A 55,542-nucleotide genomic window follows, 5' to 3' on the forward strand; every position below is an offset into this window, starting at 1 on the left:
ACGGGATGCGCGCCGGTTTGCTCGTCGCGCGAACCAGCACGTCAGTGTCGCGGATGCCCTCGACCTCCAGGCTCAGCCCGGCAAAGGCGAAGGTGTCGCCCGGGCTGAGGGTGCTCGCGAAATATTCCTCGACCGTGCCAAGGCGGCGGCCGTTCTTGAAGCGCACATCGAGCGTCGGCGCATCGACGATGATCCCGGCGTTCAGCCGATGCTGCGCCGCGAGCCGCGGGTGCGCGATCCGCCAGCCGCGCGTGGGGCCGGGGGGGCCGTCAGGGGCGAGGCGGCGGAAGCGGTCATAGCTTTTGAGCGCATAACCGCCGTCGCGGACAAAACCGAGCAGGCGGGTGAACAGCGCGGCATCGACCCAGCGATAGGGGGCAGCGCCGCGGATTTCGGCGAGCAGGTTGGCTTCCTGAAACGGTGCCGCGCAGGCGAGCGCCATCACATGCTGCGCCAGCACGTCGAGCGCGCCGGGGCGAAACCGGTCGGCATCGCGTTCGCCCGCCTCCACGGCATCCAAGGCAGCCTGCGCCTCGAGATATTCGAAGCGGTTGCCGGGGACGATCAGCGCCTTGCTCGGCTCGTCGAGCCGGTGATTGGCGCGCCCGATGCGCTGGAGCAGCCGCGACGACCCCTTGGGCGCCCCCATCTGGATCACGCAGTCGACGTCGCCCCAGTCGAGCCCGAGATCGAGGCTGGAGGTCGCGACGAGCGCGCGCAGCCGCCCCTCGGCCATCGCCGCCTCGGCACGCTGGCGCGCCTCGCGGTCGAGGCTGCCGTGGTGGATCGCGATCGGCAAGCTGAGGTCGTTGACCTTCCACAACTCCTGAAAGATCAGCTCGGCGAGCCCGCGGGTGTTGCAAAAAATGATCGTGGTGCGGTTCTTTGCGACCTCGGCCATCACCTGATGCACCGCATAGCGCCCCGAATGCCCCGCCCACGGCACCGCGCCTTCGGGCAGCAGGATCTGGATGTCGGGATCGGCGCCCGGCTCGCCTTCGACCAGCGTCACGCTCTCGGCATCGCTGCCCGGCGCCAGCCACGCACGATAGGCCTGCGTGTCGGCGATCGTCGCCGACAACCCGACGCGGCGCAGCCCGGGCGCGATCGCCTGGAGCCGGGCGAGCGCGAGGCTGAGCAGATCGCCGCGCTTGCCCGGCGCAAAGGCGTGAATCTCGTCGATCACCACGGTCTTCAGATCGGCGAGCATCAGGAGGCTGTCGGGATAGGACAGCAGCAGCGACAGCGATTCAGGGGTGGTCAGCAGGATGTTCGGCGGCCGGCTGCGTTGGCGTGCCTTCTTGTCCGAACTCGTATCGCCGCTGCGGCTCTCGACGCTGATGGCGAGCTCCATGTCGAGGATCGGGCCAAGCAAATTGCGTTCGACGTCGGCGGCGAGCGCCTTGAGCGGTGAGACATAGAGCGTGTGCAACCGGTCGGTCGGGTTCAGGGTCAAATCGACGAGAGTCGGCAGAAATCCCGCCAGCGTCTTGCCCGCCCCGGTCGCCGCGACGAGCAGCGCATGCTCACCGCGCGCCGCCGCTGCGAGCATATCGCCCTGATGCCGCCGCAGCCGCCACCCGCGCGCATCGAACCAGTCGGTGAAAGGGGCGGGGAGGGCCATGACGCAGATGTGGCGCTGCCGGGGGACGGCGGCAAGCCCTTCCCGCCCCCGGCGCTCGCCGGTTTGCTGCCGGCGCGGCAAAGCGCTTCATTCGGCGGCGCTCCTGCGGTACGCATCGCGCATGACCGAAAACCTGCGCCACCATATTGACGAGGCGATGACGCTCGCTGCCGCGCAGCTCGGCCAGGGACGCGTTGCCGACTATATTCCGGCGCTGGCCAAGGTCGATCCGAACAAGCTCGGCTTTGCCTTGGCGCTGCCCGATGGCACCGTCCACACGTCGGGCGACGCCGACGAGGCGTTTTCGATCCAGTCGGTGTCAAAGGTCTTCACGCTGGCACTGGCGCTGCGCCGCGTCGGCAGCGACCTGTGGGACAGCGTCGGGCGCGAACCGTCGGGAAGCGCTTTCAATTCGATCGTCCAGCTTGAAAATGAAGCGGGAATCCCGCGCAATCCGTTGATCAATGCGGGCGCGATCGCGACCACCGACCGGCTGATCGACGGGCGCGACGGCGACGCTGTGGCAGAAGAAATTCTCGATTTCATGCGCGCGCGGGCGGGCGACGATAGTGTCGAAATCGACTTCGACGTCGCTTTTTCCGAATCCGAAACCGGCGCGCGCAATCGCAGCCTGGCGCATTTTATGGACGCCTTCGGCAATCTCAAGCACCCCGTCGAAACCGTCGTCGGCGTCTATTTCCGCCAATGCGCGGTCGCGATGAGCTGCCGTCAGCTCGCCCGCGCCGGGCTGTTTCTGGCGATGGAAGGCCGCGACCCGCTGACCGGCGAGCAGTTGATCGAGGCGCACCGCGCGCGGCGGATCAATGCGATCATGATGCTGTGCGGCCATTATGACAATAGCGGCGAATTCGCCTTCCGCGTCGGCCTGCCGGGCAAGAGCGGGGTCGGCGGCGGCATCCTCTGCATCGCGCCGGGGCAGGGATCGATCGCGGTCTGGTCGCCGGGGCTTAACGATGCCGGGACGTCGCTCGCTGGCGCGGTGGCGCTCGAACATTTCGCCTATGCGGCGGGGTGGTCGGTGTTCGACTGATTTTGGCCGATCGGGAAACGACACCGGCCCGCCAGAAAGGGGGGCGAGCGGGCCGGTGCCGCTGGCTCAATCGTCCAGCAGCGCCAGTTTTACCCGCGCGGTGCCGCTGCGGTGCATGCCGATTTCGCGCGCCGCGGCGTGGCTGACGTCGATTACACGGCCGTGCGTAAAGGGGCCGCGGTCGTTGATGCGGACAATCACGCTGTCGCCGTTCGCGGTGTTGGTCACGCGCACCCGGCTGCCAAAGGGCAGGGTTCGATGCGCCGCGGTAAGGTGGCTCGGGTTGAAGCGCTCGCCGCTCGCGGTGCGGTTGCCGGCGAGTTCGTTGCCGTAATAGCTTGCCATGCCGCCGCCGATTTCGGTTTCCTCGTCAAGTTCGACGATCGCCTCGTCCGCATTTTCTGCGTCCGCAATATCGGCGTCGATGATTTCGGTGTCGGTGATTTCGGCATTCTGCGCCGCGGCCGAAACCGAGAGCAGAAGCGGCATCAGCATCGCTGCAAAAGCCCGCATACATCATCCCCTTATCGTCGATGCGCGCAAAGCAGCGGTGGCGCGCCAAGGCAAGCCACCGCGCGTTAAGCGGAAGACTATTCGGGATTAAACGTCGAGATTCGCCACCGAAAGCGCGTTGGTCTGGATGAAATCGCGCCGCGGTTCGACCTCGTCGCCCATCAGGCGTTCGAAGATTTCGTGCGCAATGTCGGCCTGTTCGGCCTCGACGCGGAGCAGCGAGCGATTGGCGGGATCGAGCGTGGTTTCCCAAAGCTGCTCGGCATTCATCTCGCCCAGCCCCTTGTAGCGGCTGATCGCCAGCCCCTTGCGGCTGTGCGCAAAAATCGCCTCGAGCAGTTCGGACGGGCGCGTGATCGGCGTGACTTTGCCGGTGCTGGCGGCGGGCAGGTCGCTGTCGCCCGCTTCGGCATCGTCGTCCGCTGCCTCGGCGGCGGCTTCGACCGCGAGCGCCGCGGCGCTGCTGCCTTTCACCAGCCGCGCAGGGTGGGCATAGCTTTCGGCCTGTTCGGACGCGAGCTTGTGCAGGCGGCGCGCTTCCTGGCTCGCCAGGAACGCCGCGTCGATCGCATGATGATCGCTCACCCCACGCCAGCGTTTTTCGAGCGTGTAGCCGCCGTCGCCCGCGACCACGGTCCATTTCGCCTCGGCCCCGCCGGTCAGGGCGCGCTCGGCGGCGTTGAGCCATTCGGCGGCGCGCAGCGCGGCGGCGCTGCGCCCGGCGCTGTCGAGCGCCGGATCGAGCGCGCCGTTCAAGGCGAGCGCCTCGACCAGTTCGTAATTATGACCGCGCGGGACATAGCGCATCAGCGCGCGCAGACGGCGGCCATGCTCGATCAGGTCACGCAGGTCGGCGCCCGAGCGCGCGCCGCCGGTGGTTTCGAGCATCAGCGCGTCGATGCCGCCATCGACGAGGTAATTTTCGAGCGCGCTGTCGTCCTTCACATAGACTTCGCTGCGCCCCTTGGCGACTTTGTAGAGCGGCGGCTGCGCGATGTAGAGATGGCCGTTTTCGATGATCTCGGGCATCTGGCGATAGAAGAAGGTGAGCAGCAAGGTGCGGATATGCGCGCCGTCGACGTCGGCGTCGGTCATGATCACGATCTTGTGATAGCGCAATTTTTCGAGGTTGAACTCGTCGCGAATCCCGGTGCCGAGCGCCTGGATCAGCGTCCCGACCTCCTTCGACGAGATGATGCGGTCGAAACGCGCGCGCTCGACGTTCAAAATCTTGCCCTTCAGCGGCAGGATCGCCTGGACATGCCTGTCGCGGCCCTGCTTCGCCGATCCGCCTGCCGAGTCACCCTCGACCAGGAACAATTCGCATTTGGCCGGGTCGCGTTCCTGACAGTCGGCAAGCTTGCCGGGCAGGCTTGCGATGTCCATCGCACCCTTGCGCCGCGTAAGTTCGCGCGCTTTTTTCGCGGCCTCGCGCGCCGCGGCGGCGTCGATGACCTTCTGGATCACCGCCTTGGCATAAGCGGGATTTTCCTCGAGCCATTCGGTCATCCGGTCGGCCATCAGGCTTTCGAGCGGCTGGCGGACTTCGGACGACACGAGTTTGTCCTTGGTCTGCGACGAGAATTTCGGGTCGGGCAGCTTGACCGAGACGATCGCGGTCAGCCCTTCGCGCATGTCGTCGCCGGTCAGCGACACCTTCTCTTTTTTCAGGATGCCCGATTTGTCGCCATAGCCGTTGATCGTGCGCGTCAGCGCGGCGCGGAAGGCGGCGAGGTGCGTGCCGCCATCGCGCTGCGGGATGTTGTTCGTGAAACACAGCACATTTTCATAATAGCTGTCGTTCCATTCGAGCGCGACGTCGATGCCGATGCCGTCGCGCTCGCTGCTGATCGCGATCGGGTCGGGCAACAGCGCATTCTTGTTGCGGTCGAGATATTTGACGAACGCCGCGATGCCGCCTTCGTAGAACAAATCGTGCGACAGATGTTCGGCATGGCGCGCATCGACCAGCTTGATGCGCACCCCCGAATTGAGGAACGCCAGTTCGCGATAGCGGTGCTCGAGCTTTTCGAAATCGAACTCGAGGACGTTCTTGAACGTCTCGGTCGATGCCTGAAAGGTCACGCGCGTGCCCTTTTTGCCTGCGGGAGCGGGGCCGGTGACCTTGAGCGGGCCGACCGAATCGCCATGCTCGAAGCGCATCCAATGCTCTTCGCCGTCGCGCCAGATCGTGAGTTCGAGCCATTCGGACAGCGCATTGACGACGCTGACCCCCACACCATGCAGGCCGCCCGACACCTTATAGGCATTGTCGTCGCTGGTGTTCTCGAACTTCCCGCCGGCGTGGAGCTGCGTCATGATGACCTCGGCCGCCGAAATGCCTTCTTCGGCGTGGATGCCGGTCGGGATGCCACGGCCATTGTCCTCGACGCTGACCGATCCGTCGCTGTTGAGGGTGATCAGGACGAGGTCGCAGTGGCCCGCGAGCGCCTCGTCGATTGCATTGTCCGACACCTCGAACACCATGTGATGCAGCCCCGACCCGTCGTCGGTGTCGCCGATATACATGCCGGGGCGTTTGCGAACCGCGTCCAGGCCTTTGAGAACCTTGATCGAATCGGCGCCATAAGCATTGGCGTTGGGCAGGTTGGCATTGGCGCTCGGCGCCATATTTTCAGGGGTGTCCGTCATGCCGATTATATAGGGTCGAAGGCGGCAAAACCCAAGCGAAAATGCGGGTCTTGGCGGTTGCAGGACGAGCGTTGCGCGCGCGCGCCGCGACCGCTAGTTTCGCATCCATGAAACAGCGTCTTACCCTCCCCCTCGTCGCCCTCCTGACCCTCGCGCTCGGGGCGTGCAGCCAGCCCGCACCGCCCGCCGAAAACGCCCCCGCCGTCGCGGGCGAACCGCTCGCGGCGCGCGCGGTGATGATCGGCACCGAAGGACCAAGCCTGCCTGCCTGTTCGAGTATCAGCCGGGTCAAGGCGGGCGGCACCGATGTCTATTGGGCGCCCGGCGAAACGCGCGCGGTGAAGGCGAAGCTGGCGGGCGGCGCCAATGTGTCCTTGTGCGAAGCGGCCGAAAATGACGCGTGGTTCGGCGTCGTGTTCGCCGCGCCGGGGACCGATCCCGACATGTGCGGGGTCGGCAAGTCGGTCGCCAATGCCCGCGAATATCAGGGTCCGTGCCGCTGGGGCTGGATCAAGGGTGGGACCGTGCAGCTGGGGGGTTGAGCTTAGCTGTCGCCCCCGCGAAGGCGGGGGCCGCTGGAGAGTTCAAGCCCGCCTCGCTGCGTAGAACGACGGCGGCCCCCGCCTTTGCGGGGGCGACGATGACTATCGGCAATCCTCGATCACGCGGCCGATTTCGGACTGGACGGGCAGCGTCAATGCGCCACCGGGCGTCTCGAGTGCGAAGCGGCCGCGGCTGAACGCGATGCGGTCGAGCCGCGGGTCGCGGGTCGGCAGGCTGGCGCTGCCGCCGTCGAAGCGGATTTGGTCGGTTCCGGCGCTGGTACGCAGGCTGACCTCACCGAAAAACGCCGAGGTCATCCGGATGACGCCGCCGCTGCATGCCATTGTCAGCAGCGGCTTGCCGACGGTGGTTGGAGGAAAGAAGGTGGCTGTGCGGTTCGCTGCGTCATAACGCCATGCACCGGCATCGACTGTCCGCTCCTCCCATGATTTGGTCGATATCGGCAACGGGGTGGGAGACGGCGCGGGGCCGACAACTTTCGGTACAGCGGGCGTCGGGACATCGGGTCTCGGCACCGCGGCGCATCCGGCGACCGCGAGCATCACCGGCAGCGCCAGGCCAAATTCCGTCCACGTCCGCCGCGGTGTCATCGTCAAAATCCCTGCCAATCAATCACATCGTTCAGTGCAACGCGCGGTACCGGCCACTGGTTCACCGCTGCATCGGCATCGGCATAGCCGATCGCGAGGCCGGTGAACAAAATCTGGTCGTCGCCCAGCGCCAGCGCCTGCCGCACCGCCCTGCCATACAGCGCCCAACATTCCTGCGGGCAGCTGGCGAGCCCGGCCTCGACGAGCAGCAGCATCACCGATTGCAACCACATGCCCATGTCCGACCATTGCGGCGGCCCCATGATGCGCGAGCAGTGGAGGAAAAGCATCACCGGTGCGCCGAAACCCCGATAATTCTCCACGAACTGAGCCAGCCGCCCCGCCTTGTCGTCACGCGGGATGCCGAGCGCGGCGTAAAGCCCCTCGCCCACCCCGAAGCGCCGCGCCTCCCACGGATCGGTGAGGCCCTTGGGATAGATGTCATATTCGGGCTGATACCCCTCGCGCCCCATCGCCAGCCGCGCGGCGACCGCGTCCTTTACCGCCTGCCAGCGTGCGCCGGTGACCAGTGTAACCTGCCACGGCTGGAGGTTGCCGCCCGACGGCGCGCGCTGCGCGGCGGCAAAAATATCCTTGAGCAGCGCGGGATCGACGGGCTGATCCGTAAATTTGCGGATCGATCGCCGCTGATGCAGGGCGGCGGCCACGGAAAGCGGGTCAGTCACTGGCATATTTATCCTCGCGCCGTTTGCCGAACAGCAATTTGCGTTCGAGCCGGGATTTAAGCTGGCGGTAATAGCTCAGCAGGAAGACGTCATCCTCTTCGGCGACCGGGCGGCCAATCTTGCCGCGGATCGCGTCGGCGACCTCGCGCATCGCGCGCGCGTCGCGGCCGCGCAGCACGCGTTCGAGTTCCTGCAGCTCGAAAATGCCATAGACCGCGAGCTCGGCCTCGCTGAACGTCATCGCGTCGCCCGCTGCGTCGACCGCGATGTCGGCGTCGAGCTTGGCGCGGCGTGCCATCACGACCCAGGTGCCGGCGATCAGGTCGCCCATCCGCATCCGGTCGCGATTGAACAGCAGGAACAGGCTGAGGGTCAGCGACCATGCGACCCCGGCAACGATGGTCCAGGTCGATGCCATATCCTCGGCGGCGCTGACGCCCAGCATCATCAGCGGCAGGAACAATTCCAGCTCGCGGATCAAATTGCGCGCCACCACCGCGTCGGCGGTCAGGCGGCCGCCATCGCGCGCGACGACGCGGATACCCATCAGCCTTTTGCCCGGGGTCGCGGCGCGCGAGCCGAGCTCGAAGCCGATGAACCAGAAGGTGCGCAGCAGGAAAAAGCCGAGCATCCAGACGATCGTCGTGATGTCGCCCCCTGTCGCGGGCGCAAACCAGGCGACCAGCAGGGTGAACAGGATCAGCGCGATCAGGATGATGCCCAGATCGATCATCAACGCGCCGAACCGCAGCCCCGAGCTCGCGATCTTCAGCTCCAGATCGACCCCTTCGGGCGTGACGAACTGGCGGATTTTCTTGGCGCCCGCGGCTTGCAGCCGGGCGTTGGTGGCGGCGGCGGTCATGTGACATCCTCGCGTCGCGGGATGTAATAATAAGCGATCCAGGCGAGCAGCATCAGCGACCCGATCGCATAGCGCAGCATCGTGTCGGTGATCAGCTGACGCCCGAATCCTTCGAGCAGCCCGGCGGCGAACAGCATCAGGATGACCCCGACCATCACCTTGCCCGCGGTGCGCCCGGCGTCGGCGGCGGCCTGCAACCGGCCCCTGGCGCCGGGAAAGACGACCGCGGTGCCGATGCGCAGCCCTGCGGCGCCCGACAGCGCCGCGGCGAACAGCTCGGTGGTGCCATGGATGAACAGCCAGCCGCCGAAATCGAACCCCAGCCCCTTGCCCGCGAACACCGCGATCATCGCGCCCAGGGAAATGCCCTGATAATATTCGAGCATCATCGTCGGCACGCCAAAGGCAAAACCCAGCGCAAAGGACAGGATCGACACCCGGCTATTGTGGGTGAACAAATAGGTCGCGAAGACGTGGAGGCCGCTTTCGCTGTCGCCCGCTGCCGCCTTGCCATGCCCCAATGTCGATTTCAGAAATTCGGCGGTTGCGCGCGGATCGCGCCCGCCCGCCATGTCTTCGGACACGAAGTTGAAATACCATTCGGGGTTGCTCGCGACGAGCGAATAGCTGGTCAGCGCGCCGAGCAGGATGATCAGCGAAATGACGATCGTCTCTTTCCACACCGACCGCACCGCGGCGGGCCAGTCGTAAAGGAAGAAGCGGCGCAGCCGGTTGAGCCGACTCTCGCGCACGCCATAGACGAGGAAATAGCCGCGGATCGACAGCGCCTCGAGATGATCGAGCAGCGCCTTGTCGAGGCTGGTCGCGCGCGCGATCGACAGCGACGACAGGGTGGCGCGATAGAGCAACGGCAGTTGCAACAGCTCGTCGCTGGTCAGCGCCTTGGCGCCCTTTTTCTCCAGCGTCGTGAGCAACAGGTCGAACGCGATCCAGTCGGCTTCGCGTTCGGCGCGAAAGCGGCTGGTCGAAAAGCTCGGGGCGTCGAGCGCGCGGGCCGATCCCGCGGACGATGTTGCGGCCGAAGGGGTCATAAGGTTCCGGCCCGCTTGATGCCCAGATAGGCCTCGACCGCGCTCGCCCCCATCGCGTCGGCGGGCACCTCGACGACATCGGCGCCCAGCCGCTGGAGCCGCGCGATCACCAGCTGGCGGTCGCGCAGCATCGCCGCGGCGACGTTCGACCTTGTGACGTCGGCGCCGGTTTCGGGGCGGCGGCGTTCCTCGCTTTCGACCTCTTCATCCTTGATGACGACGAACAGCAGCCGGTGTTTCTTCACCAGCCGTCCCGCGGCGCGGATCATCAGGTCGGCGCTCGTCGCATCGGTAAATTCGGTGAACAGGATGATCAGCGAACGGCGGCTGAGCTGCGCCGACAATGTGGTGAGGGCGAGGGTGAAATTGCTTTCGACATGGGCATAATCGACCAGGCTGGCGGCGCGCTGCAACGCCGGGAAATCCTGCGTGTGCATATAGGCGGGGGTCAGCGCCTGCGGCTTGGCCGCGAACGAAAACAGGCTGATCCGGTCGTTCAGTTTCAGCCCGACATAAGCGAGCAGCAGCGCCGCCGACACTGCGCGATCGACGCGCGGCATGCCGCCGACCGGCTCGGCCATCGTCCGCCCGCTGTCGATCGCCAGCACGACGCGGTTGTCACGTTCGACGCGATATTCCTTGGCGAGCAATTTGACATGGCGCGCCGACGCGTTCCAGTCGATCGCGCGCCGGTCCATCCCGGGCTGATATTCGGCGAGCGCCTCGAACTCGGTGCCTTCGCCGCGCAACCGTTGTTGGCGCAGGCCGAACCAGCTGTCGCGCTGGAACAACCGGCTGCCTTCCTCGGTCACCGCGCGCAGGCTCGGCACGACGCTGATCGCGCCGCCGATGGCAAATTTGCGCTGTTTCCAGACGAGCCCGAGCGGCCCGGCCCAGCGGATCCACAGCGCCTCGACCTGCGCCTGACCGCGCCGCGAGGCGGTGAGCGAAAGCGTGCGGGCGAGCGTGCGTGGGGCGCCGTCGTCGACGGGTATCGCGCGGAGATCGCCCGCCAGCCGTCCACCCGCGGCGAGCCGCTCGTCGAGCGCCAGCGCGAGTTCGGCGCGCTGCGGCACGGCGCCGCCGCGCGCGGCCAGCGAGAGGTCAAAGGCGTCACCGACGCCGACCTGGTGCGGAAAACGCGCGTCGAGGCTGAGGTGGCGCGGATTCGCGCCGGCGATCGTGTCGAGGATCAGGCACGCGGCGATGACCGCGATCCAGCCGGGCGCGACGAGCCACAGCTCGGGCCGTATGAGCCCCAGCGCAAGCGCCATCGGGGCGCCGAGCAGCAGCAGGTAGATCGCGCGCCGCGTTGGGTAGATCACCGCGGCACTTCCTCGCGGTCGAGCAGCGCGGCGACGACCTGTTCGACGCTGCGGCCCTCGATTTCGGCGGCGGCCGACAGGATGACGCGGTGGCGCAGCACGCCGGCGGCGAGTCGCTGCACATCGTCGGGGATGACATAATCGCGCCCGTCGAGCGCCGCCGCGGCGCAGGCGGCGCGCGCCAGCAACGTCGCGGCGCGCGGGCTCGCGCCGCACTCGAGATCGGCGCTTTCGCGCGTCGCCCGGACCAGGCGGACGATATAATCGACGATCTCGTCGGCGAGGCGGACGGTCGCGATGGTATCGATCGCTGCGGCGATCGTCTTGGCGTTCGCGACTTCTGTTACCCCGAAATCGCCGACGGCGGGGCTTTTGAAGCGTCCGCCATGGTCGGCGACGATGCGGCGTTCCTCGTCGGCGGCGGGATAATCGACGACCAGCTTGAACAGGAAACGGTCGAGTTGTGCTTCGGGCAGCGGATAGACGCCTTGCTGCTCGATCGGGTTCTGTGTCGCCAGCACGGTGAAGCGCGGGCTCATCAGATGCGCCTCGCCGTTGATCGTGACGCGGCGCTCCTGCATCGCTTCGAGCAGTGCCGCCTGCGTTTTCGGCGGGGTGCGGTTGATTTCGTCGGCGAGGAGCAGTTCGGTAAAGATCGGCCCCTTGGTCAGGGTGAAGCTCGACGTCTGGAAATTGAACAGGTTCGACCCCAAAATGTCGCCAGGCATCAAATCGGGCGTGAACTGGATGCGCCCGAAATCGAGGCCGGTCGCGCGGGCGAAGGCCTGTGCGAGCAACGTCTTGGCGGTCCCCGGCGGTCCTTCGAGCAGGACATGGCCGCCCGCGAGCAGCGCGATCGTCACCATCCGGGTCAGCGGTCCCTGCCCGAACACGGCCTTGGCGACCTCGCCCTCGATCGCGGCGCCGAGCGCCTGGACGCTGTCGATGGGGTTAGCTGTCACGCAGTAGATCCTTCCTGATGTCGTGCAGCGCCTGTGCGTCTGCCAAAAACTCATGGGTGCTCCGCGCAAGCGGCAGTCGTCGCGCGAGCGAAGAGAACAGCTCGCCACCGGCACGCAGATGCCGGTCGATCCAGCAGTCGGTCGCCGCATCGTCGAGCCCGCCGGGCGCGTGCAGCCGCCGCGCGATCGCGCTCCGCTGGCTGCGGACATAGGCGTCGGCGCCGTCGAGCTCGCGCCGCGCCTGCTTGATCAGGTCGGCGCTGTTGGCGATCAGCGCCGCTTTCGACACCGCGATCGCGCGCGCCGGTTTCAGCGCCGGGCCGAAGCGCATCCACGCCTGCCACAGCGCCAGCAGCCCGGCGGCGATCAGGCACAGGGTGATGCCGATGAACGGCGGCACGAACGCAAAGCGCAGCAGCGACCGCTGGCCGCCGAAGCCGTTGAGCGTCACGTCAAAGGCGAGCCCGTCGGCATCGGCATATTCGGCCAGCGCGTCGATCAGCATCGCGCCGCCCCGCGCCCGATCGCGCGAGCCAAAGGCGAAGTTGTTGATCAGATCGGGGTCGGCCAGGATATAGACGTCGCGGCCGCGCAACTGCGCGAGGACCGACCCGCCGCCGGGCCCGGCGATCAGCGCGTCCAGCTCATCGCCTTCGACCGTCTGCACGTCGCTGGGCAGATAGGCCGAAAACGCGCGTCCCGCGATATTGGCCGAAATCCGCTGTTCCTTGGTGTCGTACGCCGCGATTTTGACCGTGCCGAACGGGTTTTGGGGGAGCAGGGCGGCGGGCGGGGTATCGGCGTAGCCCGCGCTGACCCAGCCCGGCTTGGCGGTTTGTCCGGGGATCGCCGCCGCCTGCCATTTGGGCAGAACGATCAGGGTGGCGGCGCGGCGCCGCGTGCCCAGCAATTCGGCGATTTCGTCGCCGCGGGTGCGATGCGTCGGGGTCAGCACCAGCAGCGGTTCATAATCGTCATAGGATGGCGCTTCGACCTGCCGCAGCAATGCCACCTCGGCGTCGCTGCGTTCGAGCAGGTCGACGATCCCCGCATAGCCCGGTGCGGCTTTCGACAGCGCATGGCCGCCGCCGTCGTTGCCGCTGCTCAGTTGCGGGCCAAGCGCGATCAGCGCCCACAGCGCGATGAACGCGATCACCCCGATCGCGACGACCCCCCCGATCAGCCGCGGGTTGAAGCCGCCGTCGGTCGCCGCCGCGCCGCTCATGCCCGCGCCCAATTCTGGGGTACCGTCAGTTCGGCATAGGCACCGCGGCACTGGGTCCATGCGCCTTCGTCGATCGATCGCCCGCCGAACAGGCTGATTTCGACCGCGCGTGCGATGCGGCTGAACGCGCCGCGCGCAACCGCCGGCAAATCGCGTGCTTCGGCGAGGTCGCGCGACGTCATCGCGGGTTTGACCAGCCCGGGGCGGCGGCCCTCGATGTCCTCGACGCTGCGATAGAGCAGCAGGTGCACCGCTTCGGAAAAGCGCCCCGCCGCCGCCAGCGCGTCGGCCTCGGCGAGCAGCGCGCGCGCCGCGCCGGCTTCGGCCAGCCCGACCATGTCGTCGCCATCGCCGTCGCCCGCACCGCGCCGGAACGGCAGATTGTCGACCCAGCGCGCAAAGGCAGGGACGAAATGATAGAGCAGGAATAGGGCGACCAGCGCGACAAACAGCCAGAGTATCGGCTTGGCGGCGGGGGCGCTCCACTGAAAAAAGCTGGCGATTCCGTCGAACAGCGATTTCAGCCATTCGGGCGTCGGGGTCGGGGGTTCCGGCGGCGGAAAGCCGGTCTGGATCTCGCCCCCGGCGATCGTCTGGCTAAAAGCGGGATCGACGAGTTCGGGATCGATCAACCACCCCTGGCTTGCACCGGCGCCCGCACCGGCGCTCGGCGCATCGACCGCCACCGACGCCTGCGCGATCCACAAGGCCATCATGCTCAAAAGACTGATCCGCCCCGCATCGTCATCGCACCGGTGGTAGCGCGAGGCGGCGCGCCAAGGCAAGAGATGCTTGCGTACCGGTCTGCCCCGTTATAGCGCGCGGACGCATGGGTCCGATGGTTGCGCGCGTAACCAGCTGCCAGACCAGGCACGGCCGAACGGGGAGGATGTCGGTGGACGCGGCGCAGGCAGTACATGAAAAATTCCTCGCCGCGCTGGCGAGCGGCGCGCTGCCGAACCGCGGTGACGCGCCCGATCCCGCCACGATCGGGCTGTCGCGCGCTGACGCCACCGATATTTTCCTGTCGCAACTGACCAGCCGCCAGATGGATCGGCTGTCGCGCCATCTGCAGGCGCGCGGCGAAGGTTTTTATACGATCGGATCGTCGGGGCATGAAGGGAATGCCGCGGTCGCCGCGGCGCTGCGCGTCACCGACATGGCGTTCCTTCATTATCGCTCGAACGCGTTCCAGCTCCACCGGTCGCGCCAGCTGCCGGGCGGCACACCGACGTGGGACATGCTGCTGAGCTTCGCCGCGTCATCCGAGGATCCGATCTCGGGCGGACGCCACAAGGTCATCGGGTCGAAGCCGCTCAATATCCCGCCGCAAACCTCGACGATCGCCTCGCACCTGCCAAAAGCGGTCGGCGCGGCCTTTTCGATCGGCATTGCGCGCCGCCTCGGCATGACCGGGCTGCCGCTCCCCGACGACGCCGTCGTGCTGACGAGCTTCGGCGACGCCTCGGCGAACCATTCGACCGCGCAGGGCGCGTTCAACACCGCGGGCTGGGCGGCGTTCCAGGGCTCGCCGATGCCGCTCATCTTCCTCTGCGAAGACAATGGTATCGGCATTTCGACGCGCACCCCGACGGGGTGGATTGAGGCGCAGTTTCGTCACCGCGCCGGGCTGCACTATATCCAGTGCGACGGGACTGACCTTGCCTCGGCTTATGCCGGCGCTGCCGAGGCCGCCGATTATGCGCGGCGGCTGCGCAAGCCGGTGTTTCTCCATATGGCGACGGTGCGCCTGTACGGCCACGCCGGGTCGGACGTGCAGGGCGCCTATCTGCCCAAGGCGCTGATCGAGTCCGACGAGGCGCGCGATCCGCTGCTCGCCGGGGCGGCGCTGATGGCCGCGCATGGCTGGATGTCGCCTGCCGAGATCGCCGACGCCTATGAAGACGTCGGCGCTACACTCGCGCGGCAGGCCGAAGCCGCAATCCTGCGCCCCAAGATCACCACCCCCGCGCATGTGATGGCGAGCATCGTTCCGCCCAGGCGCGGCAGCGCGCGCGCCAACACGCCGTCGGATGAGGATCGCAAGGCGATGTTCGGCAGCGACGCGGGCGCGATGGACAAGCCGCAGCATATGGCGCGGCTCTTGAGCTGGGCGCTCGCCGACCTGATGCTCGCGCATCAGGAGATCATCGTCGCGGGCGAGGATGTCGGGCCAAAGGGCGGGGTCTATAATGTCACCGCCAAGCTGCATCAGCGGTTCGGGTCGGCGCGCGTCGTCAACACCCTGCTCGACGAACAGGCGATCCTCGGGCTCGCGATCGGCATGGCGCACAACGGCTTCCTGCCGATGCCCGAAATCCAGTTCCTCGCTTATGTCCACAATGCCGAGGACCAGATCCGCGGCGAGGCGGCGACCTTGAGCTTCTTCTCCGACGGGCAATACACCAACCCGATGGTGCTGCGGATCGCGGGGCTTGGCTATCAGAAGGGCTTCGGCGGCCATTTCCACAACGACAACAGCCTGGCGGTGTTCCGCGACATCCCCGGCGTCATCCTCGCGGTGCCGTCGAACGGACGCGACGCGGTGGCGATGCTCCGCGAATGCGTGCGGCTGGCGCGCGAGGAGCGGCGCGTCGTCGTCTTCGTCGAACCGATCGCGCTCTACATGACCCGCGACCTTCACGACGAAGGCGATGGCCTGTGGACCAGCATTTACGAGGCGCCGGGCGATGGCAAGCCGATCCGCTTCGGCGACGTCGGCGTTCACGGCGACGGCACCGATCTCGCGATCGTTACCTATGGCAACGGCACTTATTATTCGCGCCAAGCCGAAAAGCTGCTCGCCGCCGAAGGGGTGAAGGCCCGCGTCATCGACCTCCGCTGGCTTGGCCCGGTCGACGCGGACAAGCTCGTCGCTGCTGTCTGCGATGCGACGCGCATCCTGATCGTCGACGAATGCCGCATCACCGGGTCGCAGAGTGAGGCGCTGATGGCGCTGTTCGTCGAGCGCACCCCGGACAAGAAGCTCAAACGCATCGCCGCCGACGACAGCTTCATTCCGCTCGGCAAAGCCGCAACGCTGACGCTGCCGAGCCGCGATTCGATCTATGCCGCCGCCAAGGAGCTGCTGGCATGAGCGCGCGCAAGACCGCGCTCATCGTCGCGCCCGGCCGCGGCACCTATGGCAAGGGCGAACTTGGCAGCATCGCGCGGCTGCACGGCGCACGCTTTGCCGACCTGATCGCCAATTTCGACGCCCAGCGCCGGACACGCGGTCAGCCGACGGTGAGCGAACTCGACGGCGCCGAACGCTTCAGCGTCGCGACGCATATGCGCGGCGATGTCGCGGCGCCGCTGATCTACACCGCGACGATCCTCGATTATCTCAGCATCGATCGCGAGAAATTCGACGTCGTTGCGGTCGCGGGCAATTCGATGGGCTGGTACAGCGCACTGGCGCTCGGCGGCGCGGTCTCGGTCGCCGACGGTTTCCGCATCGCGAATGCGATGGGGCTCAACAGTCAGACGCACGGCCCCGGCGGGCAGATATTGCTGCAAGTCGTCGATGAGAATTGGCGCCTCGTTCCCGGCCTGCGCGAGCAGCTGCTGGGCCTCGCCGCCGCCATCGCCGCGCGCCCCGATCACGCCCTCGCGCTGTCGATCGACCTCGCCGGCATGCTCGTTTTCGCAGGGAACGAGGAAGGGCTTGCCGCGCTGCTCGCCGAAGCGCCGCCGACCCCCGGCCGCGATCCGCTGCGCCTTGCGGGCCATGGTCCGTTCCACACCCCGCTGATGTTCGGCAGCTCCGACAAGGCAAAGGCCGAACTGCCGCCGACGCTGTTCGGCGCACCCGCGATCCCGATGGTCGACGGTCGCGGCCATATCTGGCGCCGCTTCTCGTCCGACCCCGCCGAAGTCTGGGATTACACCTTCGGCCACCAGATCCTCGCGCCCTATGATTTTGCGCGTTCGGTGCAGGTCGCGGTCAAGGAATATGCCCCCGACGTCCTCATTCTGCCGGGCCCCGGCGACACGCTGGGCGGCGCGATCGCGCAGGCGCTGATCGGCATCGAATGGCAGGGACTGACCAGCAAGGCCGATTTCGCGGCGCGGCAGGCGGCCGATCCGGTCCTGCTCGCGATGGGCCGCACCGACCAGCGCGCCGTCGTGACCGGGCATAAATAGGGCCGGCAGGGGAAGGAACATCCTCTGCCGGCCCTGTCGGTTGCGCGGGGTCAGGTGGGGTTGACCCCAGGCGGATGAACGGCAGCGCCCATGGGGACCAACACAAGGGCGCGGCGCCGTTCATCTGCTTTATAGGCGGCATGCGCTGCGGCTGGCCGCGCCGCGGGCCGATCATGCGCCATAATGGACCGAGTTTCCCGCCGCGCCGCGCGCCTGTTCGGCGATGAACTGCCACCGCAGCAGCTCGGCGACATTGCCCGCACCGGCGCGGCGCATGATGTTGGCGCGGTGGACCTCGACCGTCCGCGGGCTCAACGCCAGCTGCCGCGCGATCGCCTTGGTGCCCAGCCCCGCGGCGATCGCACCCAAAATGTCGCGCTCGCGCGGGGTCAGCGCCGCCAGCCGCGCTTCGGCGTCGCGGTGCCGGTCGAGCGCCGCCTGCCAAACCTGCCAGTCGCCCAGCGCCGCATCGATGGCGCGGCGAACGGCGCGCGGGTCGAGCGGCGCGGGCAGCAGGTCGTGCGCGCCGCCGCGCAGGATCGCGCGCGATTCGGCGATGTTCAGCCGCTCGGCGGCGACAAAGGCGGCGATGTCACGGCGCGCCGCGATCCGCTCGAGCAGCGCGGCGCCGTCGATGCGCCCCGGCTGGTGCCAGTGAAACAGCAGGATGGTACCGGGCCCGTCGCGATCCGCCCCGGCGTCGAACCAGTCGTCCGCGCACGCAAAACTGCGCACGACTCGGTCGCCACCCGCCGCCAGCGCACGAAAACAGGCCGCGCGCTCGGTCGGGTCGGGCAGGATCAGATGGATATGGCCGACAAAGTCCGTCACCCCGCCTTGCTGCCGCCGCGGCGCGAGCGCGACCAGCGCATCTGCCTCGGCGGCGGCACCATAAGGGACCGGTTTGAAATGCACTGGTGCGGCTGGCGGGCTTGCGGCGCCGGGGTGCGCGGGGGACGGTAGGGAATGATGACAGCCCGCGCCGCGCTTCGCTTCCTGATCGCCTCCGCCATATTGTCGGCCACCCCGGCGGTCGCCGAACGGCCACCACGCTATAGCGAGGAAGCGATCCTCAACGGCACCACCATCGCCATCGCGTCGCAGGATCTGTGCGGGTTTCGCGTCGATGAAAAGGCGATCCGGGCGCTCTTGGCGGCGAAGCTTCCCGATCTTACCCCCGCGTTGATCGCGCTTCAGCTGCGCGGCTATGCCCGCGTCCTGCCGACCCTCAACGACGAACAGCGTCAGCGCCATTGCGCCGAAACGCGCCAACTGGCCAGGGCGGCGGGATGGCTGCTTTGACTTAGCGGCTGTCGGCCTGCAAAACATCGTGGCGGCTGGTGACCCCTACGGGAATCGAACCCGTGTTTCAGCCGTGAGAGGGCCGCGTCCTGACCGCTAGACGAAGGGGCCGCAGGGTCGGAAATTTCGGAGAAAAAGCCCGCCGACCGCGCGCTTGACCGTGGTGACCCCTACGGGACTCGAACCCGTGTTTTCGCCGTGAAAGGGCGACGTCCTAGACCGCTAGACGAAGGGGCCGTCATTCGGTGAAGCGGCGCATTAGACGCGCATATCCATGTGGTCAAGCGCGCTGGCACGCCCCGCGCGCAAAAATGTTGCGCAGGCTGCGATCAATCGGCCCAGGCGGCGTCCTCGAGGTGGAGTTCGGCGGCGGGGCGGCTGCCCCAATCGTCGCGTTTGGCGCGGCCCGCGAGCCATAATTTGCGGCCGCCGCGGGCGTGGAGCAAGGTCTGGCCGAGTTCGGTTTCGGCGCTGCGGAACGCCACCGCCTTGAACCGCCCGCCGTCGTCGCCCGCCACGATCAGGCGGACATGGTCGGTGCCGACGATGCTCGCCTCGACGATTCGCACCGGTCCGGTCGCGACGCGCGGCGCGGGCCAGCCGGCGCCATAGGGACCGGCGCTTTCGATCGCATCGCACCACAAGGGCGAAATTCCGCGCGGCGCCAGCACGGCGTCGATCAACAGCGATTTGTCGCCGCTGGCGCGGGCGACGTCGGCGGCGAGCCGGTCATTGAGGAACGCGCCAAGCGCATCGACCTGATCGGCGGCGACGGTCAGTCCCGCTGCCATCGCGTGACCGCCGCCCGCCACCAGCAGCCCGCTTTCCTTTGCGGCAAGGATCGCGGCGCCGAGGTCAACGCCGCTGATCGAGCGCCCCGACCCTTTGCCGACCCCCGCGTCATCGATCGCAATGACGATCGCCGGGCGGTGCAACCGTTCTTTCAGGCGCCCGGCGACGATGCCGATCACCCCGGGGTGCCAGCCTTGCCCGGCGACGATCGCGACCGGCGCGTTGCCGCATGCCGTGCTCGCCGCCATCGCTTCGTCGAGCACGGCCGCTTCGATCGCGCGGCGCTCCTCGTTCAGCCGGTTGAGTTCCTGCGAAATGTCGGCGGCTTCCTGCGGATCCGACGTCGTCAGCAAGCGCACACCCAGGTCGGACTTGCCGACGCGCCCGCCGGCGTTGATCCGCGGCCCGAGCGCAAAGCCCATGTCGCTCGCGGTCGGCGGTTTGGTGAGCCGCGCCGCGTCCATCAGCGCCGCGAGTCCCGTATTACCGCGCCGCGCCATCACCTTCAGCCCCTGCGTCACCAGCGCGCGGTTGAACCCGGTCAGCCGCGCAACATCGGCGACGGTACCGAGCGCAACCAGATCGAGCAGCTCGATCAGCGCCGGCTCGTCGCGCGTGGCGAAAAAGCCGCGCGCGCGCAGGGTGCGGAGCAGCGCGGCGCCGAGCAGGAAGGCGACGCCGACCGCAGCCAGATTGCCGTGGATCGCGGCATCGGGCGCTTCATCGAGCCGATTGGGGTTCACCAGCGCCAGCGCTGCGGGCAGCATCGTCGCGCACTGGTGATGATCGACAACGATCACCTCGACCCCCGCGGCATTGGCTTCTGCTATGGCTTCAAACGCCTGCGCGCCGCAATCGACGGTGACCACCAGCTTCGACCCGGCTTCGCCGATCTTGACCAGCGCGGCGCCCGAGGGGCCATAGCCCTCCATCAAGCGGTCGGGGATATAGGCGCCCGCGGGCAGCCCGAGCCCGCGCAGCAGCCGCACCAGCAGCGCCGCCGAGGTCGCGCCGTCGACGTCATAATCGCCAAAGATCGTCACCGCCTCGCCCTTTTCGACCGCATCGGCGAGCCGCGCGGCGGCGGCGTCCATGTCGCGGAACAGCGACGGGTCGGGCATGAAGCTGCGTAGGGTTGGGGTCCGCTGGCGGTCGAGATCGTCGCGGGTTACACCGCGCGCCAGCAATAGCTGGGTGACCAGATCGTCAGGTGCCAGATTCTCGCTCGCCATGTCGGCGCTGGCGCGCCGCCAATGCCATGGCTGGCCCAGAATCGAGCGGGTGATGCCGAGCGCAGCGTCGCTCATGCCCGCGCTCGTGCGGCGAGGATGCGGTCGCGCAGGTCGCGCGCCGTTACCAGCGGAATCGCCGGGATTTCGTGCGCCGCGAGCGAGCTGCCGCCGGGGACGCCGAACACCAAGGTCGCGAGGCCGAGCGGGCGCAGGATGAAGTCGGTCTTGAGGTCGACGCTCTGCACCGATGCGTGCGGCAGCAGGGTCAGCTTGGGTTTCCAGAAACCGCGGCGGATCGCGACCTGTTCGCCCAGGTCGGTCCAGCGGTGGAAGCGCGCGCCGAACAGCGACGCGGCGGCGATCAGCAGACCGACGACCGGGCCGAACCAGCCGAGCGCCTGCCCGAACGATACCGCGACCAGCCCGCCGGTCGTCGCGCCCAGCGCGCCAACCAGTCCGCCCAGTGCAATGATGCGGTGGCTTTGCTGCCACGCCGCGGCGGCGTCGGGACGCGCGATCGCGACTTCGGCCAGCACCGGGTCGATCGCGCCCAGCCGGGCAAAGGGAACGACCTGATGGTCGCGCTCTTTCTCGCCGTCGCTCGCCAGGCTTTGCAGGCGCAGTTCATGCCAGCCAAAGCGCTGGCGGAACCAGCCGGTGACGAGGATCGCGGCCTGCACCCGCTTTACCGGCACCGCGACGTCGGTGCGCGTCGTCAGCCCGCGGGTACGGCGCAGCGCGCGCGGCTCGCGGGTCAGGCGGAAATCCCAATTGGCGAAAAACATCGTCGCGATGCCGCTGGCGAAACCGATCAGCAGCAGCGACAGCGCCGCGCCGACCCCGGCGATCCAGCGATGCGCGAGCAGCCATTGATCGAGCCCATAATCCTCGGCGACATCGACCCAGTCCATCGGGTTGAAGATGTTGAAATCGAACGGCAGCAGATTGTCGAAAAACTGCATACCCGCGCCGACGACGGCGAGCGCGGCGAGCGAGAAGTTGAACAATCCGGCGACCAGCAGCTGGCGCGGCGTCATCGCGAACAGCAGTCGGTCGGCGGCGGCTGGCGCCGCTTCCGGGGTGTCCGCCGCCGTTGCCACGGCCGCCGCCTCGCCGCTGCGATGCGCGCGGATCGTCGTGCGCAGCGCCTGCGCGGCGTCGAGGCCGATCGCGTCGAGGCTGGCGTCATTCTCCTTGCCGCCGGCGCCGGTTTCGAACCCGACCTTGGCGATGCCCAGCGCGCGTGAGACCAGCCCCTGTTCGATGCTGACGTCCTGGATGCGGTCGAACGGGATGGTGCGGTGCTGGCGCGACAGCACCCCGCTTTCGATCACGACCTCGTCGTCGCCGACCCGGAACCGGAAGCGCAGCCATTGGAACCACGCGGCAAGCAGCGAGATCAGCAGGAAGGCAAGGATCGCCGGGACGATATAGACCCAGTTGCCGGTGAACCCGAGTGCGGCGACAGCGGGCAGAAACTGGAGCGATCGCGGCCCCAGCTTGACGATCGCCAGCGCCAGTGTTGCCGGGTGCAGCCGCTGCCAGTCCGCGTCGTCGTCGATGGTGGGTGCGGCCGGCGCCGCGGCGGCGGCGTCGGTCATGCGAAATCGGTCTGGATGTGGCGGCGGATCGTCTCGCGCATCGCTGCAGCCAGATCGGCGGGCAGCCCGGGCAGCGTCACCGTGCTGTTATGCGTGCCCGACGTGTGGACGATCAGGTGCGACAGGCCGAACCAGCGCTCGATCGGCCCCTGCCCGACGTCGATATGCTGGACGCGCACGAACGGGACGATGGTGTCGGTGCGGAACAGCCAGCCGCGCGCAACGCGCAGCTGCCCCGCGCCGATCTTGTAGCCCCAGCGCGATACGCGCCGCGACGGAAAGGCGATGATGACGGTGATCGCGATCAACCATGCGAGTGCGGTGATCAGCCCATAGGGCCCCTCGATATGGTGAATCAGCAGCCAGTCGAACACGCTCGCGCCGATCGCGAGCGGGATCAGGTTCAGCGCCGTCGCGACGCGCAGCACCTGGGCAAAAGCGGGATCGACCGGATCGAGCCCTTCGGCGGCGCCCAGCGCTTCGGGGTCGAATGGATCGGTCGGGTGGACGGCGGTGGTGTCGGTCATCCACCACCGTTACCGTGTTAGAGGCCTATGGCACAACCACATTGAACCGCGGATCGGCGGGCGGGTGCAGCGCGAACCAGCTGAGGAACGCCATGCGGTCGCCATCGATCCTGATCGCGCCCGATTGCATCAAGGCCGGAAACTGCGCCTGCCCCAGCATCACATCTTCGAGCGTCGTGCGGTCGAGGGTGATTGTTGCGGTAGGCGCCGCATCGGTGATGCCGTAGCGCGGCACCTCGACCCCGCCGCCGACGACGATCGCCACCGTCTCCTTGCTGTCGGGCAACACGAACTGGAACGTCCCCTTGATTGCCGAACCTTTCGCGGCGTCGAAGCGCGTCGCGAGCGCGTCGAAAAACACCGCGGTCGGGATGGCGCTGACAAAACTGCGGCTCTGTCCGTTGCCTGACAGGCTCTCGACCGCCTTGCCGCGCAGCGTCGCCGCGGCGGCGAGATAATAGTTCCGCCACGCCCCCGATTCGGCCTGATAACCCATCTGGTCGTAAGCTGACGCGAGTGCGGCGCGTGCTGCCTGATTGTCCGGCTCGGCAAACACCAGCTTGTTGAGCAATTCGGCCGCCCAGCGATACTCGCCCGCCTTGATCGCTGCCTGGCCCGCTGCCAGCAGCTTGTCGGCGCCACCCGCCAGCGCGACATATTTGGGCGCCGATGCTTCGGGGGCCAGCGGGTTGAAATTGGCGGGATTGCCGTCCCACCAGCCGAAATAGCGCTGATACACCGCCTTCATGTCGTGATTGACCGTGCCATAATAGCCGCGCGCGCTGAAATCGGCCGCCTGCCCCGGCGCTTCGGGGGTCGCGTCGGCGAGTTCGTGCAGCGTGGCGCCGCGGTTGGCCAGAAACAGGGTGCGGTCGTGGACATAGCGATAGATGTCGCGCTGGCTGGTCAGCAGCGCCGATACCTCGCCCGCGCCCCACGTCGGCCAATGGTGCGACGCCAGCGCGACCTCGGCCTGGCCGCCCCATTTCAGCAGCGCCGCGTCGATCACCTTTGACCAGTGCAGCGCATCGCGCACCTGCGCCCCGCGCAGAGTGAGCACATTGTGCAGCGTGTGGGTGACAACCTCGGTCGTGTGCAGTGCCTTGTAGGCGGGGATATAGAAAACGAACTCCGACGGCGCCTCGGTGCCGCCCGCGTCGAGAAAATCGAACGCCAGCCCGTCGATGGGCAGCGTGCCGCCCGTCGCCGCGACACTCTCGGTCGGCTCCATATAGCCGATCGTCCCCGACGACAGCTTTGGCCCCAGCCCGGTGTCGACCTGCCCCGCGGGTCCGGGCGGCAGGATCGACCCGAACATGTACAGCGCGCGGCGTCCCATCGCGGTGCCGGCAAGGACATTCTCCGACGTCGCTTCCTCCGAAAAACCGTGCGGCGCGATGATACGGATTTTCTCGCGTTTGACCTGCTCGGGGGTGATAATGCCGCCGACGCCGCCGAAATGGTCGCTGTGGCTGTGCGAAAAGATCACCGCCCTGATCGGCAGCCGATCCGATTTTGCCTCGACGGTGTCGGCGAACAATTTCCACCCCGCCGCCGCCGCCTCTTCGGACAGCAACGGATCGACGATAATCCAGCCGCTCTTGCCGCGGATGATCGTCATCACGGAAATATCGTAACCGCGCACCTGCCAGATCTTGCCCGGCACCACCTCGAACAACCCGTGCACCGCGTTCAGCCGCGCCTGCCGCCACAGCGACGGGTTCACCGTATCGGGCGCGTCCCTGGTGTCGAGAAAGGCATAGGGCCGCCTGTCCCACACCGTCTTGCCATCCTTGTCCAGAATCACCCCGCCCGGAATTTCGGCGAGCTTGCCGCGCATCACATTGGCCTCGTCGCGCGGATCAGCGAGCGGCAGGCGCTTGGCGATCTCGGCCTGCGCGGTGCGTGTGGCTTCGCTCGCGGCGTCCTGCGCGGCGGCGGCGAAGGGCAGGGTGCTGGCGAGCAGCAGGGTGGTCAATCGGCGCATATCTCTCTCCCCCATATGTTGTCGGCAGCTTGCGCCGCGTCCCGGTGCTTGGCAAGCATCGGTGGATGACCGACGTGCCCATCCTGCTGATCGTCTGGCACAGCCGCACCGGCGGCAGCGAGGCGCTGGCGCGCGCCGCCGCCGCGGGCGCGGGAGCGGCGGCGCGGCTTGTCACCGCCGCCGACGTCACGCCCGACGCGCTGATCGCGGCGGGGGGCTATCTCTTCGTCGGCCCCGAAAATCTCGCGGCGCTGTCGGGCGCGATGAAAGAGATGTTCGACCGCTGTTATTACCCGTGCCTCGGCCGGATCGAGGGACGTCCCTATGCGACGATCATCTGCGCCGGGTCCGACGGCGCAAACGCCCAGCGCCAGCTCGACCGTATCGCTACCGGCTGGCGGCTACGGCGCGTTGCCGACCCGGTGATCGTCAACACTGCGGCACAGACGCCTGAGGCGATCCTCGCGCCCAAGACGATCGCCGCCGATCGCCTCGCCGAAGCGCGCGATCTTGGCGCGGCACTCGCCGAGGGACTGGCGGCCGGGATCTTCTAACCGCGCGCGCTTAGCGCAATGACTAGTCCCGTTGCGCCGTGGCGCGCGGCATAGTCCGCCGGGCGCAAAGCGTCGGCTTTGCCACAGATCGGGAGATGGAGGGGCGAATGGTCTTTTCGGGGCCGCTGGAGGATCGCATGGCGCTGCGCGACCTGCTCGACAGCTATGCCGATGCGGTATGCCGCCATGACGCCGCCGGCTGGGCCGCGACATGGGCCGATGACTGCCAATGGGAGCTCCCCGGTTTTGGCGAATTTTCGGGCAAGACGGCGGTGGTCGAAACCTGGCGCGCGGCGATGCAGGGCTTTCCCGGGCTGGTTTTTCAGGCGTGGCCCGGCGCGATGACGATCGAGGGCGATCGGGCGACGATGCGATCCTACACCGCTGAAACCTATCGGCGCGATGGGCTGATTCATCGCGATCTGGGCGAATATGACGATCGCTGCGCCAGGATCGACGGGCGCTGGCTGTTCGTCAGCCGCCGCTTCCGCGCGCGGCATCGGCAGGAGGGCGCGGCATGAAGATCGTCATCGAAGCCAAGGTCGATCTTGACCCGGCCCGCCGCGCCGAGGCGCTGGAGGGTGCGCGTGGGTGGATCGCCGGGGCGCAGGCGCAGCCCGGCTGCCTCGGCTATTTCTGGACCGCCGATCCGCACCATCCGGCGCGGGTGCATGTTTTCGAGGAATGGGCCAGCGCCGAAGCCCTGGCCAGCCACCTCGCCGGGCCGCAATATCGCGGCATGCTGGCGCATATCTCGGGTTTCGGGCTGACGCACGCGGTCAGCCGCAAATTCGCGGTGGCGCAGGAAGCGCCGGTGTATGACGGTTCGGGCGTCGCCTCTGCGCAGTTCCCGGCGGCGGATTAGCCCGCGCGGCCAGCGATCTGCCGGGTCACCCGGCGCGATGCTCGCCGCGCACCCAGCGCACCGTCCCCGACGAGGCGCGCATCACCACCGTTTCGGTGGTCATCACGCCGTCGCGGCGGTGCTTGACGCCGCGCAGCAGCGACCCGTCGGTGACCCCGGTGGCGGCAAAGATGACGTCGCCCTTGGCGAGGTCTTCGAGGTCATAGACGCGGTCGAGATCCTCGACCCCCCATTTGGCGGCGCGCTTGCGCTCGTCGTCGTTGCGGAACAGCAACCGGCCCTTGAACTGGCCGCCGACGCAGCGCAGCGCCGCCGCGGCGAGCACGCCCTCGGGGGCGCCGCCGCTGCCCATATAGATGTCGATATTGGTGTCGGGGTTGGTCGTCGCGATCACCCCCGCGACATCGCCGTCGGGGATCAGCGCGACGCCGCAGCCCAGACCGCGCAGCTCGGCGATCATCGCTTCGTGGCGCGGGCGGTCGAGTACGCACACCATGACCTCTGCCGGGGTGCAGCCCTTTTCCTTCGCAACGGCTTCGACATTCTGGCGGATGCTGTTGTCGAAATTGACGATGTTGGGTGAGTAGCCGGGGCCGACCGCCAGCTTGTCCATATAGACGTCGGGGGCGTTGAGCAGGCAGCCTTCCTCGGCGATCGCCAGCACCGCGAGCGCGTTGGGGCCAGCCTTGGCGGTGATCGTGGTGCCTTCCAGCGGATCGACCGCAATGTCGATCTTGGGGCCCTTGCCCGGGGCATTGCCGACCTTTTCACCGATATACAGCATCGGCGCTTCGTCGCGCTCGCCTTCGCCGATAACGATGGTGCCGTCCATGTACAGCGTGTTGAACGCGGTGCGCATCGCTTCGACCGCGGCGGCATCGGCGGCCTTTTCGTCGCCGCGCCCGATCAGCCTGGCGGCAGCGATCGCCGCGGCTTCGGTGACGCGCACCATTTCGAGCACGAGCACCCGGTCGAGGTTGCTGCCGCTATTCGTCATGTCCGCTGCTCTCCGTCTTTACATCTTGCCTTGCCGCCCCGGTCGGGCATGGTGGGCGCCATATGGCCGGTCGCTCCGCTTGTCGAGGATGCTTCGCCCGATTCGGAGCCGCTGTCGCGCTGTCTTGCGTCATCGCGGTGACAGCGCCGGCGCAGATGCAGGGCCCGCCCGCACCGCCGCCGCCGCGCGATGCCGAAACCGCGGCGGCCAAGGCGAAGGAACTGGTCGACCCGATCCGCCGCTGCAAACCCGCCGACGACGGGTCGATCAATGTGTGCGGCACCGATACCGAGCTGCACCGGCTGACCCCCGAATTGCGCGCGATCGCGGGGGTCGGGCGCGAGGCGCCGCCCAAGCTGCCGCGCGCCGAGGCGCAGATGATGACGATGGACAAACTGCCCTATAACTGGGTGTCGATCGGCGGGCGGATGAAGCCCGGCCCCGAATATAATGCGCTCTATGAAATGGCGAAGCGCGCGACCGATCCCGAAACCGGAACGCCGCCGCCGCCCGAAGGCGAGCCCTAGGCGAACACCTCGCTGGCCGCGACCTCGGGTTCGCTGGCGCGATAGAGCCCGGCGGGGATGAGAATCTGGCCAAGGAAATAGAGCGCGAACAGCAGGATCCAGCCAAAGCTCATCAGCGTCTCGATCCAGCCGCCCGGCGCATTGTTCAGGATCACCGCGCCGTGGACGATGACCAGCGCGCCCGCCGCGATGCCGTACGGCAGGCCATAGAGCAGGTAGAAACCGAACAGCCGCCATTGCGCGGCGTGGGTGCGCCGCCACGATTCGATGAACGCCGCCACCGGCTCCAGCTTGCCGCGCCCGCCCATGATCGCACCCGCGAGGCAGAGCCGCGCGGCGATCCAGCTGCCGACGAGCGCAACGAGCAGGCGATAGATGCCGATCACGATGTCGAGCGCGCCCCCCGTGCCGAACAGCGCGTCGGGGCCGAGCGCAAACAGGGGCAGCGCCGCCAGCAAACCGAAGCCGATCGCCAGCACCAGATTGGCGAGCAGATAGGCGACGCCCGCGACCATCCCGTACATGATTTCGGACAGGAATCCTTCGCGCAGGTCGGCGAGGATGCCGTTCCACGCCGCCAGCATCGCACCCGCGACGACGACTGCAACGATCCCGAGCAGATAGAGCGGGCCGGTGATCGATCCGCCAACGCGGTAGGTCCATGGATCGGACAGGATCGCCATCACGGTGCGCAGGCTGAAGATCGGTTCGCTCGACAGCAGCAGAAAGGGGACGATCACCCCGATCGCGACATAGACCGCCAGCATGTTGCGATGCGCGCCCGCCAGCGCCCATGCCTCGGCCAGTCCGCGCCGGATTTCGATGTCCATATCTGCCCCCTGCTCCCCTTGTGCCGGGGTAACAAAGCGCGCGGCAATTTCAAGCGGGGTTAAAGCGCCAGGATCGGCATCAGCATCGGCGTGCCGACGACATGGTCCGACCCCGCCAGGATCGCCAGCGCCGCATGGATCGCGCGCGCCGGGCCCTCGTGGGTGACCAGCACGATGACGACGCCGTCCTCCTCGTCGGTGCCGCGCTGGATAAAGCTTTCGATCGACACCCCGGCATCGCGCATCGCGGTGGCGATTTCGGCGAGCACGCCGATGCGGTCCTCAACGATCAGGCGGACATAATGTTTGCCGACCCGCGCCCCCGCGTCGGCGACCGGCGCGGCGTCGAGCGAATCGACCGGCATTGCAAAGGCGGGGCCATATTCGTCGCGCGCGATGTCGATGATGTCGGCGACGATCGCCGACGCGGTCGGTCCTGCCCCGGCGCCCGCGCCCTCGAAGAACAGCCGCCCGACAAAATTGCCCTCGGCGACCACCGCGTTGAGCGCGCCGGGGACATAGGCGAGCGGATGGTCGGCGGGGACGAGGCACGGCTGGACATGCTGATAGAGTCCGCTTTCGCCGCGTTCGGCCATGCCGATCAGGCGGACGCGGTGGCCCAGCGCCTCGGCCTCGCGAATGTCGGCGGCGATCAGGCCGCGGATGCCGTCGGCGGCGACCGCCGCGATGTCCAGCTTTGTCCCAAAACACAGCGCTGCCAGGATCGCCAGCTTGTGCGCGGCGTCGATGCCGTCGACGTCGAAGGTCGGGTCGGCCTCGGCATAGCCTTCGGCCTGCGCCGCCGCGAGCGCGTCGGCGAAACTCGCGCCGTTCCGCTCCATCTGCGTCAGGATATAATTGCAGGTGCCGTTGAGGATGCCATAGACGCGCGCGATCTCGTTCGCCGACGCACCTTCGCGGATCGCCTTGATCACCGGGATACCGCCCGCGACCGCGGCTTCATATTTCAGCGGCGTGTCGCGTTCCTCGGCGAGTCGCGCCAGATCCAGCCCATGATGCGCGATCATCGCCTTGTTCGCGGTGACCAGCGCTTTGCCCGCGCCCAGCGTGTGGCGGGCGAGGGTGAGCGCCGATCCGTCGGCGCCGCCGATCATCTCGACGACGACATCGACATCGTCGGCGGCGACGAGGGCGTCCATATCGTCTTCCCAGCGATAGGGCGACAGGTCGATACCGCGGTCCTTGTGCCGGTCGCGGGCCGACACCGCGACGATCTCGATCGCCCGCCCGGCGCGGCGCGCGATCAGGTCGCGGTTCGCCTCGAGCAGCCGGACGACGCCGCCGCCGACGACGCCGATGCCGGCGAGCGCCACGCGCAGCGGCGGTCGGGGCGCGGTCGGGGCGGGGTGAGGCGACATGCGGGGCTCCATATAATGGGCACGCGCCATCGCCCGCCCTCATCTGCGGCCCCTATCGGCTTTTCCCGCGGAAACAAGCCCGGCGCGCCTAGGGCGGGCCGAAGCAAATCTTTATCAACCCACCGGCGGCTTGCGGGTGCGGGTGCATTCGCCGAGCGCGCCCAGCACCACGCCATAGTCCGACGCCGCCTTGCGGCGATCCTCGGGCGCGGTGCCCGCCAGCTTGTTCAGCGGCAGCTGGCGCGGCAGGCCGCAAGCGAGTCGGTACCAGGCAAGCGTCCCGCGCGCCGGTACCGCCGCCGATCCATCGACGATTTCGCCGAACGCCGCCGCCCAGCGCCGCGACCCGTCGGCCGCGGTCAATATGGTCAGCGACACCGGCTCGCCGGTTCGGGTGTCGAGGAACAGCTGCGTCTCGCCTTCGCCGGGCAGGGTGCCCGGAACATGGAAGCCATTGGCGATGCCGGTGATCGCGGGCGGCGCGCCGGGTTTGACAAGTTCGGTCAGGATCGCGCGCAACTGCGCCTCGCTCGCCGCATCCCACGGCAGCTGCGCGTCGGGGGCGACCAGCCGGACGCTGCCGGTGCTGCTGCTGCCCGCGGCGGCGCCCGCGACCGGACGGGCAAAGAGCAGGACCGGCTGCTTCTTTTTCAGCTTCGCCGGCTTGCCATTGGCACCCAGCGGCAGGTCGACCAGATAGGAAATGCGCGACGCCAGCGGGCCCGATCCGCGAATCAGGCTGACCACGTCGGCCTCGACATAGAATCGGCTTTGCCCCGCCGCGACGCCCGGCGCCTGCGCCGGTTTGAGCGCCACCGCACTGTGGATGCGCGCGTGCAGCGCCATCGGCGCCGCGGTCGCCAGGTCGGCGATGTCGGCATAGCTGTACGGGCTCGCCGCGGTCGCGGGTGCCGACGTCTGCATCGCGGAAACGCCAGCGAATCCGGGGCTCAGGGCCAAAATTCCGGCGATCGCGGCCGACAGGTACAGGCGCATGGTCGATTGACTTTCCATCGTTGTTGACACCGGTGGCGGTGCATCAGTCCCCATCATGGGACAAGCCACATTAACCGCTGATAAAGGGTTTGCGAACTTGCCGCCACCGCGATAGGACGGGCGTCGAAGCGTCCGGCCAGAACATAATAAGCCGAACGTAGCGCCGCCGGGTCTGTGGAACGCATCGGAAATCATCCGGGCATTTGGCAACCGAACCCGTCGGCAGGGAATTGGTGTCAGGATGATCTAGCAAGGAGCGTCGTCCCTGAATGGCTTATGGTGATAATGTCGACCCTAAAAACAGGGTAGTGGCGATTGTCTTGGTTGGTTTGCTTACGGCGGTTCTGGGCTATGGCCTGGTCAACGGCCTGAATATCAGCATCGTCAAGAAACTCGCCGAAAAATTGGATGTGGTGGACGTGGAAGAGCCGCCGCCGCCGGAAGAGCCGCCGCCGCCGCCGCCGCCGGACAACCAGCTGCCGCCGCCGCCGCCGGTCGTGACGCCGCCGTCGCCGATCCCGCCGCCGGTGACGACCAACACGATCCAGTCGGTGCCGAAGGCGCCGCCGACGCCGCCGCCGCCCGTCTATACGCCGCCGGCCCCGCCGGCGCCGCCGCCCTCGCCTGATTTGAGCGCCGCCGGTACGCCGCGTGGCAACCCGGGCCGCTGGGCGACGAACGACGACTATCCGGCCCGTGCCATGCGCGAAGAGCGCGAAGGAACGACCGGTTTTCGCGTTACCTATGGGGCCGATGGTCGCATCACGTCGTGCGATGTCACGTCGTCGAGCGGTCACGCCGACCTCGATGCCGAAACCTGCAAGCTCATCCAGCGCCGTGGCCGGTTCAACCCGGGCAAGGACCGTGCGGGCAACCCGACGGGTGGCAGCTACAGCAATCGTATCCGGTGGCAGATCCCGCGCTGATCCAGCGCGCGGCTGTCTGTTTTCGAATTTTACCGAATTTCTTGAGAGGGAATATCCAATATGTTTAATCTGATCGCAAATGCCGCTGCTGCGGCGCCGGCACACGATGCAGGGCTGAGCCTCATGCCCGCTGCGATGTGCGTCAAAGAAGAAGGCGCAAGCCCCTATGGCATGATCCCCGCGCTTTGCGAGGGCGGCATCGTGTCGCAGGTCACCTTCCTGGTGCTGCTGATCATGTTCGTCGGCACGCTGTACATCCTGTTCACCAAGCTGTTCGAACAGAATAAGGTGATGAGCCAGGGCAAGGCGGTCGACGCCAATTTCTGGCGCGCCCCGACGCTCGCCGACGGCGCATCGAAGCTGGAAAAGAACAGCGCCTATCGTCAGGTCGTCGAAGACGGCCTGCGCGCCAACGAAGAACATAACAAGCTGACCGACCCCGTCGAAGCGCATGACTGGATGCACGGCACGCTCGAACGCTCGCAGAACCACATCAACTCGAAGCTGAACAGCGGCCTCGCCTTCCTCGCGACCGTGGGTTCGACCGCACCGTTCGTCGGTCTGTTCGGGACCGTTATCGGTATTCTGCGCGCCCTCGTGAAGATTGGTGCATCGGGCCAGGCTTCGATCGACACCGTCGCCGGTCCGGTCGGTGAAGCGCTGATCATGACCGCTATCGGTCTGATCGTGGCGGTTCCCGCGGTGCTCGCGTTCAACTGGCTGCAGAGCCGCAACAAGGCGATCGCCCGCCGTCTGTCGACCTTCTCGAACGACGTGCTCGGCTCGATCATGTCGAACGGTCAGGTGAAGCCGGCCACGCAGGCGCCCAAGGCTGCTGCGCCCGCCGCGGCCCCGAAAAAGGCCTGATCGGCCTGAATGGATCCCTGCCTGTCGCCCGGTGGCGGCAGGCGGGGTCCGCTGGACAGGGCGATACGCCGGTGGCGCGCCGACCCGACGTCCGTGACAGAAATTTTGTGACAGGATAAAATCCTATGTCGATGAGTGTAGGCGACAAGGGGGGCGAAGAGGCCCCGATGTCCGAGATCAACACGACTCCGCTCGTGGATATCATGCTTGTGTTGCTCATCATCTTCCTCATCACGGTTCCCGTGGTGTTGGAGACGGTGAACCTCAAGCTGCCCGACGTGGCGTTCGAGGTGACGACGACCAAGCCTGAAAATGTGCTGCTGTCGATCCGCTCGGCGGACACCGACGGCGACGGCGAACCCAACCCCGAAAGCACCGCGTGCGAAGTCTATTGGGGCCAGGCTCCGGTCGATTCCAAGCAGCTGCTGGAACGTGGACAGGCCAAGCTCGAGCAGCTGCTCGAAGATATTGGCGGGCCGCAGAACATCACCGAAGAAAATTTCCCCGAAGTGCACATCCGCGGCGACGTCAATACGCCGTACCAGTGCATCGGCGGGGTGATCTACACGATGCAATATGCCGGCTTCCAGAAGATCGGGTTCATTTCGGAACCGGCTCCTGGCTCGGGCACCGTGGGCCGCCTGTAAGGGCGCGGCCCGTTTAGGAACGAAGGAATAATCGCATGTCCATGGCAGTTGGAGATCGGGACGAAAACGAACCGATGATGGACATGAACACGACGCCGTTGATCGACGTCATGCTCGTGCTCCTCATCATGTTCATCATCACCATCCCGGTCCAGACCCACGCGGTGAAGATCGATCTGCCGATCCCGACCGATGCGGCAAGCAATGTCGACCCCGAAAAGAACAAGGTGATGATCGACCCCGCAGGGACGATCACCTGGAACGGGACGCCGGTCGATCTGGCCCAGCTGGCGCAGTATCTGGAACAGACCAAGGCGCTGCCGGTCGAACCCGAACTGCAGGTCCAGCCCGACCCCTATTCGCGTTATATCGTCGTCGACAATGTCATGGCGGTGATTAAGCGCAGCGGCGTCGGCAAGCTGGGTTTCGTCGGCAACGAACAATATGCGCGCGTCTTCTGATCGCTGATCGAAAAACGCCGACACGGAACAGGGCCGCGAAGCAATTCGCGGCCCTTTTCTGTTTGCGATTCGCCGATGGCCGGAACCGCCCGATTGCGGACAATCGGTGTGGTGGTAATCCGGCACGATGGAACATGAACCGGTAGAGATTCGCGCGACCCCCCGAGTGTTGCGGAGCCTAGCGCAAGACATCACCTGCTTCCGCGTTGAAGAACTCCCGGGTGGGAGTGGTGACGTTACCGCAGTGTGGTTCCAAGCCGATCAGCTTTACCTCGTGAGCGTCGATATCTTAGGTTTGGCATTCAAGTTTGAAGTATTCACGCTGGTAGTGAATACGCCCGCAGAAATGCTGTCGATCATGCAGGCAAATGTGCCGCAGATGGAGCAAGCGTGGACAGAGATGAAAGTGGCCGACATTGCCATTCCTCCTATGGGTCCGCCCGTCGAGCCTGCACCCGCCGACGGCCTTACAAAATGGCCGTTTCGCTCATGGTGTCTCGATGTCCTCAGGCGGAAGCAGTTCACAGTAGGCTTGGAACATCTTCCGGAGACCGCCGACGCTTTGGAGAGCTACTTTTCAAGTCTACGCCCCGGTGAAGCCCCTGTCGGCAGTGAGCACACCTGTCTTACGGACGTTGGACTATTGTTCACCTCAGAAGAGGGCGAGCGGTTCCTTGTCGTTGCCGATGGAATGCCTGGGTGCATGAGAGTCACTGACGATGAAGAAGTGGTGCAGGCTTATTTGCGGCAGTGCATCGTCGTTCCGGTCAACGGCCTTGGTTCCGCGCTCTAACGTTAACGGCTGCTCGCCACCCCGAAGCCGACATAGAAGCTTGGAACTCTGATGAAATCGGGGCATCGTCAGCCGTGAAGGGATCGCGAACGCCGCTGCTGCGTTCTACGTCCGAACCGTCATCTGGGGAGCAGAATATGATCACGCCACCATATGCCAAGGCCCGGGCGATCCCGGCCACCGCTTTGCTCGCCGCCCTGACGCTCGCGGGCTGCGCCAATATGGGCAAAACGCCGACGACCAAGCTCCCGGTTCCCGACGCCCACGCGCCGCTGGTCGATGCGCGCGGCGCCGACCGCGGGCGGGTCGATATTTTCAGGGACACGACCGGGCTGCGGCTCGAACTCGTCGCGCGCGGCTTTGGCGCCGGCACCTATGGCATGCACGTCCACGCCGTCGGCCAGTGCAACGCCCCCGATTTTGCCAGCGCCGGGCCGCACTGGAACCCCACCGGGGCGCAGCATGGCCGCGAAAACCCGCTCGGCGCGCATCATGGCGACCTGCCCAATCTGGTCGTCGAACCCGACACGATCGGCCGCGCGACGTTGCAGCTTGTCGGCTCGCGGCTGACCGGCGACGGCGGGGTGATCGATGGCGATGGCGCCGCGTTCGTCATTCACGCCGCACCCGACGACATGAAGACCGACCCCAGCGGCAACAGCGGCGGCCGCGTCGCGTGCGGCGTGATCGTCGCCGGCGGCGGCTAGGCGGTCAGGCGCCCCCGGCGCGCTCGACGATCGTCGCTTCGGCCTGCGGGACGGCGCGGTAGGCGTAGAACAGCAGGACCAGCGCGATCGGCGCGACGCCGATCAGCGACAATATGCCGGTGCGCAGATCGCCGACCGGCTGGCCGTTCACGATCGTACCGGTCAGGTCCGAAATCTGTCCGACCATATACGGGCCGAACGACAGGCCGACGAGCGTGGTGCCCAGGAAGAAGGCGGCGGTTGCGGTACCGCGCATTCGCGGCAAGACCAGATCCTGGGTTGTCGCCGCGGCGGCGCCGAGGGCCGCAGCGCCCAGCATTCCGGCGAGGAAATTCATGGCATAAAATAGCGCGGCATTGTCGGTGGTATAGCCCACCCAGATGGGAATGATCGGCGCGACGACGCCAAAGATAATCATCAAGACGCGCCCCGCCGGGTTCCGCTTTCGCAGATGGTCCGCCATCCAGCCGCCCACGATCACGCCAATAAAGCCACTGACCGCGCCGTTGGCGCCCAGGATGGCGGCCAGTTCCTGCTTGGGCAGCCCCAGCACCGTTTCGGCATAGGGCGCCGACCAGAAGGCGAGCGCATAGGCGGCCAGGCTGACCATGCCATAGCCCAGCGTGGTGCAGATGAACGCCGGGGTGCCCCAGATCAGGCGAAAGGTCGCGGGGTCGCGGTCGCGCAGCGTGCAGGCCCATGAAAAGACCGCGTAATAGCCAAGCCCGACCGCCGACCATTGCGGGAAATTACCCGTCAGGCCGATCATCCACCAGGCAAAGGCCGCGATCGCGATCGCAAAGCCGATGTTGATCGCCAGCGCCGCGGGGCCGCGCTGCCACGCGCCGATCAGCGTAAAGGGCGGGACGATCGTCGACAGATCCTGCGCGAACTGGCGGAACGGCGTCGGCGAACTGGGGCTGGCGATCCCGTCCATCGCCCCGCGCACCGGTTCGCGCAGCGTCGCGACCCACAGCGCGACGATCAGCCCCGGGATGCCCACCGCCAGGAATGCCGCCTGCCAGCCGACCAGGTCGAGCGGGCCGCCGCCCGGATAGGCCTTGTTCCACGCCTCGACGATCAGCGCCCCGATGTACAGCGAGATGCCGCCGCCCAGATACAGCCCCGACGAATAGACCGCGAGCGCGGTCGCGCGCTGCCGTTTTGGGAAATAGTCGGAGATCAGCGAATAGGCGGTCGGGCTGGCGGTCGCCTCGCCGATGCCGACCCCCATGCGCGCGAACGACAGGGTCAGCTGGTTGCGCGCAAAGCCCGACAATGCGGTCATCGTCGACCATAAGGCCAGCCCGACCGACAGCAATTTGACCCGACTCCAATTGTCGGCGAGCCGCCCGAGCGGGATACCGAACAGCGCGTAAAAAACCGCAAAGGCAGCGCCGCCGAGAAAGCCCATATCGGCGTCGGTCAGCCCCAGGTCGGCCTTGATATCGACTGCCAGGATGCTCAGGATCTGCCGGTCGATGAAATTGAGGATATAGACGACGACCAGCACCGACAGCACGTACCAGCTATAGCCGGTGGCTTTCGGTTCCGGAACCGTCGACGCGGCGGCCGCGGTGGTTTCGCTGGCGGTTTCGGCCATCTGGCAACCCTCTCCCTGACCCATTATCTGTTATGGCTCATGGCTAGCAGAGCCGGCGAACGGCGCAAGTTGAAAGTCGGTTCAACTTTGGCTTGGCGAGGAGCAATATGCGCAACGATGACGACGATACCCCTGCGATCCTCTTCCTCTGCCTCGGCAATATCTGCCGTTCGCCGCTGGCCGAGGGCGCGGCGCGCGCGGCGTTCGCCGCCGCGGGCGTCGATGCGCGGCTCGATTCGGCGGGCACCGGCGACTGGCATGTCGGCCATCCGCCCGACGCCCGCGCGCAGGCCGAAGCGCGGCGGCGCGGCACCGACATTTCGGATCTGCGCGCCCGCCAGCTGGTGTGGGGCGATTTCTATCGCTTCGATCTGATCCTCGCGGCGGACGTGGCGAACCTGCGCGAAGCGCGCGCCCTCGCGCCCGCCGATGCGACGGCGCGGGTACGGCTGATGCTCGATCTGGTGCCGGGGCGGCAGGGCGACAGCGTGACCGATCCCTATTATGGCGACGACGGCGGCTTTGCCGCGACGTGGGACGACGTCAGCGCGGTTGCCGCGGCGCTCGTCGCCGAAAGTTCGAGTGGGTAGCGCGCCACGGGGTGATAGCGCGAACCGCCATGCCCCATCGCGCTTTCGTACAGGACGACATGGGTGAAATCGAACGGCAGGCTGTCGAGGCCGCTGTGCTGCGCCAGGAACGGCGCGACCGGCCCGGCGCTGCGGTTCAGCCGCGCCAGCGTGACGTGCGGCACGAAGGCGCGCGTTTCGGGATCGACACCAACCCGCGACAGCAACTGGTCAACCTTGAGGTGCAGCCCGGCAAGCGCCGCGAGCGGTTCGACCCCGGCCCAGAGCGTGTGCGGCCAGCCCTTGCGTTCGAACACGCCCACCCCGGCGATCCGCGCGGTGATCGTCGGCGCGTGCAGGCCGCCCAGCGCCGCGGCGATGTCTTCGGCGCGGTGATGGTCAACCTCGCCGATGAAGCGGAGCGTCAGGTGCAGCTGGTCGTCGTCCTGCCAGCGCGCCGCCGAAATGCCGTGCATCGCGGCGCGCAGCAGCGCGCGGATCGGGTGCGGCGGCCGCAGCGCGACGAACAGGCGGTGGCTCGACATGGTCCGGCCAACATAGCCGCTTGCCGCGGCGCAACCACCGAAACTTGCACGATTTCCGGTTTCGCTTGAAAGCCGGTGAGAAAATCACGATATTGGCACCTACGGCCGGTATGGGCTGGCCGGTGATGGAGTAATGACAATGGCGAATTGGAACGACCCCAATATGGCGGCTTCCGGTTTTGGGGCCGGCGCGAACGCAATGGACCAGGCCGTCGATGCCGGCCTGCGGTCGTACATGCTGTCGGTTTACAATTATATGGGTTCGGGCGTGCTGTTGACCGGTATCGTCGCGATGCTGGCGTTTCAGTCGGGCTTTACCGCTTCGATGGTCGGTACCCCGCTGATGTGGGTGGTGATGCTGGCGCCGCTGGCGTTCGTGCTGGTGCTCAGCTTTGGCATCAACAAGCTGTCGACGACCGCCGCGCAGATTCTTTTCTGGGTCTATGCCGCGGTGATGGGCCTGTCGATGTCGACGATCTTCCTGGCCTTTACCAGCACCTCGATCGCGCAGACCTTCTTCGCGACCGCGGCGGCGTTTCTGGGCCTCAGCCTCTATGGCTATACGACCAAGAAGGATCTGTCGGGCTTCGGCACCTTCCTGATCATGGGTGTCGTCGGCCTGCTCGTCGCGATGCTGCTCAACGCCTTTGTGTTCCAGTCGGGCGCGATGGCGATGGCGATCAGCGTCATCGGCGTGCTGATTTTTGCGGGCCTCACCGCCTATGACACGCAAAAGATCAAGAGCATGTATTTCTATGTCCGCGGGACCGACTTTGTCGGCAAGTCGGTGGTGATGGGCGCGCTGACGCTTTACCTCGACTTCGTCAATATGTTCACCTTCCTGCTCAATCTGCTGGGCAGCCGCGAATAAGCGGGTCGGACATCGAACGAAACAAGGGAGCCCGGCGAATCGATTCGCCGGGCTTTTTCTTTTTTTGGGGGGAGAGGGCGGCGATGAACTGGATGGGAGGCGTCATCGGGGCTGCGGCGATGCTGTTCGCCGACGCGGCAGTGGCGCGGGAAACTGATCCCGACGCGGGTTTGATCTGCCGCGTCGCCCCGCCCGCCGATGGCGATCTCAAGGCGTTCGCCGGCCGTTATTTCCCGACCGCGGACACTGCCGCAATCGATGCGCTGATCGCCTGTCTGGGCGACGAAGATCCCGCGGTTCGCGATGATTTCGCTTTTGCGGCGTGGACACAGGGGCTGCGCGGCAAGCATCTGAAGCCGGACAGCCTCCGTCATGCGGCGGCGCGGCTGACCGCGATTCTCGCGGCCCCAAAAGACCCCGCAGCCGAAGCAAAGGCGGGCTTTCTCCGCCCCTTCGCGGCGCTGGCGTTGTCCGAAGTGGCGCGCGCCGACCGCGTCGAGCCCTTTTTGACCGAAGCAGAGCTGCACGATCTCGCCGGAACCGGCGCGGCCTATCTGCGCGGCGTGACTGATTATCGGGGTTTGGTCGCGGGCGAGGGCTGGCGGCATGGCGTCGCGCATGGCGCCGATTTACTGATGCAGCTCGCGCTCAACCCGCGGCTCGCGCGCGCCGACGCCGACCTGTTGCTCGCGGCGATCGCGGCGCAGGTCGCCCCCGCCGCATCGCCCTCCTATATCCACGGCGAAGCGCGGCGACTGGCACGGCCGCTGCTGTTCCTCGCCAAGCGCCCCGACATCGACGATGCGGCATGGGCGGCGTGGTTCCAGGCGCTGCATCCGGGCGACGCCCCGCGCTGGAAAGCGCCCTATGCCAGTCTCGACGGACTGGCGGCGGTGCATAACAGCAGTGCCTTTGGCGACGCCGTCTATGTCGCGGCCAGCGAATCGCAGGATCCGCAGGTCCGGCGGCTCGCGCCGCTCGCCGCCGGGTTGCTCAAGGCGCTGCCTTAGGCAGCAGGCGAATTGCCAACCAGCCTCGTCATTGCGCGGAGCCGAAGGCGACGCGGCAATCCGGAGTCCGCGTAACCCGCCCTGGATTGCCTCGCTTCGCTCGCAATGACGAATCAGATAGACCGGCTCTAAGCCGGATTGGCCGCCTGCATCTCCGCGATCAGGCCGTTATCGATGTCCTTGGCGCGCTTGTACGCGGCGCGCTCGCGCAGCGGTGCGACATAGGCCTCGAACGCCGGGCGCGACGCGATCGTGCCGAATTGCAGCCCCCAGTCGATCTGGCTGCCGACATAGACGTCGGCGGCGCTGAACCGGTCGCCCGCGACGAACGCCTTGCCCGCTACCGCGGTTTCGAGCGCGCCGAGCGCCATGTCGAGCGAGCCGAACCCGGCCATCCGCTGCTGCTCGCTCGTCGGTTCCAGCCCGAAATGTTTCGACGTGATCGCCTGTTCGACCGGCCCCGCGGTGAAAAATAGCCAGCGATAATAATCTGCGCGGTCGGCGGGGGCGGGCGCCAGCCCGGCGGCGGGGAAGGCGTCGGCCAGATAGGCGCAGATTGCGGCACATTCGGTCACGACCTTGCCGTCATGGACGATCGCCGGAACCTTGCCCATCGGATTGACCGCCAGATAGGCGGCGTCCTTCATCGTCGTGCCATAATCCAGGATGCGTGGCTCGTAAGGCGCGCCGACCTCTTCGAGCATCCAGCGGATGATCTGCCCGCGCGACATCGGGTTGGTATAGAAAATCAGCGCATCGGCCATCGCGGCTCTCCCTTATGAATTGCGAGTCGGGGTTGAACATAACAAGAACAATGATGCCGGTCCACCGGACTTGTTTTGTCATGGCGTCCGGTTAAGGCAAGGTGATGAACGACGAACGCATCTGGACAGCCGCCGTGCTGGTGATCGGCGACGAGATTCTCTCGGGCCGCACCCAGGATAAGAACATCGCCCAGATCGCGACCTGGCTCGACGCGCAGGGGATTCGGTTGCGCGAAGTGCGCGTCGTGCCCGATGTCGAGCAGGAGATCGTCGACGCGCTGAACGCGGTGCGCGCGCGCTATGACTATGTCTTTACGACCGGCGGCATCGGCCCGACCCACGATGACATCACCGTCGATGCGGTGGCCAAGGCGCTGGGGGTCGGGGTGATCGTTCATCCCGACGCGCGCGCGATCCTTGAGCGTTACTACAGCGGCCGCGGTATCGAACTGACCGAGGCGCGGCTGCGCATGGCGCGCACCCCCGACGGCGCCGAACTGATCCCCAACCGCATGTCGGGCGCGCCGGGTATCCGCATCGGCAATTTGTTCGTGATGGCGGGGGTGCCGCATATCACTGCGGGAATGCTCGACGCGCTGACCGGCGAGCTGGAGGGCGGCGCGCCGCTGATCGCGCACACGATCGGCGCCTGGTCGCCCGAAAGCGAAGTCGCCGACCTGCTGCGCCAGGGCGAGAAGGATCATCCGGGGGTCGTGATCGGCAGCTATCCCTTTTTTCGCGACGGCAAGGTCGGGGCCAATTTTGTGGTCCGGTCGACGTCGGCCGCCGACGTCGCCGCCTGCGTCGCGATGCTGACGGCAGAACTCGAAGCCGCAGGCTATGCGGCGACCGACGGCGGTATCTGATCGGGCGCGTCGTCGCTGGTCCGGGTGACGCGCGGCAGGCGGCGCAGCATCAGGATTGCGAGCAGGCCGAACAGCGCCGACACGACAAAGGCGGCACCCGGAAAATGGAGCGGTGCCCGGTCGGCCGTGAAATAGGCCATGGTGCCGGTCAGCAGGATCGGCGCGACGAGCTGGCCCAGCCCCATCGCCATCGCCGAAATCCCCTGGACCTCGCCCTGCGTTTCGGGGGTGGCGCGCCGCGACATCAGCGCGTTCAGCGACGGCTGCACCGGCGCCTGCAAGGCGACGGGAAGCAGCAGCAGGAATGCGCCCCAGGTCGAGCTGACAAAGGCAAAGCCGAGGTAGTTGGCGACGGCGATCAAGATGCCGATCGTCGCCGCGTCGCGCTCGCCGAAGCGCGCGACCATTGGCCCGACCACGAACGCCTGCCCCAACGCGATCATCACCCCGACCGCGGCCAGGCTGGCGCCGATCATCCCCGGGGTCCAGCCGAGCTGCGCGATGCAATAGAAGCTCCACGTCATCGGATAGACCAGGCTGGCGATCTGCCACAGCGTCAGCACGCTCGCGACCCCGCCCATGCCGGGCAGGCCGCGCATCGTCTTGAGCGCGCCGAGCGGATTGGCGCGGCGCCAGTCAAAGGCGCGGCGGCGCTCGGGCGGCAGCGTTTCGGGGAAGATGAACAGGCCATAGAGCATGTTGGCGGCGGCGAGGACCGCGGCGGCGACGAACGGCGCACGCGGGCCGATCTCGCCCAGAAAGCCGCCGATCGCGGGGCCAGCGACAAAGCCGACCCCGAACGCCGCGCCGACGAAGCCGAAATTGCGCGCGCGTTCTTCGGGTTTCGTAATGTCGGCGATCGCCGCCTGCGCCGCGGCATAGCTGCCGCCGAACACGCCCGACAAAGCGCGCGCGACAAACAGCCACGGGAGCGTCTCGACGATCGTCAGCAGCGCATAGTCGATCGCCAGTCCGCCCAGCGACAGCAGCAGCACGCGCCGCCGCCCGAACCGGTCGGACAGATTGCCGAGCACCGGCGAGGCAAGGAAGGTCGCCACTGCCATCACCAGGCCGATCCACGCGCCGACCTCGATCGCGTGCGGCAGATCGATTCGCCCGACCTCCATCACCAGTTGCGGCAGCACCGGCATGATGATGCCAAAGCCGACCGCGTCGATAAAGATCGTCGCGACGATGAAGGGAATGGTGCGCGATGCGGTCACAAAATATCCCAAGGATGAAGGCGTTGGCGGCTCATACCGCGCTGCCACCGAATCGCGCCAATGCTTTTCGGTTGTGCCGCGGTTTTTATCGCCCTAGCGGCACCGATCCCGCTTTGGAGCGTTAGCAGCCGATGAAACTCGAAATCACCGCCGCGCTCGACTATCGCCTCGGCGATCCGGTCGACCTGATGCTGCATATCGAAGCGGCGGCGATCCCCGAACAGCTGATTCTGGACGCGGTGCTCGACGTCGGACCATGCGAATATTTTGCCCGCGTTCCGGCGCAGGATATGATCGGCGACCGCATCTGGCTGCGCCGCGGCGGCGAGCTTAATGTGCGCTATCGCACGACGGTCGAAATCCAGCGCGAGGTCATCGACTACCGGACGCTCGGCAAGGTGCCGATGCACCGATTGCCCGGCGAGACGGTCCAGTATCTCAACGAATCGCGCTATTGCCCCGCCAACAAGTTCATCCACTTCGTCCAGGACGAGTTCGGCGATGTCGAGGGCGGCGCCAAGATCGGCCGGATGCGCGACTGGATCGAAACGCATTTCACCTATGTGTCGGGGTCGAGCGATGCCGAAACCGGGGCGCTCGACAGCTTTGTCGAACGGCAGGGGGTGTGCCGCGACTATGCGCATGTGATGGTCAGCCTGGCCCGCGCCGCGGCGATCCCGGCGCGGATCGTCAGCGTCTATGCGCTCGGGGTTCAGCCGCAGGATTTTCATGCGGTGGCCGAGGTGTTCCTGGGCGATGCCTGGCATCTGGTCGATGCGACCGGCATGGCCAAAGCGGGCGAGATGGCCAAGATCGCCGTCGGCCGCGACGCCGCCGACATCAGCTTCCTCACCGCTTATGGCGAGATCGCGATGCTGAACCAGCGGGTGACGGTGCAGGCGGTTTAGGGTGCTGCGGCATGGCCAAGCCATGCCGTCGATCCACGCTGCGAAAGTCTGGAGCGGGTGAGGGGAATCGAACCCCCGTATTCAGCTTGGGAAGCTGCTGCTCTACCATTGAGCTACACCCGCTTGGGGCTGCGCGATTGGCACAGGCGCGCGCGGCGGTCAATATGGGTGTCAGCGCGCCGTTTCGCTGATCGTTTCCATCGCGACAAAGGTCGAGGTGCTGGCGACGTGCGGCAGGCTCGAGATTTTTTCGCCCAGCACGATGCGATAGCGGCGGATGTCAACGGTGCGGACCTTGAGCAGATAGTCGAAGCTGCTCGCGATCATGTGGCATTCCTCGACCTCAGGAATCGCGCGTACCGCGGTGTTGAATTCTTTGAGCGCCGCTTCGCGCGTATCGGACAGCTTTACCTCGGCAAAGGCGACATGATCGAGGCCGACTTTGGCGGGATCGACGATCGCCGCAAAGCCGGTGATCACGCCCTTGTCGACCAGTCGCCGGACGCGTTGTTGGCAGGGGGTCTTCGACAAGCCGACATGCTGCGCCAGATCGGTGAAGGTGATGCGACCGTCCTGGCGCAGAATCGCCAGGATTTTCCGATCGAAATCGTCCAGATCGACTGCAAGGGACGCATTGTTCATCTAAATCGACTAAAACTGATCGAATAATAGGTCAAAAGATAATTTCAGTGGCCCAACTTTGGTCGGATCGCCGATCAATCCTGCGATATGGTGCGGCCATGACCCAGCCCACCGACCGCGCACCCCTCCGCACCTTGGCCCGCCGCAGCGAAACCGACATCGTCGCCGACCTGCGCGCCGCCCTTGCCACCTCGTCCGCCAGCATTGAGGCGGTGACCCAGCGCGGGTTCGATCTGATCCGCAAGGCGAAGGCCGAAGGCGACCGCGAGACGCTCGTCGCACAGTTGATGAACCGCTATCGGTTGTCGACCGAGGAAGGCGTCGTGCTGATGTGCCTCGCCGAAGCGCTGCTGCGCGTCCCCGACAGCGCGACCGCCAACGCGCTGATCCGCGACAAGATCGCCGGGCGTCATTGGAAAGAGGGCGAGGATGAGGACAGTCCGCTGATCGTCGCACTATCGGCGCGCGGGCTGTCGCTGGGATCGGCGACGCTGATGTTGGATGCGATGGGCAGCAAGGCGAACCCGCTGACCTTGCTGAAATCGATGGTCCGCCGCTCGGGCGAGCCCGTGATCCGTCAGGCGGCGCTGGCGGCGATGAAGCTGCTCGGCCAGCAATTCGTGATGGGCGAGACGATCGACGCCGCGGTCAAGCGCGCCGATAAGGAAAAGTCGGAGCTTGCGAGTTTCGACATGCTCGGCGAAGCGGCGCGCACGGCCGAGGATGCGGCGCGCTATTATGACAGCTATGCCGACGCGATTACGCGCATCGGCCGCGACGCGAAGCCCGGCGATCCGCACGCCAACCACGGCATTTCGATCAAGCTGTCGGCGCTCCACCCCCGCTATGAATATCTGCAGCGTGCGCGGGTGATCGGCGAACTGGTGCCGCGGGTGATCGAACTCGCGAAAGCGGCGCGCGCGGTGAACATCCCGCTGATGATCGACGCCGAGGAAAGCGACCGGCTTGAACCGCATATGGATGTGTTCGCAGCCTTGATCGACGCGGGGATCGCCGACGGCTGGACCGGGCTGGGCATCGTCATTCAGGCGTATCAGAAGCGCGCGCCCGCTGTCATCGACTGGCTGGCGGATCGTGCCCGTGCGCGCGGGGTCAAGCTGTCGATGCGGCTGGTCAAGGGCGCCTATTGGGATACCGAGATCAAGCGCGCGCAGACTTTGGGCCTCAGCGATTTTCCGGTGTTCACCGCGAAACTGCACACCGACCTCAACTATATGCGCTGCGCGCAGCTGCTGCGCGATTGCCAGGATTGCATCTATCCGGCGTTCGCCAGCCACAATGCGATGACGCTGGCGTCCGTCGCCGAATTGTTCGCGGGCGCCGATTATGAGCTGCAGCGGCTCCACGGGATGGGCGAGGGCGCGCATGACGCGCTTGTCGCGCTGTTCCCGCCGCCGCGCCCGGTGCGCGTCTATGCGCCCGTCGGCACCCACCGCGACCTGCTCGCCTATCTCGTCCGCCGCCTGCTCGAAAATGGTGCGAACTCCAGCTTTGTCCATCAGTTTTCGGACCCCGACGTCAGCGCCGAACAGCTGGCGGTCGACCCGCGCAGCGTGGCCAGTGCCGCGACGTCGAAGATCGCGACCGGCATCGGCCTGTTCGATCCGGCGCGGCGCAATTCGCGCGGCTACGACCTTGGCGAACCCGGCGTCCCCGAAGCACTGGCCGCCGCGATCGGCGCGGCGCGGCGTAGCGACCGCGTGGCTGCGCCGATCGTTGGCGGCGTGGCGCGCGGCGGCGCGGGCGCGCCGGTGCACAACCCCGCAACCGGCGCTATCGTCGGTCAAGTGATCGAGGCCGATCGCGCTTCGGTCACCGATGCGGTCGCCGCGGCGCGCGCGGCGCACGGCAATTGGAGCCTCGCGGGCGGCGCCTTCCGCGCCGAACGCCTCGAACGCGCCGCCGATCTGCTCGAGGAACATGACGCGCTGTTCCTCGGTCTCGCGATCGACGAAGCCGGCAAGACGCTGGTCGATGCGATCGCCGAGGTGCGCGAGGCGGTCGATTTCCTCCGCTATTATGCGGGTCAGGCGCGCGCCGACTTCACCTACCCCGTCGCGCTGCCCGGTCCGACGGGTGAGCGCAACGAGCTGATGCTCGAAGGTAAGGGCGTGTTCGTCGCCATCAGCCCGTGGAACTTCCCGCTCGCAATTTTCCTGGGGCAGGTCGCGGCAGCGCTCGCCGCGGGGAACAGCGTGCTGGCGAAGCCCGCCGAACAGACACCCCTCATCGCCCACGCAGCGGTCGAACTGCTGCTCGAAGCTGGAATCCCCGGCGATGTCCTGCACTACCTCCCCGGCCGCGGCGAGACCGTCGGCGCGGCGTTGACCGGCCACGCCGACATCAGCGGCGTCGCCTTCACCGGATCGACCGAGGTCGCGCGCGCAATCAATCGCGGCCTCGCGCTGCGCGACGGCCCGATCGCGACGCTGATTGCCGAAACCGGCGGCGCCAATGCGATGATCGTCGATTCGACCGCGTTGCCCGAACAGGTCGCGCGCGACGCCGTCGCCTCGGCCTTCCAGTCGGCGGGGCAGCGCTGCTCGGCGCTGCGCCTGCTGTGCGTGCAAGAGGATGTCGCCGAGACGATGATCGCGATGGTCGCGGGCGCGATGGCCGAGCTCCAGATCGGCGACCCGTCGCTGCTGTCGACCGACGTCGGCCCGATCATCGACGACGAGGCGCAGGCGAACATCGCCGCCTATATCGCCGAAGCACGCGCCGCGGGGCGGGTGATCGCCGAAGCGCAGCGCACCGATCTGCCTGCGGGCGGCCATTTCGTGCCGCCGGTCGTGATCCGCATCGATCATGTCACCGACCTGAAGCGTGAGATCTTCGGCCCGGTGCTGCACGTCGCGACATGGAAGGGCGGCGAGCTTGACGCGCTGATCGATGCGATCAACGCCTCGGGCTACGGCCTGACGCTCGGCGTCCACACCCGCATCGACGGCGTCGCGGCGCATATCGCGGCGCGCGCCGCCGTCGGCAATGTCTATGTCAACCGCAACCAGATCGGCGCGATCGTCGGTTCACAGCCGTTCGGCGGGCGCGGCCTGTCGGGCACCGGCCCGAAAGCCGGCGGCCCGCACTATCTGCACCGTTTTGCCGAGGAAAAGACGATCAGCACCGACATCACCGCGGCGGGCGGCAATGCGGCGCTGATGGCGGGCTGAGGCCTTTAGTTTGCGCGTCCGTCGGCGGCGGTGAGCTTGTCGGCGAGGGCGCGAGCCCGGCGCAGCTGGACCGCGACGCTGTTCGGCTTGGCGGGGTCGTCATAGGAATAGACGAACAGCATCTTGCCGCCGACGATGGTGCCGCAGCCGCCGACGGCGATCGGATAGGTCGCAATGGCGCTCGCGACCGTCACTTCGCCGCCCAGATAGATGCAGACATTGTCGTTGCCGCGCGGTTTAATCGCGCCGCTCAGATCGACCTTGGTGCCCATCGCGTCGGACAGCCCCTTTTCGACCTCGCCAAACGTCGCATCGCCGTTCTGATAGGCGGGCAGCGCCAGTTCCTTGACCATCATCGCGATGAAATCGGCGCGGGCCATCGCCGGCATCGCCGCACGCGGCGATTTGATCAGATAATAGTCATATTTCATGTCCTTGGCGCTATCGCGCAGTTCGCAGCGGACAAACATCGCCGGCGTCAGATTTTCCAAATCGCCTTTGGCGAGCAGGTCGGTTGCGAGCTTGGCGCGGCCCGTCGGGGTGCAATAGCCCTCGGGGCTGCTACCGGTGATCGCCACATCGTCGATGGCAAAATTGACCGGGTTGGCGGCCAGCGCCGCCGCCGGCATCGCCGCGCCCGCCACAGCGAGCAGCCCCCATCGAATGGCCGTCATCATCCTCATTCCCTCCCCCTCTGATTCCTCGTCACGCGCCCGGCACACCCAGCAACTGCGCCTGCGCCCTCAGCCGCCCCGCGACCGCTGGATTGGCGGCGATGCCGTCCTTTAGCGCCTGCGCGGCTTTCGCGGTTTCGCCTAGTGTCATCCGGCTGCGCATCAGCATGATCCAGCGATCGACGTCGGTCGGATTGGCCTTCAGCTTGGCCTCCAAGCCGTCGACCATACCCTGGATCATCGCGTCCTGCTGACCCTTGGGCAGCTGCGACGCCGCTTCCATGTCCGATCGGCTCGGCCCCGGGATCGCGCGCGCCGCGACGGGCATTTCGTCGGCGGTCAGCGGGCGCGGCTGGGTGCGCGCCAGGCGCGAGGCGACCTCGATGCCGTTGATCTTGCCGACCTCCTCGATCGTCCGGCGCAGGTCGGGCTCCCACGGCGCGCCCTGCGGCGTATCCTCAAGCAGCGCGAACCAGTCCTCGATTGCCCCTTGGTGATCCTTCGCGATGTCTTTCTTCACCGCCAGGAAATAGCGCGCGCGCGGGTCTTTGGCATCGAGCGCGATCGCCTTGTCGAACGCGGCAAGGGCGGCGGCGGGCATCGGGTCGCTGTCGCTGCCCATCACCCGCGCTTCCCCCAGCGCCGACCACAATCCCGCCGAATCGGGCGACAGCGCGGTCGCCCGTTCATACGCCGCCGCCGCCGCGGCAAAATCGCCGAGATCAAATCGCGCCGCGCCGAGCGCGGTCCATGCTTCGGAGCTGTTCGGCTCGTTCTTGGTACGCGCCTCCAATGCCGCAAGCTGGTCCGACGGCGCGGCGGCATTCGGCGCTGCCAAATCAGCCCCTGCAGGCGTCGAATCGCGCCAGATTGCGTAGCCGACCGCCGCCGCGAGCAGCACGAAGGCGGCGATCAATATCGCGCGGTTGGTGCCGGTCATGCCGCGCTTCGCGGCTTCGGCCATGCTCTTGGTCTCGCTCATTTTTGCCCCTTGGTGCGGCCCATGAAAAAATGCCGCCTGTGCGCGCTGTCATATTGCCTTTGTTTGGCGATGGTGTAGCCTTTGACCCACAAGGTCGGTCAACGATTAAATCGTCAGGGTCGCACCGGCTTTCCCAGTCATCAGGGGAGGGGTGCATGGCAGTTTCGGATCACGTCGATTTTTCGACGTTCATGGAAGGCGTGAAAAAGCGGAACCCGGGGCAACCCGAGTTCGTGCAGGCCGTACAGGAAGTATCGGAAGATATTTTCGACTTTATCGCCGACAAGGAAGAATATCACGCGCAGCAGATTTTGCGGCGCATTGCCGAACCCGACCGGGTGGTGTCGTTTCGCGTCTGCTGGGAGGACGATAACGGCAATATCCGCGTCCAGCGCGGCTGGCGCGTCCAGAACAACAATGCCATCGGCCCGTATAAGGGCGGCATTCGTTTCCACCCGTCGGTCACCGAATCGGTGCTCAAATTCCTGGCGTTCGAACAAACGTTCAAGAATGCGCTCACCGGGCTACCGATGGGCGGCGGCAAGGGCGGGTCGAACTTCAACCCCAAGGGCAAGAGCGTGCGCGAGATCATGCGCTTTTGCCAAAGCTTCATGACCGAGCTCTATCGCCACATCGGCGCCGACATCGACGTGCCCGCGGGCGACATCGGGGTCGGCGGGCGCGAGATCGGCTTCATGTTCGGCCAGTACAAGCGGATCACCAACGAATTTACCGGGGTGCTCACCGGCAAGGGGCTCGAATGGGGCGGCTCGCTGATCCGCACCGAGGCGACGGGTTATGGCGCGGTCTATTTCCTTGCCAACATGCTGGCGGCGAAGGGGCAGGATCTCACCGGCAAGACCGCGGTCATCTCGGGCTCGGGCAATGTCGCGACGCATGCGGCGGAAAAGATCGTCCAGCTCGGCGGTAAGGTGCTGACCTTGTCCGATTCGGGCGGCTTCATCCATGATCCCGACGGCATCGATCAGGAAAAGATCAATTGGGTTAAGGCGCACAAGACGCACCGCCGTGGCCGGATCGAGGAATATTGCGACGAATATAAGGGCGCGAGCTTTACCGCGGGCAAGACGCCGTGGGGGGTCAAATGCGACGTCGCCTTGCCGTGCGCGACGCAGAACGAGCTGCTCGGCGACGACGCGCGCGAACTGGTCAAGAACGGCTGTATCGCGGTCAGCGAAGGCGCGAACATGCCGACGAACCTAGAGGGCGTACATATCTTCAAGGACGCGAAGATCATGTTCGCGCCGGGTAAAGCCGCCAACGCCGGCGGGGTTGCGGTGTCGGGGCTGGAGATGAGCCAGAACAGCGGGCGCCGCAGCTGGAGCGAGCCCGAACTGCAACAGATGCTGAAAGACATCATGGACGGCATTCACAAAAGCTGCATCACCTATGGCGATCAGGGCGGCGGCTATATCGATTATGTAAAGGGCGCGAACATCGGCGGTTTCAAGAAAGTGGCCGACGCGATGCTGGCGTTCGGGGTGGTTTAGGCGCAAAAGCGTCCGGCCGGGAAATAAGGGGACTCTGGGCATGACGACCGACGCGATTTCGAGGCGCGGCGCGGGACCGTGGGCGGCCATAGCGGCCTTCGCGGCGCTGCTGCTGTCGCTCGCGATCGCGGCGTTCGTGCTGGCCCCGCCCGCGCGGTCGCAGGGCGAGCCCGCGGCGCGTTACACCGGCGTCGCGTCGTGCGCCGGATCGACCTGCCACGGCCGGATGGAGGGTGACGGCGCCGTCGTCCGCCAGGACGAGCTGATGAAATGGCAGGAGCCCTCGACCCCCGGCGGCGCGCACAGCCGCGCCTGGGCGGTGCTCAGCAACAACCGCAGCCAGTTCATCGCGCGCAACTTGGGGATCGGCGATCCCGCGACGGCGCAGATGTGCATCGGCTGTCACGCGACCGCCGGCGCGGTCGCCGCCAAGGGCGCGATGCGCGGCAGCGTGCCGACCGAGGACGGCGTCGGCTGCGAATCCTGTCATGGCCCCGCGGGCGGCTGGATCGCCAGCCATTATGCCGGGGTCGGCACCAACGCCAATCCCGACGCCGAAATGCGCGACAAACATCTCGCCAACCTGTCGGCGGGGCTGAAAAAGCTCGAAGACCCTGTGGTGCGCGCCGGGGTGTGCGTCGATTGCCATTTCGGGTCGGCCAGCGACGGGCAGTTTGTCACCCACCGTATCATGGCGGCGGGGCATCCGCGCATCGCCTTCGAGCTCGACCTCTTCTCCTCGCTCCAGGCGCATCACCAGGAGGATGCCGATTATGGCTGGCGCAAGTTCGGCGCCGCGGGCGCGCGCACCGACCATGTCCAGATGTGGGCGGTGGGGCAGGCGACCGCGATCGAACGCAGCCTCGCGCTGTTCCAGTCGCGGCGCGGGACCGAAGGGATGTTCCCCGAATTCTACTTCCTCGACTGCCACAGCTGCCACCGCCGCATCTTCGACCAGGCGAAACCGGTGCGCAGCGGGGTCGACAATCCGGGGCGTCAAATCCCCGAGGGGATGCCACCGTACAACGACGAAAATCTGATCATGCTCGCCGCCGCGGCGCGACTGGCCGCCCCTGCGCTCGCCGACCAGCTCGCGGCGCGCACGGCGGCGTTCCACAAGGCGATGGCGACCGACCGTCCCAGCGCGGTCGCCGCCGCGGCGCAGCTGTCCCAGACCGTCGCGGCGCTCAAAAGCGCGTTTGCGGCGCGCAGCTTTTCGGGCACCGATGCCTTTGCGATGGTCGATGCGATTTCGGCCAAGGCGATCAATGACCGCTTCACCGACTATTCGGGGTCGCAGCAGGCGGTGATGGGGGTCGATACCCTGCTCAATGCGATGGTGTCGTCGGGCCGCGTTACCGTCGGCGCCGCGGCGGGCATCCGCGGCGACATCGACCGCGCCTATGCCGCGGTCAAGGATCCCAACGCCTATCGGCCCGCCGAATTCCAGGCATCGCTGGGCAGCGCGGTGCGCGCGATCCGGGCGCTGCGGTAAGATCATGCAAAGCAAGACCCATCTCTTCCGCTCGGCGGCGGTTGCCGCGATGGGGGCGCTGCTCCTGTCGTCATGCGGCGGCGGTGGCGGCGGCACCCCGACGCCCAGCCCCGCCCCGACCCCGGCGCCAACGCCCACCCCGACGGGCGGCCTCTACACCCCGCCCGCTGCCGAGGCGTTGACCACCAGCGATGTCGAGCGCGTCCTTGCCCAGGCGATCGCCGAAGCGCAGGCGCGCAGCCTGCCGTCGGTGATCGCGGTGACCGACCGCGTCGGCAATGTGCTGGGCGTCTTCCGCATGACCGGCGCGCGCGCGACCGCGACGACGTCGGCGGCGCCCAATGGTGCGAACATCGACGCGCAGAATGTCACTTTCCCCGCCGAAGGCGGCGCGATCGCCAAGGCGGTGACCGGCGCCTATCTGTCGAGCGGTGGCAATGCCTTTTCGACCCGCACCGCCAGCCAGATCGTCCAGGAACATTTCCCGCCCGCGCCGACCACGGTCGGGCTGGAGAGCGGCCCGCTGTTCGGGGTGCAGTTCAGCCAGCTGCCGTGCAGCGACCTGTCGGCGCGCTTTGGCGCGGCGGGCGCCGCGGCGCTGATCGGGCCGAAACGCTCGCCGCTTGGCCTCGCCGCCGATCCCGGCGGGCTGCCGCTCTACAAGAATGGCGTCCTCGTCGGCGGCATCGGGGTGATGGGCGACGGCGTCTATGGCAGCGACCCCAATATCCTGAACATCGATAACGACCCCGAGGAATTCATCGCGCTGGCGGGAACGCGCGGGTTTGAGGCACCCTCGACGATCACCGCCGACAAGATCACCGTTGACGGGACGTCGCTGCGTTTCTCCGACGCCACCTTCTCCGGGGTGATGACCAGCGGCAGCGCCAGCTTTGCCAGCCTCAACGGCAGCGCGGGCAATCTGGTCGCAGTGATCGGCTATGCCAATGCCGCGGTGACCGCGGGGATCGCCTATGGCAGCGAAGCGTCGGGCATCCGCGCGGCAACCGCCGCCGAATTTTCGAACCGCGACGCCTTTGTGCTGACCAACGGTAGCGGCGCGAACCGCTATCCGCTGCGCGCCGGGACCGACGGCGCGACCAACAGTGCGCCCCTGACGCAGGCCGAGGCGCGCGCGGTGCTGGAGGAAGCCTTTGCGGTGATGAGCCGCGCGCGCGCGCAGATCCGCCGCCCGCTCGACAGCCTCGCGCAGGTGACGATCAGCATCGTCGACACCCACGGATCGGTGCTCGGCATCGTCCGCTCGCCCGACGCGCCGATCTTCGGCACCGACGTCAGCTTGCAAAAAGCGCGCACCGCAGCGTTCTTCTCCAGCGCGCAGGCCGCAACCGAGCTGGGCGCCAACGCCAGCGCCGACGTCCGTCAGTTCGTTCCCGCGACGCGCAGCTTCCTGAACGACCCGGCGGCGCTGACCGGCAATGTCGCTTATGCCGACCGCGCCGTCGGCAACCTCGCGCGGCCCTATTTCCCCGATGGCGAGGTCGGGCGCCCGCCGGGGCCACTGTCGCGCCCGATTGCGCAGTTCAATCCCTTCTCGACCGGGCTGCAATCGGCGCTGATCATCGGTAATCTCGGCGCGCATCTGGGGTTCGTGTCGGGCACCACCCTGATCGACACCCCGGCGCGCTGCACCACCCTGCCCGACGTTGCGGCGGGGCAGAACCGGCTGCAGAACGGGATCCAGATTTTCCCCGGATCGGTCCCCATCTATCGCGGCAACCAGCTGGTCGGCGCGATCGGCGTGTCGGGCGACGGCATCGATCAGGACGACATGATCAGCTTCCTCGGCACGCACAACGGCGGCGCGCGGGTTGGCGGCATCGGCAATGCGCCGGGGCCGCTGCGCTCGGACAATGTCGTCGTCAACGTCGGCGCCGGCGTGCGGCTGCGCTATATCAGCTGCCCCTTCGCGCCGTTCCTCGACTCGACCACCCAAAATGTCTGCGATGGGCTGTAGGCGATGATGACGGGGGGCAGCCTTTGGCCGATCATCGCCAGCTTGGCGGCGCAGGGTGCGCCGGGAGGCGAGGTGACGCCGCCGCCGCCCGCACCCGAAGATCCGCCGGTCGCGGGTGATGCCGCGCCTGCCGAACAGCCCGCCGACGAACTGATCCCGCCGCCGCCTCCGGTCGACTGGCAGGATGTGCTGAAGGACGATCTGGTCACCCAGATCATCGACGGCCGCCGCCGCCCCGGTTACCGCCCCGACCTGCCCGACGCGCTCAGCCAAGACAATGTCGGCGCGCTGCGTCCGCCGCCGCCGCAGGCGTTTCCGGGGATGGAGGACCAGCTGCCGGTTCCCGACCGCTGGCGCCTGATCGAGAGCCTGGGGGTGGTCAAGGAACGCTGGTTCGACCCCTATCACCAAAACACCTACAAGGGCGACCGCGCGATCGACCGCAGCAAGGTGCCATGGTTGCCGATCAAGGGCGACGACTGGTTCATCGTCGCCAATGCCGTGTCCGACACGGTGTTCGAACCGCGCACCTTTCCGATTCCGGTCGGGGTTCAGACGACCGAACGACCGGGCAGCCTCGACGTGTTCGGCAAGGACCGCAGCTTTGTCTTCGCGCAAACCTTCATCGTCGGCGCGGCGCTGATCAAGGGGTCGACCGCTTTCAAGCCGCCCGATATCGAATATCGCGTCACCCTCGCTTATCAGGCCAATTATGTCGACGTCCCCGAACGGCGCGTGCTCGACGTGCGCCCGTCAAAGGCGAGCCATCGTTACGACTCGTTCCTGGGGGTGCAGGAATTGTTCGTCGACAAACATCTCGGCAACACGTCGGACCGTTATGATTTTTACTCGGTACGGCTTGGCATCCAGCCGTTTCAGAGCGATTTTCGCGGTTTCCTGTTCAACGACAGCCAGCTTGGCATCCGCCTGTTCGGCAACCGCGACAACAACCGCTTCCAATATAATTTCGCGGCCTTCTGGCGGCTCGAAAAGGACACCAATTCGGGCCTGAACGACATCACGCAGACCCCGCGCGACGATTTCATCTTCACCGCCAATCTGTATCGCCAGGATTTCCCGTTCGTCGGGCTGACCAGCCAGGTCAGCGTGACCTATAATATGAACCGCGAAAAAAATGACGTGCAGATCGACCACAACGGCTTCCCGGTGCGCCCGGCGTTGCTCGGCGATCTGCGCGGGCGCGAATATGACGTCGTCTATCTGGGGTATAGCGCCGATGGGCGGATCGGGCGGATCAATCTGACTGCGAGTTTCTATGCCGCGCTGGGTGAGGACCGGAACAGCTTTTTCACCAGCAAGCCGGCGCAAGTCCGCGCCGGGTTCGGCGCCGTCGAACTCAGCTACGACCATGACTGGATGCGCTTCCGCCTCTCCGGCCTCTACGCCACCGGGGATCGCGATCCGTATAACAACACCGAAGGCGGCTTCGACGCGATCTTCGAAA

The 55,542-nt window shown here is 66.8% G+C and carries 52 protein-coding genes and 3 tRNA genes (2 of these 55 only partly in view); 25 read left to right on the plus strand and 30 right to left on the minus strand.

Annotated elements, in window-relative coordinates; genetic code table 11:
• A protein-coding gene (locus tag ACTIFP_RS03055; protein WP_439567226.1) for a ligase-associated DNA damage response DEXH box helicase crosses the window boundary here: on the minus strand, positions 1-1,624 show its 5' portion. It extends 797 nt beyond the left edge of the window; 1,624 of the gene's 2,421 nt are visible here — the first part of the coding sequence; the start codon lies at positions 1,622-1,624; the stop codon falls past the left edge of the window.
• Between the two features lie 121 nt (positions 1,625-1,745).
• Here ACTIFP_RS03055 and ACTIFP_RS03060 point away from each other — a divergent pair, with 121 nt between their 5' ends.
• A complete protein-coding gene (locus ACTIFP_RS03060; RefSeq protein ID WP_439567227.1) occupies positions 1,746-2,675 on the plus strand; it encodes a glutaminase in 930 nt (309 codons plus the stop codon).
• A gap of 66 nt (positions 2,676-2,741) precedes the next feature.
• On the opposite strand, the gene ACTIFP_RS03065 is transcribed toward ACTIFP_RS03060, so the two are convergent.
• Positions 2,742-3,188, minus strand: a complete 447-nt coding sequence (locus ACTIFP_RS03065) for a septal ring lytic transglycosylase RlpA family protein (RefSeq protein WP_439567228.1) — start codon at positions 3,186-3,188, stop codon at positions 2,742-2,744.
• Between the two features lie 87 nt (positions 3,189-3,275).
• Positions 3,276-5,840, minus strand: coding sequence for a DNA topoisomerase (ATP-hydrolyzing) subunit B (gyrB, locus tag ACTIFP_RS03070; protein WP_439567229.1), 2,565 nt, complete (start codon positions 5,838-5,840; stop codon positions 3,276-3,278).
• Between the two features lie 107 nt (positions 5,841-5,947).
• Between gyrB and ACTIFP_RS03075 the strand changes: the two genes are divergently transcribed.
• On the plus strand, positions 5,948-6,382 hold the full coding sequence (locus ACTIFP_RS03075; protein WP_439567230.1) for a hypothetical protein: 435 nt from the start codon (positions 5,948-5,950) through the stop codon (positions 6,380-6,382).
• Between the two features lie 102 nt (positions 6,383-6,484).
• On the opposite strand, the gene ACTIFP_RS03080 is transcribed toward ACTIFP_RS03075, so the two are convergent.
• The 8 genes from ACTIFP_RS03080 to ACTIFP_RS03115 are packed head-to-tail and all read right to left on the minus strand — an operon-like array spanning position 6,485 to position 13,822.
• Positions 6,485-6,994 (minus strand): hypothetical protein, encoded by a 510-nt coding sequence (locus ACTIFP_RS03080; protein WP_439567231.1) that lies wholly within the window; start codon positions 6,992-6,994, stop codon positions 6,485-6,487.
• Positions 6,995-6,996: 2 nt separating this feature from the next.
• The gene (locus ACTIFP_RS03085; protein ID WP_439567232.1) at positions 6,997-7,686 is read right to left on the minus strand and encodes a nitroreductase family protein; all 690 of its coding nucleotides are present in this window, start codon (positions 7,684-7,686) and stop codon (positions 6,997-6,999) included.
• The gene (locus ACTIFP_RS03090) at positions 7,673-8,542 is read right to left on the minus strand and encodes an RDD family protein (RefSeq protein WP_439567233.1); all 870 of its coding nucleotides are present in this window, start codon (positions 8,540-8,542) and stop codon (positions 7,673-7,675) included. Before ACTIFP_RS03090 ends, ACTIFP_RS03085 begins: the two co-directional genes overlap by 14 nt.
• Positions 8,539-9,594 carry a stage II sporulation protein M gene (locus tag ACTIFP_RS03095; protein ID WP_439567234.1) on the minus strand — a complete coding sequence of 352 codons (1,056 nt, stop codon included), beginning with the start codon at positions 9,592-9,594 and terminating at the stop codon, positions 8,539-8,541. The genes ACTIFP_RS03090 and ACTIFP_RS03095 overlap by 4 nt, the downstream gene beginning before the upstream one ends.
• Positions 9,591-10,919: a DUF58 domain-containing protein gene (locus ACTIFP_RS03100; protein ID WP_439567235.1), complete on the minus strand. Its 1,329-nt coding sequence runs from the start codon at positions 10,917-10,919 to the stop codon at positions 9,591-9,593. Before ACTIFP_RS03100 ends, ACTIFP_RS03095 begins: the two co-directional genes overlap by 4 nt.
• Entirely contained in the window at positions 10,916-11,881 is a 966-nt protein-coding gene (locus ACTIFP_RS03105; protein ID WP_439567236.1) for an AAA family ATPase, read from the minus strand. The genes ACTIFP_RS03100 and ACTIFP_RS03105 overlap by 4 nt, the downstream gene beginning before the upstream one ends.
• A complete protein-coding gene (locus ACTIFP_RS03110; RefSeq protein WP_439567237.1) occupies positions 11,871-13,106 on the minus strand; it encodes a DUF4350 domain-containing protein in 1,236 nt (411 codons plus the stop codon). The genes ACTIFP_RS03105 and ACTIFP_RS03110 overlap by 11 nt, the downstream gene beginning before the upstream one ends.
• Positions 13,103-13,822, minus strand: a complete 720-nt coding sequence (locus ACTIFP_RS03115) for a DUF4129 domain-containing protein (RefSeq protein WP_439567299.1) — start codon at positions 13,820-13,822, stop codon at positions 13,103-13,105. Before ACTIFP_RS03115 ends, ACTIFP_RS03110 begins: the two co-directional genes overlap by 4 nt.
• 173 nt (positions 13,823-13,995) lie before the next feature.
• Here ACTIFP_RS03115 and ACTIFP_RS03120 point away from each other — a divergent pair, with 173 nt between their 5' ends.
• Complete coding sequence (locus tag ACTIFP_RS03120) at positions 13,996-16,203, plus strand: thiamine pyrophosphate-dependent enzyme (protein ID WP_439567238.1); 2,208 nt, start codon at positions 13,996-13,998, stop codon at positions 16,201-16,203.
• Positions 16,200-17,252, plus strand: coding sequence for an ACP S-malonyltransferase (locus ACTIFP_RS03125; RefSeq protein ID WP_439567239.1), 1,053 nt, complete (start codon positions 16,200-16,202; stop codon positions 17,250-17,252). The genes ACTIFP_RS03120 and ACTIFP_RS03125 overlap by 4 nt, the downstream gene beginning before the upstream one ends.
• A 171-nt stretch (positions 17,253-17,423) precedes the next feature.
• On the opposite strand, the gene ACTIFP_RS03130 is transcribed toward ACTIFP_RS03125, so the two are convergent.
• Positions 17,424-18,167 carry a response regulator transcription factor gene (locus ACTIFP_RS03130; RefSeq protein ID WP_439567240.1) on the minus strand — a complete coding sequence of 248 codons (744 nt, stop codon included), beginning with the start codon at positions 18,165-18,167 and terminating at the stop codon, positions 17,424-17,426.
• Between the two features lie 51 nt (positions 18,168-18,218).
• Between ACTIFP_RS03130 and ACTIFP_RS03135 the strand changes: the two genes are divergently transcribed.
• Positions 18,219-18,554 carry a hypothetical protein gene (locus tag ACTIFP_RS03135; protein ID WP_439567241.1) on the plus strand — a complete coding sequence of 112 codons (336 nt, stop codon included), beginning with the start codon at positions 18,219-18,221 and terminating at the stop codon, positions 18,552-18,554.
• Positions 18,555-18,590: 36 nt separating this feature from the next.
• Here the strand turns inward: ACTIFP_RS03135 and ACTIFP_RS03140 are convergent.
• The 6 genes from ACTIFP_RS03140 to ACTIFP_RS03165 form a co-directional block, all read right to left on the minus strand.
• Positions 18,591-18,665: transfer RNA gene (locus ACTIFP_RS03140), tRNA-Glu, on the minus strand.
• Between the two features lie 50 nt (positions 18,666-18,715).
• Positions 18,716-18,791 (minus strand) — tRNA-Glu (locus tag ACTIFP_RS03145).
• A 92-nt stretch (positions 18,792-18,883) separates the two neighbouring features.
• Positions 18,884-20,653 carry a single-stranded-DNA-specific exonuclease RecJ gene (gene recJ / locus ACTIFP_RS03150; RefSeq protein WP_439567242.1) on the minus strand — a complete coding sequence of 590 codons (1,770 nt, stop codon included), beginning with the start codon at positions 20,651-20,653 and terminating at the stop codon, positions 18,884-18,886.
• The gene (locus ACTIFP_RS03155) at positions 20,650-22,179 is read right to left on the minus strand and encodes a PH domain-containing protein (RefSeq protein ID WP_439567243.1); all 1,530 of its coding nucleotides are present in this window, start codon (positions 22,177-22,179) and stop codon (positions 20,650-20,652) included. Before ACTIFP_RS03155 ends, recJ begins: the two co-directional genes overlap by 4 nt.
• Positions 22,176-22,706, minus strand: a complete 531-nt coding sequence (locus tag ACTIFP_RS03160; protein WP_439567244.1) for a PH domain-containing protein — start codon at positions 22,704-22,706, stop codon at positions 22,176-22,178. The genes ACTIFP_RS03155 and ACTIFP_RS03160 overlap by 4 nt, the downstream gene beginning before the upstream one ends.
• A 25-nt stretch (positions 22,707-22,731) precedes the next feature.
• Complete coding sequence (locus ACTIFP_RS03165; RefSeq protein WP_439567245.1) at positions 22,732-24,693, minus strand: alkyl/aryl-sulfatase; 1,962 nt, start codon at positions 24,691-24,693, stop codon at positions 22,732-22,734.
• Positions 24,694-24,758: 65 nt separating this feature from the next.
• Here ACTIFP_RS03165 and ACTIFP_RS03170 point away from each other — a divergent pair, with 65 nt between their 5' ends.
• The 3 genes from ACTIFP_RS03170 to ACTIFP_RS03180 all read left to right on the plus strand — a co-directional run bounded on the left by ACTIFP_RS03170 (position 24,759) and on the right by ACTIFP_RS03180 (position 26,112).
• Positions 24,759-25,247: an NAD(P)H-dependent oxidoreductase gene (locus tag ACTIFP_RS03170; RefSeq protein WP_439567246.1), complete on the plus strand. Its 489-nt coding sequence runs from the start codon at positions 24,759-24,761 to the stop codon at positions 25,245-25,247.
• Between the two features lie 95 nt (positions 25,248-25,342).
• Positions 25,343-25,768, plus strand: a complete 426-nt coding sequence (locus tag ACTIFP_RS03175) for a nuclear transport factor 2 family protein (protein WP_439567247.1) — start codon at positions 25,343-25,345, stop codon at positions 25,766-25,768.
• Positions 25,765-26,112, plus strand: coding sequence for a putative quinol monooxygenase (locus ACTIFP_RS03180; RefSeq protein ID WP_439567248.1), 348 nt, complete (start codon positions 25,765-25,767; stop codon positions 26,110-26,112). The genes ACTIFP_RS03175 and ACTIFP_RS03180 overlap by 4 nt, the downstream gene beginning before the upstream one ends.
• A gap of 25 nt (positions 26,113-26,137) precedes the next feature.
• Here the strand turns inward: ACTIFP_RS03180 and glpX are convergent, their stop codons facing one another.
• Complete coding sequence (gene glpX / locus ACTIFP_RS03185; protein ID WP_439567249.1) at positions 26,138-27,109, minus strand: class II fructose-bisphosphatase; 972 nt, start codon at positions 27,107-27,109, stop codon at positions 26,138-26,140.
• A 155-nt stretch (positions 27,110-27,264) separates the two neighbouring features.
• Between glpX and ACTIFP_RS03190 the strand changes: the two genes are divergently transcribed.
• Positions 27,265-27,636, plus strand: coding sequence for a hypothetical protein (locus tag ACTIFP_RS03190; protein WP_439567250.1), 372 nt, complete (start codon positions 27,265-27,267; stop codon positions 27,634-27,636).
• Here the strand turns inward: ACTIFP_RS03190 and ACTIFP_RS03195 are convergent.
• The 3 genes from ACTIFP_RS03195 to ACTIFP_RS03205 form a co-directional block, all read right to left on the minus strand.
• Positions 27,633-28,466 carry a hypothetical protein gene (locus ACTIFP_RS03195; RefSeq protein ID WP_439567251.1) on the minus strand — a complete coding sequence of 278 codons (834 nt, stop codon included), beginning with the start codon at positions 28,464-28,466 and terminating at the stop codon, positions 27,633-27,635. The two genes, ACTIFP_RS03190 and ACTIFP_RS03195, sit on opposite strands and share 4 nt — an antisense overlap.
• A gap of 59 nt (positions 28,467-28,525) precedes the next feature.
• Positions 28,526-29,845: a homoserine dehydrogenase gene (locus tag ACTIFP_RS03200; protein ID WP_439567252.1), complete on the minus strand. Its 1,320-nt coding sequence runs from the start codon at positions 29,843-29,845 to the stop codon at positions 28,526-28,528.
• A 114-nt stretch (positions 29,846-29,959) separates the two neighbouring features.
• Positions 29,960-30,769 carry a hypothetical protein gene (locus ACTIFP_RS03205; RefSeq protein ID WP_439567253.1) on the minus strand — a complete coding sequence of 270 codons (810 nt, stop codon included), beginning with the start codon at positions 30,767-30,769 and terminating at the stop codon, positions 29,960-29,962.
• 341 nt (positions 30,770-31,110) lie between these two features.
• On the opposite strand from ACTIFP_RS03205, the gene ACTIFP_RS03210 reads away from it, so the two are divergent.
• From ACTIFP_RS03210 to ACTIFP_RS03235, 6 genes are all read left to right on the plus strand, one after another.
• Positions 31,111-31,767, plus strand: a complete 657-nt coding sequence (locus ACTIFP_RS03210; protein ID WP_439567254.1) for an energy transducer TonB — start codon at positions 31,111-31,113, stop codon at positions 31,765-31,767.
• 60 nt (positions 31,768-31,827) lie between these two features.
• Entirely contained in the window at positions 31,828-32,634 is an 807-nt protein-coding gene (locus ACTIFP_RS03215) for a MotA/TolQ/ExbB proton channel family protein (protein WP_439567255.1), read from the plus strand.
• A gap of 125 nt (positions 32,635-32,759) precedes the next feature.
• Entirely contained in the window at positions 32,760-33,281 is a 522-nt protein-coding gene (locus ACTIFP_RS03220) for an ExbD/TolR family protein (protein ID WP_439567256.1), read from the plus strand.
• Between the two features lie 35 nt (positions 33,282-33,316).
• A complete protein-coding gene (locus ACTIFP_RS03225) occupies positions 33,317-33,742 on the plus strand; it encodes an ExbD/TolR family protein (protein ID WP_439567257.1) in 426 nt (141 codons plus the stop codon).
• 127 nt (positions 33,743-33,869) lie between these two features.
• Positions 33,870-34,535, plus strand: coding sequence for a hypothetical protein (locus ACTIFP_RS03230; RefSeq protein ID WP_439567258.1), 666 nt, complete (start codon positions 33,870-33,872; stop codon positions 34,533-34,535).
• 137 nt (positions 34,536-34,672) lie between these two features.
• Positions 34,673-35,242 carry a superoxide dismutase family protein gene (locus ACTIFP_RS03235; protein ID WP_439567259.1) on the plus strand — a complete coding sequence of 190 codons (570 nt, stop codon included), beginning with the start codon at positions 34,673-34,675 and terminating at the stop codon, positions 35,240-35,242.
• 4 nt (positions 35,243-35,246) lie between these two features.
• Here ACTIFP_RS03235 and ACTIFP_RS03240 read toward each other — a convergent pair whose 3' ends face one another.
• Positions 35,247-36,845, minus strand: coding sequence for a spinster family MFS transporter (locus ACTIFP_RS03240; RefSeq protein ID WP_439567260.1), 1,599 nt, complete (start codon positions 36,843-36,845; stop codon positions 35,247-35,249).
• A 107-nt stretch (positions 36,846-36,952) separates the two neighbouring features.
• On the opposite strand from ACTIFP_RS03240, the gene ACTIFP_RS03245 reads away from it, so the two are divergent.
• Positions 36,953-37,435, plus strand: coding sequence for a low molecular weight protein-tyrosine-phosphatase (locus ACTIFP_RS03245; protein WP_439567261.1), 483 nt, complete (start codon positions 36,953-36,955; stop codon positions 37,433-37,435).
• Here the strand turns inward: ACTIFP_RS03245 and thpR are convergent.
• Entirely contained in the window at positions 37,348-37,959 is a 612-nt protein-coding gene (gene thpR / locus ACTIFP_RS03250; protein ID WP_439567262.1) for an RNA 2',3'-cyclic phosphodiesterase, read from the minus strand. The genes ACTIFP_RS03245 and thpR overlap by 88 nt on opposite strands.
• 139 nt (positions 37,960-38,098) lie before the next feature.
• Here thpR and ACTIFP_RS03255 point away from each other — a divergent pair, with 139 nt between their 5' ends.
• Positions 38,099-38,830 carry a Bax inhibitor-1/YccA family protein gene (locus ACTIFP_RS03255; protein WP_439567263.1) on the plus strand — a complete coding sequence of 244 codons (732 nt, stop codon included), beginning with the start codon at positions 38,099-38,101 and terminating at the stop codon, positions 38,828-38,830.
• An 83-nt stretch (positions 38,831-38,913) separates the two neighbouring features.
• Positions 38,914-39,840: a DUF2785 domain-containing protein gene (locus ACTIFP_RS03260; RefSeq protein WP_439567264.1), complete on the plus strand. Its 927-nt coding sequence runs from the start codon at positions 38,914-38,916 to the stop codon at positions 39,838-39,840.
• A 128-nt stretch (positions 39,841-39,968) separates the two neighbouring features.
• On the opposite strand, the gene ACTIFP_RS03265 is transcribed toward ACTIFP_RS03260, so the two are convergent.
• Positions 39,969-40,604 carry a glutathione S-transferase family protein gene (locus ACTIFP_RS03265; protein ID WP_439567265.1) on the minus strand — a complete coding sequence of 212 codons (636 nt, stop codon included), beginning with the start codon at positions 40,602-40,604 and terminating at the stop codon, positions 39,969-39,971.
• Positions 40,605-40,708: 104 nt separating this feature from the next.
• Here ACTIFP_RS03265 and ACTIFP_RS03270 point away from each other — a divergent pair, with 104 nt between their 5' ends.
• Complete coding sequence (locus ACTIFP_RS03270; protein WP_439567266.1) at positions 40,709-41,470, plus strand: competence/damage-inducible protein A; 762 nt, start codon at positions 40,709-40,711, stop codon at positions 41,468-41,470.
• On the opposite strand, the gene ACTIFP_RS03275 is transcribed toward ACTIFP_RS03270, so the two are convergent.
• Positions 41,443-42,693 (minus strand): TCR/Tet family MFS transporter, encoded by a 1,251-nt coding sequence (locus tag ACTIFP_RS03275; protein WP_439567267.1) that lies wholly within the window; start codon positions 42,691-42,693, stop codon positions 41,443-41,445. The genes ACTIFP_RS03270 and ACTIFP_RS03275 overlap by 28 nt on opposite strands.
• A gap of 131 nt (positions 42,694-42,824) precedes the next feature.
• Here ACTIFP_RS03275 and ACTIFP_RS03280 point away from each other — a divergent pair, with 131 nt between their 5' ends.
• The gene (locus tag ACTIFP_RS03280) at positions 42,825-43,601 is read left to right on the plus strand and encodes a transglutaminase-like domain-containing protein (protein ID WP_439567268.1); all 777 of its coding nucleotides are present in this window, start codon (positions 42,825-42,827) and stop codon (positions 43,599-43,601) included.
• A gap of 49 nt (positions 43,602-43,650) precedes the next feature.
• Here ACTIFP_RS03280 and ACTIFP_RS03285 read toward each other — a convergent pair.
• Positions 43,651-43,724: transfer RNA gene (locus tag ACTIFP_RS03285), tRNA-Gly, on the minus strand.
• A gap of 48 nt (positions 43,725-43,772) precedes the next feature.
• A complete protein-coding gene (locus ACTIFP_RS03290; RefSeq protein ID WP_439567269.1) occupies positions 43,773-44,243 on the minus strand; it encodes an Lrp/AsnC family transcriptional regulator in 471 nt (156 codons plus the stop codon).
• Positions 44,244-44,341: 98 nt separating this feature from the next.
• On the opposite strand from ACTIFP_RS03290, the gene putA reads away from it, so the two are divergent.
• Positions 44,342-47,437: a bifunctional proline dehydrogenase/L-glutamate gamma-semialdehyde dehydrogenase PutA gene (gene putA / locus ACTIFP_RS03295; RefSeq protein WP_439567270.1), complete on the plus strand. Its 3,096-nt coding sequence runs from the start codon at positions 44,342-44,344 to the stop codon at positions 47,435-47,437.
• 5 nt (positions 47,438-47,442) lie between these two features.
• On the opposite strand, the gene ACTIFP_RS03300 is transcribed toward putA, so the two are convergent.
• Positions 47,443-48,111: a hypothetical protein gene (locus ACTIFP_RS03300; protein ID WP_439567271.1), complete on the minus strand. Its 669-nt coding sequence runs from the start codon at positions 48,109-48,111 to the stop codon at positions 47,443-47,445.
• Between the two features lie 31 nt (positions 48,112-48,142).
• The gene (locus tag ACTIFP_RS03305) at positions 48,143-49,093 is read right to left on the minus strand and encodes a tetratricopeptide repeat protein (protein WP_439567272.1); all 951 of its coding nucleotides are present in this window, start codon (positions 49,091-49,093) and stop codon (positions 48,143-48,145) included.
• A gap of 155 nt (positions 49,094-49,248) precedes the next feature.
• On the opposite strand from ACTIFP_RS03305, the gene gdhA reads away from it, so the two are divergent.
• The 4 genes in view from gdhA to ACTIFP_RS03325 are tightly spaced (at most 40 nt apart) and all read left to right on the plus strand, a layout consistent with a single transcriptional unit that may run on beyond the window.
• A complete protein-coding gene (gene gdhA / locus ACTIFP_RS03310) occupies positions 49,249-50,604 on the plus strand; it encodes an NADP-specific glutamate dehydrogenase (RefSeq protein WP_439567273.1) in 1,356 nt (451 codons plus the stop codon).
• 40 nt (positions 50,605-50,644) lie between these two features.
• Entirely contained in the window at positions 50,645-52,099 is a 1,455-nt protein-coding gene (locus ACTIFP_RS03315; protein WP_439567274.1) for a multiheme c-type cytochrome, read from the plus strand.
• Positions 52,100-52,103: 4 nt separating this feature from the next.
• Positions 52,104-54,077, plus strand: a complete 1,974-nt coding sequence (locus ACTIFP_RS03320) for a heme-binding protein (RefSeq protein ID WP_439567275.1) — start codon at positions 52,104-52,106, stop codon at positions 54,075-54,077.
• A gap of 3 nt (positions 54,078-54,080) precedes the next feature.
• A protein-coding gene (locus tag ACTIFP_RS03325) for a hypothetical protein (protein WP_439567276.1) crosses the window boundary here: on the plus strand, positions 54,081-55,542 show its 5' portion. Its footprint extends 470 nt past the window's final position; only the first 1,462 of its 1,932 coding nucleotides appear in the window; its start codon is at positions 54,081-54,083; the stop codon falls past the right edge of the window.

Origin of the sequence: Sphingopyxis sp. (assembly GCF_051861155.1) — a bacterium.
Classification (GTDB): domain Bacteria; phylum Pseudomonadota; class Alphaproteobacteria; order Sphingomonadales; family Sphingomonadaceae; genus Sphingopyxis.

Excerpts from the sequence above, each read along its gene's own strand:
- ACTIFP_RS03225 (WP_439567257.1), top strand. The coding sequence starts at position 33,317 with ATGTCCATGGCAGTTGGAGATCGGGACGAAAACGAACCGATGATGGAC.
- ACTIFP_RS03075 (WP_439567230.1), top strand. The coding sequence starts at position 5,948 with ATGAAACAGCGTCTTACCCTCCCCCTCGTCGCCCTCCTGACCCTCGCG.
- ACTIFP_RS03115 (WP_439567299.1), bottom strand. The coding sequence starts at position 13,822 with ATGATGGCCTTGTGGATCGCGCAGGCGTCGGTGGCGGTCGATGCGCCG.
- ACTIFP_RS03195 (WP_439567251.1), bottom strand. The coding sequence starts at position 28,466 with ATGGACATCGAAATCCGGCGCGGACTGGCCGAGGCATGGGCGCTGGCG.
- ACTIFP_RS03155 (WP_439567243.1), bottom strand. The coding sequence starts at position 22,179 with ATGACCGACGCCGCCGCCGCGGCGCCGGCCGCACCCACCATCGACGAC.
- ACTIFP_RS03320 (WP_439567275.1), top strand. The coding sequence starts at position 52,104 with ATGCAAAGCAAGACCCATCTCTTCCGCTCGGCGGCGGTTGCCGCGATG.
- ACTIFP_RS03305 (WP_439567272.1), bottom strand. The coding sequence starts at position 49,093 with ATGAGCGAGACCAAGAGCATGGCCGAAGCCGCGAAGCGCGGCATGACC.
- ACTIFP_RS03165 (WP_439567245.1), bottom strand. The coding sequence starts at position 24,693 with ATGCGCCGATTGACCACCCTGCTGCTCGCCAGCACCCTGCCCTTCGCC.
- ACTIFP_RS03085 (WP_439567232.1), bottom strand. The coding sequence starts at position 7,686 with ATGCCAGTGACTGACCCGCTTTCCGTGGCCGCCGCCCTGCATCAGCGG.
- ACTIFP_RS03080 (WP_439567231.1), bottom strand. The coding sequence starts at position 6,994 with ATGACACCGCGGCGGACGTGGACGGAATTTGGCCTGGCGCTGCCGGTG.
- ACTIFP_RS03240 (WP_439567260.1), bottom strand. The coding sequence starts at position 36,845 with ATGGCCGAAACCGCCAGCGAAACCACCGCGGCCGCCGCGTCGACGGTT.
- ACTIFP_RS03135 (WP_439567241.1), top strand. The coding sequence starts at position 18,219 with ATGATGACAGCCCGCGCCGCGCTTCGCTTCCTGATCGCCTCCGCCATA.
- ACTIFP_RS03280 (WP_439567268.1), top strand. The coding sequence starts at position 42,825 with ATGAAACTCGAAATCACCGCCGCGCTCGACTATCGCCTCGGCGATCCG.
- ACTIFP_RS03290 (WP_439567269.1), bottom strand. The coding sequence starts at position 44,243 with ATGAACAATGCGTCCCTTGCAGTCGATCTGGACGATTTCGATCGGAAA.
- ACTIFP_RS03170 (WP_439567246.1), top strand. The coding sequence starts at position 24,759 with ATGACCGACGTGCCCATCCTGCTGATCGTCTGGCACAGCCGCACCGGC.
- ACTIFP_RS03095 (WP_439567234.1), bottom strand. The coding sequence starts at position 9,594 with ATGACCCCTTCGGCCGCAACATCGTCCGCGGGATCGGCCCGCGCGCTC.
- gyrB (WP_439567229.1), bottom strand. The coding sequence starts at position 5,840 with ATGACGGACACCCCTGAAAATATGGCGCCGAGCGCCAATGCCAACCTG.
- ACTIFP_RS03230 (WP_439567258.1), top strand. The coding sequence starts at position 33,870 with ATGGAACATGAACCGGTAGAGATTCGCGCGACCCCCCGAGTGTTGCGG.
- glpX (WP_439567249.1), bottom strand. The coding sequence starts at position 27,109 with ATGACGAATAGCGGCAGCAACCTCGACCGGGTGCTCGTGCTCGAAATG.
- ACTIFP_RS03210 (WP_439567254.1), top strand. The coding sequence starts at position 31,111 with ATGGCTTATGGTGATAATGTCGACCCTAAAAACAGGGTAGTGGCGATT.
- ACTIFP_RS03265 (WP_439567265.1), bottom strand. The coding sequence starts at position 40,604 with ATGGCCGATGCGCTGATTTTCTATACCAACCCGATGTCGCGCGGGCAG.
- ACTIFP_RS03300 (WP_439567271.1), bottom strand. The coding sequence starts at position 48,111 with ATGACGGCCATTCGATGGGGGCTGCTCGCTGTGGCGGGCGCGGCGATG.
- ACTIFP_RS03315 (WP_439567274.1), top strand. The coding sequence starts at position 50,645 with ATGACGACCGACGCGATTTCGAGGCGCGGCGCGGGACCGTGGGCGGCC.
- ACTIFP_RS03200 (WP_439567252.1), bottom strand. The coding sequence starts at position 29,845 with ATGTCGCCTCACCCCGCCCCGACCGCGCCCCGACCGCCGCTGCGCGTG.
- ACTIFP_RS03060 (WP_439567227.1), top strand. The coding sequence starts at position 1,746 with ATGACCGAAAACCTGCGCCACCATATTGACGAGGCGATGACGCTCGCT.
- recJ (WP_439567242.1), bottom strand. The coding sequence starts at position 20,653 with ATGAGCGACGCTGCGCTCGGCATCACCCGCTCGATTCTGGGCCAGCCA.
- putA (WP_439567270.1), top strand. The coding sequence starts at position 44,342 with ATGACCCAGCCCACCGACCGCGCACCCCTCCGCACCTTGGCCCGCCGC.
- ACTIFP_RS03175 (WP_439567247.1), top strand. The coding sequence starts at position 25,343 with ATGGAGGGGCGAATGGTCTTTTCGGGGCCGCTGGAGGATCGCATGGCG.
- ACTIFP_RS03190 (WP_439567250.1), top strand. The coding sequence starts at position 27,265 with ATGCAGGGCCCGCCCGCACCGCCGCCGCCGCGCGATGCCGAAACCGCG.
- ACTIFP_RS03235 (WP_439567259.1), top strand. The coding sequence starts at position 34,673 with ATGATCACGCCACCATATGCCAAGGCCCGGGCGATCCCGGCCACCGCT.
- ACTIFP_RS03270 (WP_439567266.1), top strand. The coding sequence starts at position 40,709 with ATGAACGACGAACGCATCTGGACAGCCGCCGTGCTGGTGATCGGCGAC.
- ACTIFP_RS03090 (WP_439567233.1), bottom strand. The coding sequence starts at position 8,542 with ATGACCGCCGCCGCCACCAACGCCCGGCTGCAAGCCGCGGGCGCCAAG.
- ACTIFP_RS03065 (WP_439567228.1), bottom strand. The coding sequence starts at position 3,188 with ATGCGGGCTTTTGCAGCGATGCTGATGCCGCTTCTGCTCTCGGTTTCG.
- ACTIFP_RS03215 (WP_439567255.1), top strand. The coding sequence starts at position 31,828 with ATGTTTAATCTGATCGCAAATGCCGCTGCTGCGGCGCCGGCACACGAT.
- ACTIFP_RS03255 (WP_439567263.1), top strand. The coding sequence starts at position 38,099 with ATGGCGAATTGGAACGACCCCAATATGGCGGCTTCCGGTTTTGGGGCC.
- ACTIFP_RS03110 (WP_439567237.1), bottom strand. The coding sequence starts at position 13,106 with ATGAGCGGCGCGGCGGCGACCGACGGCGGCTTCAACCCGCGGCTGATC.
- gdhA (WP_439567273.1), top strand. The coding sequence starts at position 49,249 with ATGGCAGTTTCGGATCACGTCGATTTTTCGACGTTCATGGAAGGCGTG.
- ACTIFP_RS03220 (WP_439567256.1), top strand. The coding sequence starts at position 32,760 with ATGTCGATGAGTGTAGGCGACAAGGGGGGCGAAGAGGCCCCGATGTCC.
- ACTIFP_RS03160 (WP_439567244.1), bottom strand. The coding sequence starts at position 22,706 with ATGACCGACACCACCGCCGTCCACCCGACCGATCCATTCGACCCCGAA.
- ACTIFP_RS03125 (WP_439567239.1), top strand. The coding sequence starts at position 16,200 with ATGAGCGCGCGCAAGACCGCGCTCATCGTCGCGCCCGGCCGCGGCACC.
- ACTIFP_RS03180 (WP_439567248.1), top strand. The coding sequence starts at position 25,765 with ATGAAGATCGTCATCGAAGCCAAGGTCGATCTTGACCCGGCCCGCCGC.
- ACTIFP_RS03205 (WP_439567253.1), bottom strand. The coding sequence starts at position 30,769 with ATGCAGACGTCGGCACCCGCGACCGCGGCGAGCCCGTACAGCTATGCC.
- ACTIFP_RS03245 (WP_439567261.1), top strand. The coding sequence starts at position 36,953 with ATGCGCAACGATGACGACGATACCCCTGCGATCCTCTTCCTCTGCCTC.
- ACTIFP_RS03120 (WP_439567238.1), top strand. The coding sequence starts at position 13,996 with ATGTCGGTGGACGCGGCGCAGGCAGTACATGAAAAATTCCTCGCCGCG.
- ACTIFP_RS03260 (WP_439567264.1), top strand. The coding sequence starts at position 38,914 with ATGAACTGGATGGGAGGCGTCATCGGGGCTGCGGCGATGCTGTTCGCC.
- thpR (WP_439567262.1), bottom strand. The coding sequence starts at position 37,959 with ATGTCGAGCCACCGCCTGTTCGTCGCGCTGCGGCCGCCGCACCCGATC.